The organism is Polaromonas sp. P1_F6, from assembly GCF_056405695.1.
In genome coordinates, this window is sequence record NZ_JBFUBQ010000003.1 from 279,205 (window position 1) to 336,875 (window position 57,671).

Annotated in this window: 47 protein-coding genes (2 of these 47 only partly in view); 31 read left to right on the plus strand and 16 right to left on the minus strand. The window is 62.5% G+C overall.

The window, feature by feature from the left end:
• On the minus strand, positions 1-1,946 hold the 5' portion of the coding sequence (locus tag AC1DY9_RS10980; protein WP_477666508.1) for a DUF6600 domain-containing protein. Its footprint begins 445 nt before the window's first position; the window shows 1,946 of its 2,391 coding nt (coding positions 1-1,946); the start codon lies at positions 1,944-1,946; its stop codon lies beyond the left edge, outside the window.
• A 174-nt stretch (positions 1,947-2,120) separates the two neighbouring features.
• Between AC1DY9_RS10980 and AC1DY9_RS10985 the strand changes: the two genes are divergently transcribed.
• Together AC1DY9_RS10985 and AC1DY9_RS10990 are read left to right on the plus strand one after the other, a co-directional pair.
• Entirely contained in the window at positions 2,121-2,273 is a 153-nt protein-coding gene (locus tag AC1DY9_RS10985) for a hypothetical protein (RefSeq protein ID WP_457281310.1), read from the plus strand.
• A 12-nt stretch (positions 2,274-2,285) separates the two neighbouring features.
• A complete protein-coding gene (locus tag AC1DY9_RS10990) occupies positions 2,286-3,359 on the plus strand; it encodes a DUF6352 family protein (RefSeq protein WP_477666509.1) in 1,074 nt (357 codons plus the stop codon).
• A 28-nt stretch (positions 3,360-3,387) separates the two neighbouring features.
• Here AC1DY9_RS10990 and AC1DY9_RS10995 read toward each other — a convergent pair whose 3' ends face one another.
• A complete protein-coding gene (locus tag AC1DY9_RS10995; protein ID WP_457281308.1) occupies positions 3,388-3,699 on the minus strand; it encodes a cupin domain-containing protein in 312 nt (103 codons plus the stop codon).
• Positions 3,700-3,855: 156 nt separating this feature from the next.
• On the opposite strand from AC1DY9_RS10995, the gene AC1DY9_RS11000 reads away from it, so the two are divergent.
• The gene (locus tag AC1DY9_RS11000) at positions 3,856-4,689 is read left to right on the plus strand and encodes an aldo/keto reductase (protein ID WP_457281307.1); all 834 of its coding nucleotides are present in this window, start codon (positions 3,856-3,858) and stop codon (positions 4,687-4,689) included.
• Between the two features lie 23 nt (positions 4,690-4,712).
• On the opposite strand, the gene AC1DY9_RS11005 is transcribed toward AC1DY9_RS11000, so the two are convergent.
• Positions 4,713-5,441, minus strand: coding sequence for a hypothetical protein (locus AC1DY9_RS11005; RefSeq protein ID WP_477666510.1), 729 nt, complete (start codon positions 5,439-5,441; stop codon positions 4,713-4,715).
• Between the two features lie 259 nt (positions 5,442-5,700).
• Between AC1DY9_RS11005 and AC1DY9_RS11010 the strand changes: the two genes are divergently transcribed.
• The 7 genes from AC1DY9_RS11010 (at position 5,701) to AC1DY9_RS11040 (ending at position 11,945) form a co-directional block, all read left to right on the plus strand.
• Positions 5,701-6,663 (plus strand): Bug family tripartite tricarboxylate transporter substrate binding protein, encoded by a 963-nt coding sequence (locus AC1DY9_RS11010; RefSeq protein ID WP_477666511.1) that lies wholly within the window; start codon positions 5,701-5,703, stop codon positions 6,661-6,663.
• Between the two features lie 157 nt (positions 6,664-6,820).
• Positions 6,821-7,561: a GntR family transcriptional regulator gene (locus AC1DY9_RS11015; protein ID WP_457281304.1), complete on the plus strand. Its 741-nt coding sequence runs from the start codon at positions 6,821-6,823 to the stop codon at positions 7,559-7,561.
• 36 nt (positions 7,562-7,597) lie between these two features.
• Positions 7,598-8,626: a tripartite tricarboxylate transporter substrate binding protein gene (locus AC1DY9_RS11020; protein ID WP_457281303.1), complete on the plus strand. Its 1,029-nt coding sequence runs from the start codon at positions 7,598-7,600 to the stop codon at positions 8,624-8,626.
• A gap of 3 nt (positions 8,627-8,629) precedes the next feature.
• Positions 8,630-9,466 (plus strand): amidohydrolase family protein, encoded by an 837-nt coding sequence (locus AC1DY9_RS11025; RefSeq protein WP_457281302.1) that lies wholly within the window; start codon positions 8,630-8,632, stop codon positions 9,464-9,466.
• Positions 9,467-9,542: 76 nt separating this feature from the next.
• On the plus strand, positions 9,543-9,704 hold the full coding sequence (locus tag AC1DY9_RS11030; RefSeq protein ID WP_007863796.1) for a hypothetical protein: 162 nt from the start codon (positions 9,543-9,545) through the stop codon (positions 9,702-9,704).
• 163 nt (positions 9,705-9,867) lie between these two features.
• Positions 9,868-10,905: a hypothetical protein gene (locus AC1DY9_RS11035; protein WP_457281301.1), complete on the plus strand. Its 1,038-nt coding sequence runs from the start codon at positions 9,868-9,870 to the stop codon at positions 10,903-10,905.
• Positions 10,902-11,945 carry a hypothetical protein gene (locus AC1DY9_RS11040; protein WP_457281300.1) on the plus strand — a complete coding sequence of 348 codons (1,044 nt, stop codon included), beginning with the start codon at positions 10,902-10,904 and terminating at the stop codon, positions 11,943-11,945. Before AC1DY9_RS11035 ends, AC1DY9_RS11040 begins: the two co-directional genes overlap by 4 nt.
• A gap of 26 nt (positions 11,946-11,971) precedes the next feature.
• On the opposite strand, the gene AC1DY9_RS11045 is transcribed toward AC1DY9_RS11040, so the two are convergent.
• Positions 11,972-13,000, minus strand: a complete 1,029-nt coding sequence (locus AC1DY9_RS11045) for a LacI family DNA-binding transcriptional regulator (RefSeq protein ID WP_457281298.1) — start codon at positions 12,998-13,000, stop codon at positions 11,972-11,974.
• A gap of 308 nt (positions 13,001-13,308) precedes the next feature.
• Here AC1DY9_RS11045 and AC1DY9_RS11050 point away from each other — a divergent pair, with 308 nt between their 5' ends.
• The 6 genes from AC1DY9_RS11050 to AC1DY9_RS11075 all read left to right on the plus strand — a co-directional run bounded on the left by AC1DY9_RS11050 (position 13,309) and on the right by AC1DY9_RS11075 (position 20,453).
• Positions 13,309-13,452: a hypothetical protein gene (locus AC1DY9_RS11050; RefSeq protein WP_457281297.1), complete on the plus strand. Its 144-nt coding sequence runs from the start codon at positions 13,309-13,311 to the stop codon at positions 13,450-13,452.
• 49 nt (positions 13,453-13,501) lie between these two features.
• Entirely contained in the window at positions 13,502-14,791 is a 1,290-nt protein-coding gene (locus AC1DY9_RS11055) for an ABC transporter substrate-binding protein (RefSeq protein ID WP_457281296.1), read from the plus strand.
• 143 nt (positions 14,792-14,934) lie between these two features.
• Entirely contained in the window at positions 14,935-15,924 is a 990-nt protein-coding gene (locus AC1DY9_RS11060; protein WP_457281295.1) for a carbohydrate ABC transporter permease, read from the plus strand.
• A 9-nt stretch (positions 15,925-15,933) separates the two neighbouring features.
• Positions 15,934-16,989: a carbohydrate ABC transporter permease gene (locus AC1DY9_RS11065; RefSeq protein WP_457281294.1), complete on the plus strand. Its 1,056-nt coding sequence runs from the start codon at positions 15,934-15,936 to the stop codon at positions 16,987-16,989.
• A gap of 14 nt (positions 16,990-17,003) precedes the next feature.
• Positions 17,004-18,005, plus strand: a complete 1,002-nt coding sequence (locus AC1DY9_RS11070; protein ID WP_457281293.1) for an ABC transporter ATP-binding protein — start codon at positions 17,004-17,006, stop codon at positions 18,003-18,005.
• 33 nt (positions 18,006-18,038) lie between these two features.
• Positions 18,039-20,453, plus strand: coding sequence for a glycoside hydrolase family 31 protein (locus tag AC1DY9_RS11075; protein ID WP_457281292.1), 2,415 nt, complete (start codon positions 18,039-18,041; stop codon positions 20,451-20,453).
• Between the two features lie 556 nt (positions 20,454-21,009).
• Here the strand turns inward: AC1DY9_RS11075 and AC1DY9_RS11080 are convergent.
• Entirely contained in the window at positions 21,010-21,915 is a 906-nt protein-coding gene (locus AC1DY9_RS11080) for a LysR substrate-binding domain-containing protein (protein ID WP_457281291.1), read from the minus strand.
• 176 nt (positions 21,916-22,091) lie between these two features.
• Between AC1DY9_RS11080 and AC1DY9_RS11085 the strand changes: the two genes are divergently transcribed.
• The 3 genes from AC1DY9_RS11085 (at position 22,092) to AC1DY9_RS11095 (ending at position 25,920) form a co-directional block, all read left to right on the plus strand.
• Entirely contained in the window at positions 22,092-23,066 is a 975-nt protein-coding gene (locus AC1DY9_RS11085) for a Bug family tripartite tricarboxylate transporter substrate binding protein (protein WP_457281290.1), read from the plus strand.
• A gap of 110 nt (positions 23,067-23,176) precedes the next feature.
• Positions 23,177-24,577, plus strand: a complete 1,401-nt coding sequence (locus AC1DY9_RS11090; protein ID WP_457281289.1) for an MmgE/PrpD family protein — start codon at positions 23,177-23,179, stop codon at positions 24,575-24,577.
• A 194-nt stretch (positions 24,578-24,771) separates the two neighbouring features.
• A complete protein-coding gene (locus tag AC1DY9_RS11095) occupies positions 24,772-25,920 on the plus strand; it encodes an ABC transporter substrate-binding protein (RefSeq protein ID WP_457281288.1) in 1,149 nt (382 codons plus the stop codon).
• A gap of 38 nt (positions 25,921-25,958) precedes the next feature.
• Here AC1DY9_RS11095 and AC1DY9_RS11100 read toward each other — a convergent pair whose 3' ends face one another.
• The gene (locus AC1DY9_RS11100; RefSeq protein ID WP_457281664.1) at positions 25,959-26,108 is read right to left on the minus strand and encodes a hypothetical protein; all 150 of its coding nucleotides are present in this window, start codon (positions 26,106-26,108) and stop codon (positions 25,959-25,961) included.
• On the opposite strand from AC1DY9_RS11100, the gene AC1DY9_RS11105 reads away from it, so the two are divergent.
• Complete coding sequence (locus tag AC1DY9_RS11105) at positions 26,092-26,286, plus strand: hypothetical protein (RefSeq protein ID WP_457281287.1); 195 nt, start codon at positions 26,092-26,094, stop codon at positions 26,284-26,286. The genes AC1DY9_RS11100 and AC1DY9_RS11105 overlap by 17 nt on opposite strands.
• 18 nt (positions 26,287-26,304) lie before the next feature.
• Here AC1DY9_RS11105 and AC1DY9_RS11110 read toward each other — a convergent pair whose 3' ends face one another.
• Together AC1DY9_RS11110 and AC1DY9_RS11115 are read right to left on the minus strand one after the other, a co-directional pair.
• Positions 26,305-26,658: a hypothetical protein gene (locus tag AC1DY9_RS11110; RefSeq protein ID WP_457281286.1), complete on the minus strand. Its 354-nt coding sequence runs from the start codon at positions 26,656-26,658 to the stop codon at positions 26,305-26,307.
• Positions 26,659-26,685: 27 nt separating this feature from the next.
• Positions 26,686-27,480 carry an IclR family transcriptional regulator gene (locus AC1DY9_RS11115; protein WP_477666512.1) on the minus strand — a complete coding sequence of 265 codons (795 nt, stop codon included), beginning with the start codon at positions 27,478-27,480 and terminating at the stop codon, positions 26,686-26,688.
• Positions 27,481-27,575: 95 nt separating this feature from the next.
• Here AC1DY9_RS11115 and AC1DY9_RS11120 point away from each other — a divergent pair, with 95 nt between their 5' ends.
• From AC1DY9_RS11120 to AC1DY9_RS11150, 7 genes are all read left to right on the plus strand, one after another.
• A complete protein-coding gene (locus AC1DY9_RS11120; RefSeq protein WP_477666513.1) occupies positions 27,576-28,022 on the plus strand; it encodes a type II 3-dehydroquinate dehydratase in 447 nt (148 codons plus the stop codon).
• 80 nt (positions 28,023-28,102) lie between these two features.
• Positions 28,103-29,104, plus strand: a complete 1,002-nt coding sequence (gene dctP, locus AC1DY9_RS11125) for a TRAP transporter substrate-binding protein DctP (RefSeq protein ID WP_477666514.1) — start codon at positions 28,103-28,105, stop codon at positions 29,102-29,104.
• A 10-nt stretch (positions 29,105-29,114) separates the two neighbouring features.
• Positions 29,115-29,615 (plus strand): TRAP transporter small permease, encoded by a 501-nt coding sequence (locus tag AC1DY9_RS11130; protein ID WP_477666515.1) that lies wholly within the window; start codon positions 29,115-29,117, stop codon positions 29,613-29,615.
• Positions 29,612-30,913: a TRAP transporter large permease gene (locus tag AC1DY9_RS11135; RefSeq protein WP_477666516.1), complete on the plus strand. Its 1,302-nt coding sequence runs from the start codon at positions 29,612-29,614 to the stop codon at positions 30,911-30,913. The genes AC1DY9_RS11130 and AC1DY9_RS11135 overlap by 4 nt, the downstream gene beginning before the upstream one ends.
• A 604-nt stretch (positions 30,914-31,517) precedes the next feature.
• Entirely contained in the window at positions 31,518-33,188 is a 1,671-nt protein-coding gene (locus AC1DY9_RS11140) for a ShlB/FhaC/HecB family hemolysin secretion/activation protein (protein WP_477666762.1), read from the plus strand.
• A gap of 37 nt (positions 33,189-33,225) precedes the next feature.
• The gene (locus tag AC1DY9_RS11145) at positions 33,226-40,977 is read left to right on the plus strand and encodes a hemagglutinin repeat-containing protein (RefSeq protein ID WP_477666517.1); all 7,752 of its coding nucleotides are present in this window, start codon (positions 33,226-33,228) and stop codon (positions 40,975-40,977) included.
• Between the two features lie 8 nt (positions 40,978-40,985).
• A complete protein-coding gene (locus AC1DY9_RS11150) occupies positions 40,986-41,792 on the plus strand; it encodes an immunity 49 family protein (RefSeq protein ID WP_477666518.1) in 807 nt (268 codons plus the stop codon).
• Positions 41,793-42,232: 440 nt separating this feature from the next.
• Here AC1DY9_RS11150 and icmF read toward each other — a convergent pair whose 3' ends face one another.
• The 5 genes from icmF to AC1DY9_RS11175 all read right to left on the minus strand — a co-directional run bounded on the left by icmF (position 42,233) and on the right by AC1DY9_RS11175 (position 50,593).
• On the minus strand, positions 42,233-45,556 hold the full coding sequence (gene icmF / locus AC1DY9_RS11155) for a fused isobutyryl-CoA mutase/GTPase IcmF (RefSeq protein WP_477666519.1): 3,324 nt from the start codon (positions 45,554-45,556) through the stop codon (positions 42,233-42,235).
• Positions 45,557-45,743: 187 nt separating this feature from the next.
• Positions 45,744-47,675, minus strand: a complete 1,932-nt coding sequence (locus AC1DY9_RS11160; RefSeq protein ID WP_477666520.1) for a TRAP transporter large permease — start codon at positions 47,673-47,675, stop codon at positions 45,744-45,746.
• Between the two features lie 64 nt (positions 47,676-47,739).
• A complete protein-coding gene (locus tag AC1DY9_RS11165) occupies positions 47,740-48,366 on the minus strand; it encodes a TRAP transporter small permease subunit (protein WP_457281277.1) in 627 nt (208 codons plus the stop codon).
• 77 nt (positions 48,367-48,443) lie between these two features.
• A complete protein-coding gene (locus tag AC1DY9_RS11170) occupies positions 48,444-49,553 on the minus strand; it encodes a TRAP transporter substrate-binding protein (RefSeq protein WP_477666521.1) in 1,110 nt (369 codons plus the stop codon).
• 152 nt (positions 49,554-49,705) lie between these two features.
• Positions 49,706-50,593, minus strand: coding sequence for a PPK2 family polyphosphate kinase (locus AC1DY9_RS11175; RefSeq protein ID WP_477666522.1), 888 nt, complete (start codon positions 50,591-50,593; stop codon positions 49,706-49,708).
• 200 nt (positions 50,594-50,793) lie between these two features.
• On the opposite strand from AC1DY9_RS11175, the gene AC1DY9_RS11180 reads away from it, so the two are divergent.
• Positions 50,794-51,237 (plus strand): rhodanese-like domain-containing protein, encoded by a 444-nt coding sequence (locus AC1DY9_RS11180; RefSeq protein WP_477666523.1) that lies wholly within the window; start codon positions 50,794-50,796, stop codon positions 51,235-51,237.
• A 224-nt stretch (positions 51,238-51,461) separates the two neighbouring features.
• On the plus strand, positions 51,462-52,712 hold the full coding sequence (gene cqsA / locus AC1DY9_RS11185; protein ID WP_457281273.1) for an alpha-hydroxyketone-type quorum-sensing autoinducer synthase: 1,251 nt from the start codon (positions 51,462-51,464) through the stop codon (positions 52,710-52,712).
• Positions 52,713-52,720: 8 nt separating this feature from the next.
• Here cqsA and AC1DY9_RS11190 read toward each other — a convergent pair whose 3' ends face one another.
• On the minus strand, positions 52,721-53,707 hold the full coding sequence (locus AC1DY9_RS11190) for a response regulator (RefSeq protein WP_457281272.1): 987 nt from the start codon (positions 53,705-53,707) through the stop codon (positions 52,721-52,723).
• Between the two features lie 47 nt (positions 53,708-53,754).
• Positions 53,755-54,963, minus strand: coding sequence for a sensor histidine kinase (locus tag AC1DY9_RS11195; RefSeq protein WP_457281271.1), 1,209 nt, complete (start codon positions 54,961-54,963; stop codon positions 53,755-53,757).
• Positions 54,964-55,146: 183 nt separating this feature from the next.
• Here AC1DY9_RS11195 and AC1DY9_RS11200 point away from each other — a divergent pair, with 183 nt between their 5' ends.
• Both AC1DY9_RS11200 and AC1DY9_RS11205 read left to right on the plus strand, forming a co-directional pair.
• Entirely contained in the window at positions 55,147-55,815 is a 669-nt protein-coding gene (locus tag AC1DY9_RS11200; RefSeq protein ID WP_477666524.1) for a helix-turn-helix transcriptional regulator, read from the plus strand.
• 79 nt (positions 55,816-55,894) lie between these two features.
• Positions 55,895-56,662 carry a type III pantothenate kinase gene (locus tag AC1DY9_RS11205; protein ID WP_457281269.1) on the plus strand — a complete coding sequence of 256 codons (768 nt, stop codon included), beginning with the start codon at positions 55,895-55,897 and terminating at the stop codon, positions 56,660-56,662.
• Positions 56,663-56,803: 141 nt separating this feature from the next.
• On the opposite strand, the gene AC1DY9_RS11210 is transcribed toward AC1DY9_RS11205, so the two are convergent.
• Positions 56,804-57,671, minus strand: the 3' portion of a protein-coding gene (locus AC1DY9_RS11210) for a wax ester/triacylglycerol synthase family O-acyltransferase (protein ID WP_477666525.1). It continues 665 nt past the right edge of the window; the window shows 868 of its 1,533 coding nt (coding positions 666-1,533); its start codon lies beyond the right edge, outside the window — the gene reads right to left on this strand; it ends in the stop codon at positions 56,804-56,806.

The window sequence follows — 57,671 nt, forward strand, 5'->3', positions numbered from 1 at the left end:
CGCTGCGCTTGTTGCTGGCTGCGACGGGCCTGTTCGGCGGCATGGCGGTCGGCGTTGGCGCGTGCATCGGCATTGGCATCCGCGGCCTGGGCGCGTTCCTGCGCTTCCTGGCGGGCCCGCGCATCGCGCTGGGCTTGCTCGCGCAGGGCGCGCTGGCCTATGGCCTCTTCGCCCTGGCGGCGTTGCTGTTCCAGCTGGGGGCCTTGCAGGCGTTCTTTTTGCTCCTGCTGCTGGCGCTGCTGCTCGCGTTGCGCGCGCTGGCTGGCCTCGAGGGCGCTGCGGTCCGGTGCGGGCGAGGGCCGTGCGGCTGGCGCTGCGCCGACAGGCGCGGCGGGGGAAGCGGGAGCGGCGGCTTGTGACCGGGCGTCGTGGTCCCTGCCGGCGGCGGGACCGGCGCGGTGCTCGTCCCGGTTGTTGTTATCGCGCCGGCCGTCCCGGCGATCATCCCCGCGGTCGTCGCGGCTGCTGACCACCGGCCGCGTGGCCACGGCGGGCGGCGGCAATGCGGCGGCGGCCACGGGGCGCTGCTGCGCGTGCAGCTCCGACGGATTCGGGCGCTGCGGCAGGGCGCCGCGGTCGGCCACGAGTTGTGCGCGGCCCAGGTCGGCGCTGCTCAGCCGGTGGGGATTGCCGTGCACCGGCCGGCCGCGCTCGAAGTCCTCGCGGCTGACAGCCGTCACCGCTGCAGGCTGGCGCTGGTAGCGGTAAATGTTGGTCACGTTGACGGTGTTGTTGACCACGATGTTGTGGTTCACCTGTGTGACGTAGCGCGGGCTCACGCGGTAGGCCGGGCGAAAGGCTTCGCCGGGCGCCAGCGGGAACCAGCCCACACCGGGCCGCGGTGAACCACCGATGGAGATATTCCAGTTCACACCGCCGCTGCTGCCGCCCACAAAAGCGACGAGGGCGGGCGCATAGACAGGGCGCGGTGCCAGCCGGCCCGGTACCCAGGCCCAGCGCGGGCCGATCTGTGCCCAGCGGCCATAGTGAAACGGCGCAAACCCCCAGGGCGCGTCATCGACCCAGGTCCAGCCCCAGGGCGAAACCCAGGCCCAGTGGCCGACGCGGTAGGGCGCCCAATTGGCGGGCACGGCGCGCGGTATCCAGACGGCGCCGTAACCCGGGTCCTGGCTCCAGGTGCCATAGCTGTCGAGCTGCTGGTAGCCCACGGTTTCGCGCGGTATGTAACGCGCTGAAACTGACTGGTCTTCACGCCGGTCGCGGTCAGCGGCCCACAGATCAAAGCTGTCCTGCTGTGCGGCGCCCGGTGCCGCCGGGGTGAGCTGCGTGCCGCTGAAGTTGGCCTGCTGTCGGCTTTCCAGTGTCACAGGGGCGACGCCGTCGCCGTAGATCACGCCGCTGCCCGACTGGGCCACCACGCGCGTCGTGTTGCCGGCAGGGTCGACGTCCAGCCGGTAGTCACCTGGCTGCGACACCACAAACGCGAGGTTGGGCGTATCCACTTCCAGCCGCTGGCCTTCATAGAGGGCCCGTACGCGCAGCTTGAGCGTGCCCTGGGCCAGGCGCAACTGGGTGGTGTTGTCGTCCAGTGCCTGGAAATCCAGGCTGGTCTGGCCGTTCATGCGCAGCGCGGTAGAGCCCACGTACAGCTCCGAGCGGGCGCCGGGGCCCGTCCACAGCCTGTCGCCGGCTGTCAGCGGCCGGTTCAGCACGGCGGGTGTCCAGGCCGACGCTCCTGCCGGGTTGTTGCCGTCACCCGGTGCGAAGCTCACGGCGCCTTCGGCCAGGTTAAGCCGGGCGACCCGGCCGGGTGGATCCAACTGGGCGCCCTGAGGCGCAGGCTCCTGCGCCCAGGCAACGGGCTGCAGCAATGCCAGCAGGACTGCAAAGGCCAGCAGCGTGAGGTAGCCGTAAAGGTGCGAAGGCCGGAAGGCCATGTGATCGGTATGGGACACGTTTGTGTCGCCGGTGTCGATTGCTGTCATGTTGAACGCTCTCTTCCTGTCTTGCGGGACATGGATGGACTGGAAGGCGGGCTGACGTAACCGTCGTGATCGCATCGTGATCGCCGCCTGATGAGGAGACCTTACCCAGTACAACGTGCGTGACGATGGATGGAGTGCTAACAGGCGGTAAAGATTGCGAAACAGAAGGCTGGAATGAAACGGGATGTAATGCCTGCAGCGGCCGATCGTTCTGTTAATGACACTTTTGTTAGAGAAAAATGTCTGCAGGCCAATGCAGATGGGCGCAAGCAGCTATCAAAAAAGGAGCGACAGGACTGCGGCGAAAAAATGGCGCGTGCAATATGAGACGATTGCCCCATGCAAGATTTCTGGCCTTCCAGCGGCTTTTCCCGGCTCCAGCGCAACGCACGCGGCTGGCTCGCACCCTCCGACGACTATCTGCGGCTCTTCCTCGCGCGGCCCGAACTCGCGCCGGTGGCCGAGTCATGCGATGCCGAACGTGCCCTGCACGCCGCGCTGGTGGCTGCACCCTCCCGACCGGTAGAGCCCGCCGAATTGGCGGCCCTGCAAGATGCGGATGCGCGTGACAACTACAACCTGTTTTTGCGCTTTCGCGATGGACTGCTCGCCGCCGGCACGCTGGAGGCGTACTACCTGGGCCTGTTCCCGCGAGACGGAACGGGCCGCATCGACATACCGCCGTTGTTCATCGACCTGATTGCCCAGGCGGTTGTCCACAATGTGTTGCAGGGTTCCACCGACGCATATGAAGTGCGCGCCGCCGAAATACTGTTTCGCCCCCAGCGCATCAGTACGCAGGACGGCCAGGTGCTAAGCGGCGACCAGGAAGTGATCGACATGTTCAATGAGACCGGCGGTGTGGGCGACTTCGGCCGCTTCCTGGCGGAGGCCAAGGCGCCGGTGCCCGTGGTTGAACTGCAGGTGCTCAATGACGATAACGTTTTCACGTATTGGCAGCAGCCGGGCCGCCACCGTTTTCTGCTGGACCTGACGCATGAGGTCAGCAACGACCTGAGCCACGGCCTGGTCTTCACCATGGTGCGCGCCCGCTCAGGCCTCAAGGCGCTGGCAAGCGTGTTGCAGAAGTGGGTGAAGCATTTTCTCGGCGTTGAAGTCACCATCCGGCCGGTGCAGAAAGTGGACGATGAAGCCTGGCGCTGGCATGTAGGGCTGGACGTGGAGTCCACAGCCTTGCTCAATGACCTGTATGAGGGAATGGACGTTGCGCCCGACCGGCTGCAGCGCCTGGTCAGCCTGTTCCGGCTGGAATTTGTGGACACGCGGGAAATGCGCAGCGATGTGGCGGGCAAGCCGGTGTACCTGGGATTGATGATGAACGCCGACGGGGTGGTGAGGCTCAAGCCGCAAAACCTGCTGGTGAACCTGCCGCTGCTGCCTGCAGCGTCCTAGGGGCGTGCGCGGATCAAGCCGGATCGTTTCAGTCGCTGCCCTCCACTTCCACCACCAGCACGCGGGCCTCGCCCACCGGTGAGGCGACATGCTCGGTGCCCACGCTCGCGAAAAAGATGTCGCCGGTTTCCAGCATCACGGAGCATTGCCCGCAGTTGTCGCGGTAGCGCATTTCCACGCGGCCATCGAGCACCGCAAACACTTCTTCGCCCTCGTTGATATGCCATTTGTAGGGTTTGTCGGTCCAGTGCAGCCGGGTGGTGATGCCCTGCATGTTGGCTACCGTCACCGCGCCCCAGGCGCGTGCTGCGGTGAAATCCTTGCTTCGGATGATCTTCATGTCGGTCTCCATCAGGTGAGCGCGCTGGCGCAGTGAAAGCTCCGCCATGCTACGTCGCGGGGCCGGCGGAACCATGAATTCTTCGGGGGCCATTGATTCCGTATCCGCATCACTGAAATGCGCCGTTCGGGACTGCGCGGCGCTAAGATGCTTTGCATGAAAAGCGTATTGCTTCCCTGCGGCGAAGCCGTTCCCGCCCTGGGCATGGGCACCTGGAACATGGGCGACGTGCCGGCGCGGCGCGCCGACGAACTCGCGACTCTGCAGCTGGGCCTGGACCTGGGCTGTACGCTGGTTGATACCGCGGAAATGTACGGTGAGGGGCTGGCCGAAGAACTCGTTGGCGAGGCGCTGCAGGGAAGGCGTGACGAAGCCTTTATCGTCACCAAGGTGTATCCGCACAATGCCTCAAAGGCGGGAACAGTGGCCGCGTGCGAGCGCAGCCTGCGCCGTTTGCGCACTGACCGCATCGATCTTTATCTGTTGCACTGGCGGGGTTCGGTTCCGCTGGCCGAAACCATGCAGGCTTTGATGGCGCTGCAAAAGGCCGGCAAGATACGTCATTACGGCGTGAGCAACCTTGACCTCTCCGACATGCAGGAGCTGTGGCAAGTGCCCGGCGGTCAGGGCGTGCAAACCAACCAGCTGCTGTACAACCTCACGCGCCGCGGCATTGAGTGGGATCTGCTGCCCTGGCTGCGCGAATGCAGCGTGCCGGTCATGGCGTATTCACCGATCGAGCAGGCGCGCCTTCTGCGCCATGCAGGCCTGACCGGCTTCGCCGTGCGCCACGGCATGCAACCCGCCCAGGCGGCGCTGGCCTGGGTGCTGGCGCAGGACGGCGTCATCGCCATTCCCAAAACGGGCCATCCGGAACGGCTGCGCGAGAACGCCGCGGCGGCGCAAATCCGGCTCAGCGATGAACAACTGGCTGCACTGGATGTGTTGTTCAAGCCGCCTTCCCGCGCCACCTCGCTGGAGATGATCTAGACCTTTCCAGGGGTCAACGCGTGTCAACGCGTCAGCCACATCCCTGCTGCCAGCAAGGCCGCCTGGACGGCCATGGCGATGTAGAGCGGCTTGCGGGAAGGCGTAGCGGCATCCTGAAGCGTCTGGCCAATACGCTGCGCGAGCAGAGTGCGCAACACCGGGTCAGGCGAACCTGGTGCTGGCGCAGGTGCGGCCTCGGCGGCGCGGGCCTGCTGCCATTGCGCCAGTACATCAGCCAGCGGCAGGCGGTTCACCACGAAATTGATCATGCCGCGCACGGCGCGTCCCTGGCCCAGCACGGGCGCCAATTGCTGACCAATGGCATCGGCCGACAGCATCTCTGACACCCGTTCGAGTGCACCCTTGGTTCGCGGCATGGCCTCGATACGTCCGGCAATCGCGTCTGTCAATCGCTGCGACATGGCCTCTCCATGACCCGTCACGACTTGTTGTATGGCCCGGCTGCGGCCACGCGCCACGCCCAGCATCAGGTAAATCGGAACAAAGGCCAGCAGCAGCATGCTGACCAGCAAGGGCGGTGAAAACAGCAAGGCGAGGATGGCGCCGGCGCCGCCTGCATGCGCAGCGGCGGGCATGCCAGGGCCGGACAGCCGGCTCAGGTAGAAGAAGAACACGCCACCGCCCAGCAGGAAAGCCAGCAAACCTCCCATGGCGACAGAACTGGCAAACGCCACACCGGCTTTGGCGCCGGTGCGCACCATGGACGGCGCGGCAGAAGAGTTTGATGACATGCAAGGCCCTCTTATTTTTTAAAGGGCTGATCATAAGCGGCGCTTGCGGGGGCGCTGGTGGTGCATGGCAGGCGCTGCAGCCCGCCCAGGGCATCGCCGATCGAGACGCCGGACCCCGCGGATCACGGTCCGGCCTCGCTACACCGCCATGTTGTATAGACAGGCCGGCGAATAAAATTGAAGGTCAAACCGGCTGCAAGCGAGTGCGTCTTTTTCATTCGCCTTATGCTTGGCAAGCCCCATAAGGAGACCTTCCCCCATGCTTCGCAAGTTTTTGTCGTTCATTGCCCTCGCGCTCGTGCTCTGTGCCGCGCAGGCCCAAACATACCCGGCCAAGCCGATCCGCCTGATCGTTCCGTTCCCGCCCGGCGGCGGCACCGACATCCTGTCACGCCTGGTGGCCACCAAACTGGCGGAGGCCAGCAAGTGGACCGTGGTGCCCGATAACCGCGGCGGCGCCGGCGGCACCATCGGCATTGCAGAGGCCGTACGCGCAGCGCCCACGGGCTATGACATGGTCATGGGCCAGAAGGACAACCTGGTTGTTGCCCCCTGGCTGTACAAAAACCTGAGCTACGACCCGACCAGGGATTTGGTGGCAGTGGCCCACGTCGCCTACACGCCGGTCGTGATCGTCACGGGCGTGCAGTCGCGCTTCAAGACGCTGGCCGACGTGGTGGCGGCAGCCAAAGCTGCGCCTGACTCCATCACCTACGGTTCGCCCGGCAACGGCACGACCATCCATCTGGCGGGCGAGATTTTTAACGGCGCGGCCAACATCAAGCTGCGCCACGTGCCCTACAAGGGTTCCAACCCGGCCATGATGGATGTGCTGGCGGGCAATGTGGACCTCATGGTGTCCTCGCTGCCCTCGGCCATCGCCCAGATCAAATCGGGCAAGCTGCGCCCGCTGGCCGTCACCTCGGCCCGCCGCAGCACCTCGCTGCCGGATGTGCCCACGGTGGCCGAACTGGGCTACAAGGATTTTGACGTCAGCACCTGGTATGGCCTCTTCATGCCGGCCGGCACGTCCAAAGACATCGTTGCCACGGTCAATGCCGAGGTCAACAAGCTGCTGGCCACACCCGAAATGAAGGCGGCCATTCACGCGCAAGGCGCTGAGGTACAAAACATGACGCCCGAGCAGTTCTCCGCGTTGCTCAAGAGCGACTACCTCAAATGGAAGGGCATTGTGCAGGCTTCCGGCGCGACCATCGAGTAAGTGGTTCGCTGCTTCTCCGCAAAGAGGCGGCGCCCTGATGGGCGCCGCTTTTTTTTTCGGAGAAGGCCGCTCCTGGTCCCGAAAACTACGTGAAAACCCTGAGAACAGATGCGGGGACGCATGACATGATCTAGTCATCTATAGGACTAGATCAATTATGCATAAGCCCACCCTCACTGTGGTCCCCGCCGAACCGGGCCAAAGCCGTTATGCCGCCCTGGCCGCCGCTATGCGCGCGCGCGTGGTGGCGGGCGAGTGGCCGCCGGGCAGCGCCTTGCCGGCCGAGCAGACCCTGGCCGCCGAGCACGGCGTGGCCTTGGGCACGCTGCGCCGCGCGCTGGAACTCCTGGCCGACCAGGGATTGATCGAACGCATCCACGGCCGCGGCACCTTTGTGCGTGCCGGCATGACGGGCGGCACCATGATGCGGTTTTTCCGCTTCGGCGAGGGCACGGGTGAAGTGCCAGCCTCGCACATCGTCTCGCGCCGGCTGCTGGTCGCACCCGCCGAGGTGGCGCGGCGCCTCGGCCTTGCACGCGGCGATACGGCGCTGCGGCTGCAACGCGTGCGCTCGCTCTCTGGCCAGCCCTGTGTTTACGAGGAAATCTGGCTGCCCCCGGCCCTGTTTGCCGAGCTCGCCGAGAGCGATACCGACAGCTGGGGCGACCTGCTCTACCCGATGTTTGCCGAACGCTGCGGCGTGCACGTGGCCCGCGCGGTCGATGAAATCGGCTTCGGCGCGTTGACGGCGGCGCAGGCCGGCCACCTGGCCCTGTCGGCCGGCCATCCCTGTGCGCTGGTCACGCGCTGCGCCTACGACCTTGCCGGCCATTGCGTCGAAGTGCGCTACACGCGGGGCGACGCCCACGCCTTTCACTACACCGTCACCATCACCTGAACACACCCTGAACACACCCTGGAACTGGAGAAAACCATGCCACACCCAAGCAACAACCCTTCAAATGCCGCGCAGCCGCTGAACCGTTCGCGCCGCCTCGTGCTGCAGGCCGCGGGCGCGGCCGTCGCTGCACCCTGGACCTTTGCCGCTCATGCCGCGGGCCAGATCGCCGGTGGCAAGCCGATCACGCTGGTCGTGTCTTATGCCGCGGGCGGCGGCGCCGATCTGATGGCGCGGTTGATCGCACCGCGCATGGCGGAGTTCCTGGGCCAGCCCGTGCTGGTCGACAACAAGCCCGGCGCCGGCGGCCAGATCGCCGCGACGCAGGTGGCGCGCGCCGTGCCCGACGGTACGCAGTTGCTGGTCGATGCCTCGTCCTTCGCCGTCAATCCCGCGCTTTACCCCAAGTTACCCTACGACACCGACACGGCTTTCGCGCCTCTGGCCGTGTTGGCGCAGTTCCCCAACGTGCTGGTGTGCACGCCCGGTTTTGAAGCCAAAAGCGTCAAGGACCTGATACGCCTGGCCAAGGCCAAACCCGGGCAGATCGCCTATGCCTCCTCCGGCAACGGCTCGGCCCAGCACCTGGCTGGCGCGCTGTTTGAAGACCTGGCCGGCGTCAAGCTGGTGCACGTGCCCTACCGCGGCGGCGGCCCGGCCATGAACGACGTGATGGCCGGCCAGGTGCCGCTCTTCTTCGCCAACGTGGCCTCCTCGCTGGGACAGATCCAGTCGGGCCGGCTGCGCCCGCTGGCGGTGACCAGCCGGCGCCGCACGCGCTCGCTGCCCGACATGCCGACCATGGAAGAAGCCGGCGTGCCGGCTTATGAGGTGCTCGAGTGGAATCCGGTGCTGGCGCCCGCCGGCATAGACGCCAAGTCCAAAGCCGCGCTGGTCGCCGCCATCCGAAAGACCATGGCCGACCCCGAAGTGCTGGGCCGCATCCGCAGCCTGAGCGGCGAAGCCTTCCCTGAGGGCCCCGAAGCGCTGACCCAGGCTTTCCTCAAAGCCCAGCAGCTCAAATGGGGCCGCATCATCAAAGACCGCAAGATCACCACGGGTTAAGCGGTGCAGAGTTCCACGCCTGACCCGGTGGCGCCCGGCTGGGACAGCCACGTCCACGTCTTTGACGCCGCTGCGGCTGTCGCGCCGGGCCATTACCAGCCCGCGCACCGGCCGCTGGCGGACATCGAGCAACTGGCCCAAAGCCATGGCTTCGGCCACCTGGTGCTGGTGCAGCCCAGCGTTTATGGCACCGACAACACAGTGTTGCTGGACACCTTGCGTGTCGGTGGCGGGCGACATCGCGGTGTGGTGGTGCTGCCGCCTTCCATCGACGATGCGGCACTGCAGGCCATGCATGCGCTCGGCGTGCGTGGCGTGCGCTTTAATCTGGTGTCTCCCGTCGGGGACAGCCTCAAGGCCGGGGAGGGTGACGGCGCCCGGGACAGCTTCCAGGCCCTGGCGCCGCGCCTGCGTGCGCTGGGCTGGCATGTGCAGTGGTATGCGGCACCGCAAGACCTGCCCGTGATCGCGGCCCTGCATGCGGCCAGCCCGGTACCGGCGGTGTTGGACCACCTCGCCGGCATGTACGCCGGCGTTCCTCCGGATCACCCGGCCTGGCTGGCGCTGGAGCAGCTCGCCGACCAGGGCGCCTGGGTCAAGCTCTCGGGCTGGTACCGCCTGGGGGCGCAGGCGCCGTATGAGACGCTAGACGAGACCATCCGCAAGGTCGCGGGGCTGTTCGGGCGGCGCATGGTCTGGGGCTCCGACTGGCCGCACACCGCCTTTGCACCCGACGCGCTCCCCGCCTATGCCAGCACCTGGGAGCCCGTGGCGCGCACGCTGGCGGCGGCCCAAACACAGTGCGTCCGGGAGCAGGCGCCGGCCGCCTTGTACGCCTAATAAGCCCGGCGGGAGCCCTGCAGCCCCGGAGTGGCTTAAAATCACGGGCTACGCCATTTTTAACCCGGAGTCTTCCATGCCCAAGAAAATCAGAGTCGAAGCCGACATCTGCGCCCCCAAGCCAGTCCCTCCCAAGGGCTACACGATCACGACCGGCCGCGGCCAGAAGATCAGCCTGGAGCGCGGTTCGCACACCCGCAGCAAAAAGAACCCAGGCAAGCGCCCTCACCAGGGTTGAGCTGTTTTGCTGATGCGGCCCCAGGTCGCATCCATGAAAAAAGCGCCTCTTCGGGCGCTTTTTTCATGGCCAAAATGGCTGGCGTTCGGTGAATTGGGTTCGATGCGGTATCCAATCCAGATAAAAACTCCTCTTGATGGAAGACGGCCATGATGTTTAATCCATGGATAACGTCAACGGGGGGTACCGAAAAATGTTGTCCAGAATGGCGGTTTTCCTGGCATTGATCCTGGGGTTGGGATGTTTTTCCATTTCAAGCGCCCAGCCGCTTGCAAACCCGATTGCAACAAGGCAGATAGGAACGCCGAACGCATTCCCGATGGCGATCTACAAAAGCATCAAAGTGCAGGATTTGAATCAAATCCTGATTGATTCGTTTGTGGAATCCGGCTTCACCCTGCTTGCCGCCAAAAAAGACGCAGACAGCGCCACGGTCTTCCGGTTTTCTTATCCCGTGGACAAGAATGGCAAATACGGCGTTGTGATTTTTGGATTCAAGGTAGACGGCACCGTTGTCAATGGCCGGTGCATGAACTGTTTTTTGCGATGGGGAAAAATACAGGACGAAACGGACATCGGGAAATTTCCATGGATGGTCCAGTACGACCTGAGCAGCAGGCTCTACCCGGACATCGACCAAGCGTATTCGTCCATCAAAAACAAATCCCTGAACTACCTGGATCCCCAGCGCGGGTTTGATTACAAAAACGCATGGGGCGGAGAGCGTAATCGCTGGACTTACGACAACTCCTACGTCAAGGTCAAACTGCCGGATCTGAAGCGGGAGTGGGTCCGCGCCTTCACTGATTCCGGTTTCATCCTGTTGCGCGACAGCAATCCTGCCGCCGATGCCTCTGATTCTGTTGTGGATTTTTCATTTCCCATCGACAGCGATAAACCCGGTGGGGTGGTCTATTCCATTCAATTCCGAAGCCAGTTTGATGCCGATGGGCTTTGCTACCCTTGTGAAGCCAGGCCGTCGTATGACCCCTACCAGACATTGCCCCCCGCTGGTTTGTCTGCCATGCCGGGCAGGCTGACGCTGGCTTCGCGGTTTGAGGCCGGCCTCAACAGCGCATACGAGCAGATCAAGGCGACGACGGAACGCAATCTTCGGCCGAGAACCCAGTTCGTCCGGCCGCCAAAATTCGTTCCTCCCGGCTCAGCGCGGCCACCTCCCATTATTCTGCCGGTGACATGAGCCTGCGCTGGCCGGTCGGTACCGCCAATCACGGCCCGCTTCTCTACGATCCGTGGTTTGACAGGCTGTTCCTCTTTGGCACCGCCGGCATCGCGCTGGTCCTGGGCGCTTTGGCGACGATCTCACCCGCGATGTTTGTAGCGGTGGTACTGGTCGACATCTGGCTATTTGCCAGCCCCCACGTCATTGCGACCTACACCCGCATCGGGTTTGACAAAGCCCAAGCCAAAAAGCACTGGTTCCTGATTTTTGGTTTGCCGCCCATCGTGCTGGTCGGGGTCACGATGGTCGCGCTGGCCTATGAGTTGGGCGGCCTGTTTACCTTGTATTTCATTGCGCAGACCTACCATGTCACCCGGCAGTCGTTCGGCATTGCAAGGGCGTACAGAAGGGCCGACCCGCAGGCAACGGGCCCTGATCGCTTGTCTGAAAGCCTGATCTATCTCTTTCCGCTTTGGGGCTTGATGCATCGGTGTACAACAGCCCCTGAATTCTTTTATGGCTACCCCATCTATCTTCCATCCGTTGACGCCGCGTTGACAGGCGCAACAGGCATCGTCGCCGTGTTTGTGTGCGCATGGTGGGGATATCGGCAGCTGCGCCTTGCGCTGGCCGGTCAACTCAACGCGGGGCATTGCCTGTTTGTGGCATCGCACCTGCTTGTCACGGCAGTCGCTTACCTGTGGGCCACGAACATCACGTCGGGGTGGCTGGTGGTCAATATCTGGCACAACCTGCAATACCTGCAGTTTGTATGGCTGCAGAATGTCCGCCGTGACGCGCAACTGCCGGGCGCCGTCGATCAACGATCCCTTGACGGCCAAGACCTTCAGCGCCTGATGAACCCATTCAAAAATGCGGCCAAATACCTTGCCTTATGCCTGGTGCTGGGCGCCGTGATGTACGAAGCGCTGTCGGTGGCGGGTCGGCAATTGATCTGGCTAGGCTTGCCCGCCGTGTTCATTTTGCATTTCACCGTGAATTTCCATCACTACCTGGTGGACGGCGTGATCTGGAAAAGGCCTAAGCCCGGCGCGTGACGCATCCGGCGCAGGCCTGGCCGGTTTCAGGTCTCGAGCGCAGCCGCCATGCGGTGCGGCATGAGGCGTTCGCGTGGTGCTTCGCCGCCCCACAGGCTCAGCATCAGGTCCACGATGACCGGTCCGAAATCCTGATGCGGAATTTCGACCGAGGTGAGCCACGGGGCGAGCCAGGCATTGATCGGGTTGCCGTCGATGCCGACCAGCTCGCAGTCGCCGGGCACCCGGATCCCGCTCTCGCGGGCCACGCGGTGCAGCCCATAGGCGACCTGGTCGCTGATGCACATCGCGCCACGCGGCCAGGCACCGGGCGCCGCGAACTGGGCCGCGGCGGCGTAGCCGATTTCCAGGTGCGAGATGCCCGGAGCCTCTACCCGACGGATCCGGTCGGCTGACAAGCCTCTGGCGCCGGCCCGCTCGCAGAAGCCCTGCACGCGTTCCCGGGTCGTGGACGATCCGCGCGACGGAAATACCACGGCCGGCGCGTCGATGCCGCGGTCGAGCAGGTAGTCTGCGGCGGCGGCGCCGGCCGCCAGGTTGTCCGGCCCCACGAAGGCGCAGGTGCCGAACGGGCTGCGCCGGCTCACGAAGACCATCGGCGCGCCGCGCTCCACGAAGTCGCGCAGGCCGGCACTGGGCTGAGCCGCGACCATCACGTAGCCCTGCACGACCTGCGAGCGCATGGCGTTGAGATAGTCGTCCTGCAGCTCCGGCCGGTCGTGCGTATCGCACAGAATCATCGTGTAGCCGGCCTCGCGCAGCGCGGCCTCGGTGGAGGCGGCCAGTGTGGCCATCACGGGGTTGTCGAGGTTGGCGGCCAGCATCGCGACCAGGCGGCTCTCACGGTTGCGCAGCGCGCGCCCCAGCTGGTTCGGGTGGTAGCCCACGGTCTTGATCGCCTCGCGCACGCGCGCCAGCGTTTCCGACGAAGCCCGCCGGGTCTCGCCGTTCACGATGCGCGAGACGGTGGAGATTGAGACGCCGGCCTGCGCGGCGACTTCGCTCAGCGAAACCGGGCCGACGCCCTTGCGCCTGCGCGGGGTGTCGTCGGTCATCGGTGCGGGCGGCAGGTCTGCCGGGTCTGGACGCCGCAGCGAATATTGGGTTGGCGCGAAGGCCGGTCATGCGGATGGCGAGGCGAGAGTCCGGCGAGTGGAAAGCGAAGCATCGATGGGTCGTATTTTTGGAAAACAAGGGCCGACGGCGGATGGCCGACCGGCGGCGCGATCGGTGCGTGCCAGGACAACATATAACCGAGAAAGCCGTGACTGACAAGTATGGCAAACGATTGCCAAGCGTTGGCAAACGTTTGCCATAATAGCCCAAAGTCAGCCACGATCGCAAAACAACGGCACAAGACGACATGGGTTCCATCTCCACCAGCACGCACAGCGCCGGCAAGCCCCTGTCGGTGCTCCTGCTCGATCCGTATCCGCGCACCGAGGAAATGCTGCCCGGCGGTGGAACGGATGCCGCGCTGCGTTCCGGGGCCGACGCGCATTCCTGAAGCCGGCGAACGATCGGCCCCACCTTCCTTTTTCCAGAAAGAGACAACCATGAACTTCCAGCTTCGTTCCCTCGCCAGGCACGCCACGCGCGCCGGCCTCCTGGGCGCCACCGTCGCCACGCTGGCCACCAGCGCCTTCGCCGAAATCCGGGTTATGTGCTACCAGGACGGCAACGAGTGCGACGTGACCGCCGACCTCATCAAGCGCTACGAGGCGCAGAACCCCGGCGCCAAGGTCATCCTCGACACCGTGCCCTACAAGACGGTGGTCGAGCAGCTGCCCGTCCAGCTGGCGGCGGGTCAGGGCCCCGACATCGCGCGTGTCGCCGAGATCGGTGGCCTGTCGAAGAACTACATCGACATCAGCGCCCATGTGAAGGACCGCAAGTACTGGGAAGACAACTTCGGCAGCACCTTGCCCTGGATGCGCAACAAGGCAGGCGACAAGGGCATCTACGGTTTCCTCTCGCAGATGACCATGACCGGCCCCTTCGTCAACAAGACCTTGTTCGAGCAGGCCAAGGTACCCATGCCAGGCCCCAAGGCTACTTGGGAAGAGTGGGCCGATGCAGCGCGCAAGGTGGCCAAGGCCACGCAAACCCCGGCCGCCATGGCCTGGGACCGCTCGGGCCACCGCTTCGCCGGCCCCGCCGTGAGCTATGGCGCGAAGATTTTCGACGCCAAGGGAAACCTCACGGTGGATGCAGGCTACAAGGCCGCCGTGGGCAAGTTCGTCGCCTGGCACAAGGACGGCACCATGCTTAAAGATGTGTGGGGCGGCTCGGGCGGCTCCAGCTATGCCGATGCGGTGGGTGAGTTCAAGAACGGCCGTGTGGTGATGATCCTTTCGGGCTCATGGCAGATCAACCGCATGCAAAAGGAAATCGGCAATGCCTTCGACTGGGTCGCCGTGCCCAATCCCTGTGGCCCGGCTGCCTGCTCGGGTATGCCCGGCGGCGCGGCCTGGGTGGCGCTGAAGACCACCAAGTCGCCGAAAGAAGTGGGCCGCTTCCTGGACTTCATGGCGCAGGAGGCCAATGTCGCCGAATTCGCGTCCCGTACCAACAATATTCCGGCCCATGCAGGCGTGGCCAAAAAAGGCGTGGACTACCCGAGCGCCGGCCCGACGGCGCGTGCCGCGCTCGGCGTGTTCACCAGCGGCACCTCCACCATCGTGCCGCCGGCCTACGCGCTGCAAGGCTACAAGTACAACCGCGCCCTGATGCTGCCGACCGTAACCCGGGTCACCCAGGCCATCGTGGGAGAGATCAGCGTGGATGAGGCCGTGACCAAAATCGGCACCGACATGGCCGAAGCGGTAAAACAAGCCGAAAAATAGGCGCACCCCCGTGGCGCGCACTGCGTGCGCGCCTCCCCCTTGCAGGGGGCGACACCTGCGGCCTGGCGGAGCCAGTTCCGCGGTGTCACTGGCATAAGACGGCGCAGAGGGCGTCATGTTGGGCACAGTAGATCGGAGTCGGTATGTCGGTTTTTTCGGCCTTCCTGGGCTTTTTGTTCAACCTGTTCGAGCCGGTCTTCCGGCTGGGCCAGAAATGGCTGGGCGCCTCGCGCATAGGCTGGCTCTTTGTCGGCCCCAACCTGGTGGTGATCAGCATCTTCACCTTTTTACCTATCGTGGTGAACCTGGTGTATGCGGTGACCGGCGGGGTAAATCTACTGCCCATGCAGCGGCCTTTCACGGGGCTGGAAAATTTCGCCATCCTGCTTGAATGCCGCGACTACACCGACCTGCAGACCTGCCGCACCGACATCTTCTGGCGTTCCATCGCCAACACGGTGAAGTTCAGCCTGATCCAGGTGGCCTTGATGGTGTTCTTCTCGCTGGTGACGGCCCTGGTGCTGAACCGCAAGATCATAGGCCGCGGCTTCTGGCGCGGTGTGTTCTTCTACCCGGTGCTGCTGTCGCCGGTGGTGGTGGCGCTGATCTGGAAATGGCTGTTGCAAAGCCAGGGCGTGTTCAATGCCGGCCTGGTGGCCATGGGCGGCTCGCCGATGGACTGGCTGCTTGACCGGCACTGGGCATTCTTCTGGGTGGTGGTGGTGTCGATCTGGGCTCACATGGGTTTTTACACACTCATTCTGCTGGCCGGCCTGCAGGCCATTCCGAAAGACGTCTACGAAGCCGCCGAGATGGACGCTGCACCGCCGTTTCGCGTGCTGAGGCGCATCACGCTGCCCCTGCTCATGCCCAACCTGATCGTGGTGCTGGTGTTGGTGATGATCCGCGCGGTGCAGAGCTTTGACGAAGTGTTTGTGCTCACCGGCGGCGGCCCGGGCTCGGCCACTACCTTCATCGTGCAATACATCTACCAGACCGGTTTCGCCGAACAGATCCACCTCTACGGCCTGGCCGCCGCGGCCTCGCTGATCCTGGCCGCCGGCCTGATGGCCCTGACGCTCGCGCAACTGCGGCTGTCCAAAGCCGGTGAGGCCGGAAAAATCAAGAAGTAAGGAAAAGCCATGGCCAATTTCCTCACCCGCACCAAGGGCTACAAATACGGTGGCACCAGCCTGCATTGGACCGACTGGGTCTCCTATGCCTACCTGCTGGCCGGCCTCATCGTGATGTTCGGCCCGGTGCTGTGGCTCGTGATGTCGTCCTTCAAGACCGAAAGCGCGCTGAGCCAGTTCCCGCCGACCTTTCTGCCCTACAGCCAGAAGGAAGCGGTGGTGGCCGGATACGACAAACCCCTGCCGCTGTTCCGTGCCAAGGACGAACAGGGCAATATCCGCGAACTGGCCCAGGTGCGCCGCATCGGCCTGGTCGCCACCATGGTCGATCCCGCGGCGCCGCAGACCGAACTGCGCGTGAACATCAATGACCGCAAACCGGTGAATGAACTCAAATTCGCCGGCGGCAACTACACCGAGCTGTTCGGCAAGTTCGCCTTCGGCACCTATCTATGGAACAGCGTGTTCATCACCGTGGTGGCGACCATCCTCACGCTGCTGTTCAATTCGATGGCGGCCTTCGCGCTGTCCAAGTACCAGTTCACCGGGCAGAAGACGGTGTTTGTGCTGATCATCGCCACGCTGATGATTCCGCCCACCATCATCCTGGTGCCGGCTTTCCTGGTGATCTCGGAGCTGAACCTCTTGAACAACCTCTGGGGCGTGATCCTGCCCGCGGTGGCCACGCCGACGGGCGTGTTCCTGCTGCGCCAGTACATGCTGACCATTCCCGACGAATTGCTGGAGGCCGCGCGCATGGACAACGCCAGCGAGTGGCGCATCTACTGGAAGATCATCCTGCCGCTGGCCGCTCCGGCGATGGCGGTGCTGGCCATTTTCTCGTTCATGTGGCGCTGGAACGACTTTCTCTGGCCGTTGATCGTGCTGTCCAAGTCGGAGCACTTCACCTTGCAGCTCGCGCTCAATGCCTTCCAGGGTGAACTCAACACGCAGTGGCACTACCTGCTGGCGATGACCGTGATCACCTTGATTCCGATCACCCTGGTCTTTGCCTTCCTGCAGAAATACATCGCCACTGGCATCGCCAGTGCCGGCGTCAAATAACCAAGGACTTTCCCGTGGCCACTCTTGAACTCGCCAACGTCGTCAAAACCTTCGACAAAGCCACCATCATCCATGGCGTGGACCTGACCGTTTCCGATGGTGAATTTGTGGTCTTCGTCGGTCCCTCAGGCTGCGGAAAATCCACGCTGCTACGCATCATCTCGGGGCTGGAGCCCGCCAGCAGCGGCGACATCCGCATCGACGGCCAGCGTGTCAATGACGTGAGCGCCGCGCACCGCGGCTGCTCGATGGTGTTCCAGTCATACGCGCTCTACCCGCACATGAGCGTCTACGACAACATGGCTTTCGGCCTGGAAAACCTGGGCGTGGCCAAAGCCGTGATCGAGAGCAAGGTCAATGCCGCCGCCACCATGCTGCAGCTCGCGCCGCTGCTGCAGCGCAGGCCCACCCAGCTCTCCGGCGGCCAGCGTCAGCGCGTAGCCATAGGCCGCTCCATCGTGCGCGAACCCAAGCTCTTCCTGTTCGACGAACCGCTGTCTAACCTCGATGCCGAGCTGCGCGTTTCGATGCGCGCCGAGATCCGCGACCTGCATGCCCGGCTTGGCGCGACCATGATTTACGTGACACACGACCAGGTCGAGGCCATGACCATGGCCGACAAGATCGTGGTGCTGCGCGCCGGCCGCATCGAGCAGGTCGGCTCGCCGCTGGAGCTGTATAACCGGCCCTGCAACCAGTTCGTGGCCGGCTTCATCGGCAGCCCGCGCATGAACTTCGTGCCGGTGGCTCAGATGCCTGGCGCCAAGCCTGGAACAAGCACGGTGGGCATCCGGCCCGAGCATGCGCAGCTCACCAACGACGGTCCGCTGGAGATGAAGGTGTCGCAGGTCGAGCAACTCGGCAGCACCAGCATCTTGCATGGCAACGTGGTGCCCGATGCGCCTTTTGAAATCATCCTGAGCGGGCAGACCAACATCCAGCGCGGCGACACCGTCAAGGTGACCGCACCCGCAGAGCACCTGCATTTCTTCGACCAGAACGGCTTGCGTCTTTGAACCTGCGCCACCCGAAACATTGACCAGCCGACCATGCGCCTTGACCAAGCTCCCACTTTCGCCCTGCAATCGCGCAGCGGCAACCACCTCGTCCTGAACAGCACCAGTGGTGCCACGGCCCACATCTGGGTGCTCGAAGAAGACATCGTTCGTGTGCTGGTGCTGCCGCAAGGACGGCTGCAGATGCCGCGCAGCTGGACCGTGGCGCCTGGACTTGAAAACTTGCCCGTTGAAGGCCGCGACCGCTTCGACGTGAGCGGCTTTTCGCTGCCCGCATTCGAACTCAAGGAAGAGGGCTCGCAACTACAGATCACCACAGGCGCCGTGCGCCTGACCATCGCGCTCGAAGGCTTCTTTTGCCGCTGGGAAAGCCGGCAACAGGGCCGCTGGCAGGCCACAGCCTCCGACCGCACCACGCAGAGCTACAACTTTGGATGGTGGGACGAAAAGGTCTACCACTACCTGCAGCGCGAACGCGGCGAAGCCTACTTCGGCCTGGGCGAGCGCGCCGGCGACGCCAACCGTGCCGGCCAGCGCTACCGCATGTGCAACCTCGACCCCATGGGCTACAACGCACGCAGCACCGACCCGCTGTACAAGCACATCCCGTTCTACATCACGCGCAAAGGTGGTGAAAAAGACGCCGGCCTGTGTTTCGGTTTGTTCTACGACACCTTGTCCGATTGCAGCTTCGACATGGGCCGCGAGATGGACAACTACCACGGCCACTACCGTTACTTCGTAGCCGATCACGGCGACCTCGACCTGTATTACATCGCCGGCGCCGACCAGGCCGCCATCACGCGCCGCTACACCTGGCTCACGGGCAGGCCCATCTTCCCGCCGCGCTACGCGCTGGGCTATTCCGGCTCGACCATGAGCTACACAGACGCACCGAATGCGCAAGAGCGCATGGGCGAGTTCCTCGAACGCTGTGAAGAGCACGACATTCCCTGCGACTCGTTCCACCTGTCGTCGGGCTACACCTCCATTGGCCCGGGCCGTTACGTCTTCAACTGGAACCGCGAGAAGTTTCCCGACCCCGCAGCGTTTGTGCAGAGTTACCTGGAATGCGGCGTACGCCTGGTGCCCAACATCAAGCCCGCGCTGCTCAGCAACCACCCGCGCTTCGAAGAGGTCAGGCAGGTCGGCTTGCTGGTGCAAGACCCGGACGGCCAACCCACGGCCATACAGTTCTGGGACGGCACCGGTGCGTACCTCGACTTCACCAACCCCAAGACCATCGCTTGGTGGAAGAGGCAGGTGACTGAGCAGCTGCTCGAATACGGCATCCCCGCCACCTGGAATGACAACAACGAATACGAGATCTGGAGCGACAAGGCGCTGGCCCACGGCTTCGGCGCGCCCCGTCCCGCGCGCGAGGTGCGCCCGCTGCAGACCTTGCTGATGATGCAGGCGTCGCATGCCGCGCAGACCGAGTTCGCGCCCGCGGAGCGGCCCTACCTGGTGTCGCGCTCAGGCGCCGCGGGCATGCAGCGCTATGTGCAGACCTGGTCGGGCGACAACTACACGGCCTGGGAAACGCTGCGCTACAACATCCGCATGGGCCTGGGCCTGGCGATGTCGGGCGTGTCCAACACCGGGCACGATATAGGCGGTTTTTCCGGTCCTGCGCCGGGGCCCGAGTTGCTGCTGCGCTGGGTGCAGCACGGCATCTTCCTGCCGCGCTTCAGCATCCATTCGTGGAACGACGACAAAACCGTCAATGAACCCTGGATGTACCCCGAGGTGACGCCCCAGGTGCGCGAGCTGATCCGCCTGCGCTACCGGCTCATGCCTTACCTGTACGACCTGGTATGGCGTTACCACAGCGCCTACGAACCCATCATCCGGCCGACGTACCACGACTTCCCGGAAGACACGCACTGCCTGGAAGAAAACGACGACATGCTGCTGGGCGCCCATTTGCTGGTGGCCTCGGTGGTCGAGCCCGGTCAGACCGAGCGCCGCGTGTGGCTGCCCGGCACCGGCGGTTGGTACGAGGCGCACACCGCGCGGTACGTGAAAGCCGGCCAGTGGATCACGCTGGATGCGCCGCTGGATGGCCCGCCCCCATTGCTGGCACGCGAAGGCTGTGCCGTACCGCTGAACCTCGGAGAGATCCATTTCGCAAAGGTCCAAGACCTGCGCGGCTTCCAGGTATTTCCCTTCAAGGGGGATGGCAGTTTCGAAGCCAGCTGTTTTGAAGACGACGGCCATAGCCAGGCCTGGCGCAGCGGCGCTTATGGGCAGTGGCGCCTGCGCGTTGATTGCACCGCGCGAGGCCTGCACATCGCGGTGTTCCGTGAGGGCGCACAGCCACCTGTGCAAGACAACCTGGTCTTGCTGTTGCCGGCAACAGAGCAACGCCCGCTTAGCTTTGACGGCGGGGCGCTGGTGCAGGATCAGCTCGAAGGCGCCTGGAGGCGGCTGACGCTGAAGCTTTGACCCTATATGAGGGAAATGTGTCCTGGGCCGCTGCGATCCCGGGCAGCGGATCACCAGCCTTGGCGGTAAGCCGTGACGGTGCAACACGATGGCTGGAGTTCTGGCACGTCCTTTGCATGCTGTCCTGCGGTGACGACAATTCACTACGGGAGGCTTCAAATGTTGGTCCTGATCTTGCGACCCCTTGCATCTGTCGGCCTGGCGGCCGCTTTCACCACAACCGGCCTACACGCCTCAGACGTTGCCGCCGGCCGCCCGGTCAGCCCAGCCAGCCAAACGCAAACCCTGAGTGTGCCGGACCACAGTGTCAAACCGGTCAACGCGGCCAAAACCAGGGCCGCGGCAAAACGCACGCTGGGTACGAACCCGGCGATGCCGCTTTGGGAAGGCCCCTGGGGTCCTCACCATTGAGGTGGACTTCGACGGAAGTTGTGACTTGGCCCATTGCACTCTCCGGCGTCTCTGGTGTGATTGGCCTGGAGCGGCAACTTCGCGCGTTGATCAGTCTCCTGGACCACGCCGCCTCTGCCTCATTCAGCTGGCCACCGCCGGAGCCTCAAGGGGCAGGCGGCGACTGGCTCGTCAACCACTGGCGCAGTGATTGGATTACGGGCGCCTTGGCGCGCTCGTTCGTCGTCACCAGAAAGTAACTGCGCGGCGAAATAAAGGGCTTGTCATTCAGCTTGACCAGGCGCCCGGTCTGCAGCGCCGATGCGCTCACATAGTCCGGCGCCAGTGCGATGCCAAGTCCGGCCTCCGCTGCCGTCAATGCAAGCGACAGCAGACCGTAGTGGGCGCCCGGCATCGGGACTTCTACAGACGCGCCCAGCTGCCGCAGGTAGGCCGGCCATGAGTTGGGCACCATGCTCTGGTGCAGCAAGGGCAGCGCTGCCATTTGCGTGCCCGTCAGCGGCGCCGCCAGCCGGCTCAGCGTGGGCGCCGCAAGAGGAAAGGAGTGCAGGGGGTGTAGCAGGTCGGCCACGCAGCCGGGCTCCGGCCCTTCGCAGTAGACGATAGCCGCGTCCAGCCCCGAGTCGCGCATGCTGATGGGCCCGGTATGCGTGGCCACGTCCAGCTGGATTTGCCGGTGCGCGATGGCGAAGGCGCACAGCCGAGGCATGGCCCACAGCGTGCCAAAGGTGGTGGGCACAGACAGCCGCAGTATCTTGCCTGGCATGGAGCCCATGGACGCGGCGATGGTCGCTGACTCCAACTCGTCCAGCAGGGTGCGCACCCGTCGCAGGTAGCTGGCACCGTCAACCGTCAGCTCCATCCCGCTAGTTGTGCGCCGGCACAGTGCAACGCCGACAAAGCCCTCCAGGTCCGACAGCTGGCGGCTCACCGCGCTTTGCGTCAGACCCAGTTCATCGGCTGCGGCAGTGATGCTCAGGCGCCGTGCAATCACCTCGAAGGTGTTGAGGTTGACGATGGAGGGCAGGTGGCGCTGCGTCGGATATTTCATGGCGGTTACGGCCATTATTGGCATGGCATCCGTTCGCCCGCAATGAAAAAGGCTATGCGGGCATGAAATAAATGCAGGGGGGTATGCGTTTATTCCGTTGGACAGGCCGGCGCGCATGTCAGATATTCAGGGCGCCGCAGTGGGCGGCCCCTCAAGAACAGAAGTTGGAGTCACAGATGTCGAAATTTCAAGCGCGCCTTGTACTGCTGCTGGTGGCGGCCACGCTGGCTGGCACCGCCCTGGCGGCGGATTGGCCCGCCACCCAGCCTATCAAACTGATCGTGCCCTCGGCCGCCGGCGGCACGCCCGACCAGACCAGCCGAAAACTGGCCTACTACCTTCAGGACAAGCTCAAACAAGCGGTGATCGTCGAGAACCGCCCCGGCGCGGCAGGCACCATTGCCATGCAGGCGGTGGCCACCGCCAAACCCGACGGCTATACGCTGGGCTTCGGCAATATCGTGACCATGGCCATCAACCGCAGCCTGATTTCCAAGATGCCCTACAACCCCGATAAAGACCTGGCGCCGGTGGCCGTGCTCTCGCAGGTGCCCAATGTGCTGGTGGTCCGCCATGGCCTGCCCATCGCCTCGGTTCGCGAATTGGTCATCTATGCCAAGAGCCACCCGGGCAATCTGACCATGGGTTCCGGCGGCAACGGCACCACCAGTCACCTCAGCGGCGAAATCCTCAAGGAAAAAGCCGGCATCAGCTTCAGCCACATTCCCTACCGCGGGGCTCCGCAGGCGCAGACCGACCTGATCGGCGGGCAGATCGACTTCATGTTTGACAACCTGCCGTCCATGGTGGGCGCGATCCAGTCGGGCAAGGTGCGTCCGCTCGCGGTTACCAGTAAACGTCGCTCGGCGCTGCTGCCCAACGTGCCGACCATGGAAGAGGCGGGCATTGCAGGCTTCGAGGTGGTGGCCTGGGGCGGCATTGTGGCACCGACGGGCACGCCTCGGTCGGTGATCCTGCGCCTGAACCGTGAGATCAACAACTGGCTGCAGGCACCTGCGACCAAAGCCGAATTCGCACAAGTGGGGCAGGTCGCGCTTGGGGGAACGCCCGAGTTTTTCAAGACACATATTGACAGCGAGGCGAAAAAATGGGGTGACGTGATCCGCAACGCCGGAGTAAAGCTTGACTGAATGTGCCTGGCCTTTCGCGTAGGCCTGCTGTTGCGTTTCGGCTATTCGCTTCACACAAGGATGCGCTGACAGGCGCAACCACATACCAAAAACAGACCCCAAGGACAAGCATGTTCAGTTCCCCCGTCCCCGCTACCCAGGTTCTCGCGCACTGGGCTGCCACGGTCCCCAGTCAATGGGGTGAATCCACCCTGCGCACGGCGGAGCACTCCCTGGAGGACACCATCGTCGCCATGGTGGCGGGTGCTGGGGATCCGGTTTGCGCCTCGGTACGTGCGGGATTGCGTGTCGCGGGACCGGTCCCGGTGGTGGGTAGCAACACCGGGACTTGTGCCGCCTTCAGTGCATTGGCCAACGGCACGGCCGCCCATGCGCGGGAGTTGGATGAGATGTTTTTCGTCGCCGGTGGCCATTTTGGCTGCGCTGTGATCCCAGCCATCCTGGCGCAAGCGCACGAGATTGATGCCACGCTCGATGCGGTGCTGGATGCACTGATCGTCGGAAGCGAGGTGATGGCCCGCGTCGGGATGGCGATGGACCGGTCCCATGCCGAAAAAGGCTGGCATGGTACTCAAACCATTGGTGTAATTGCTGCCGCAGCCGCTTGCGCCAGACTGCTTGGGCTGGGCGTCGGCGGTATGACACACGCCCTCAGCCTGGCTGTTTCCATGGCAGCTGGACCCAAGGTCCAGTTCGGCACCGACACGAAACCCGTGCATGCCGGACTGGCGGCTCAAGGCGGTGTGCTGGCCGCATCGCTTGCGGCCTCAGGCGTCACCGGCAGCGATAAAGCCCTGGAAGGCCCGCATGGGTTTGGCGCACTCTATGCTGGGGGCTTGGCGGCCGACTGGCGGTCCATGACTGCAGTCAACGATGGCCCGCTGGCGATCGACAGCCACGGCCTGGGATTCAAGCTGTATCCCAACTGTGCGTCCACACACCGCTGTCTGGACGCGTTGCAAGCCCTGGCCACGGAACACCGATTCGGCATGGAGGACGTGGAGCGTGTCGAAACATTGGTCGGGCGCGTCAACCTGGTGAATCTCAAATACCCGGAGCCGAGGGATCCCCGCGAGGCCATGTTTTCCATGCCCTACGCGGTGGCAACGATGCTCCGTTATGGCACGGTCACGTTGGCCGACTTCACGCCGCAAGCGGTGCAAGACGACGTGACCCGGCGCCTCATGCCACGCGTCGAAATGCGCCTGGATTCGACACGCGTGGAAACCGCAACGCAGCTGCTCCCCCACACCACAGTCGTAACCTTGAAGGACGGACGACGCCTGGAGCGTGTGGTTCACCACGCCAAAGGGTCATTCCTGAATCCGTTTTCGCCGTTGGAGCGGCAAATCAAATTCGAACAATGCACCATGGGCATCCTTCCGGAAGAGCGTTTGGCACCGCTTCGCGACAACCTGGCTCGACCGCAAGGCGTCAAGGTCCGCCAAGTGCTCGCTCTGCTGCAGTTCGAAGCCCGGGTTGATGATGGCGCGCGTTTCGGCCGTCCATGAGGAGGCGGGTCGGGCCCCCTTCCTTGATCCATGGAATCCAGCTTGCTCAGGCGGGCCCGAACCCGACGGTTCCCCCGCGCGGATCACAGCCGAAGCGGCGCTGGCAACGGAGAGTCCGCGACCGTGTTGCAGCAGGTTGACCACTGATCGATATCCAAGTCCGTCAGATTCGCGGCACAAAGGAAACTCTCATCATGCACAACCGTTGTTTATCGTCGGCTTTCGCCGAGGCCCTGATGGCACTGGCCGTGGGGGCCCTTGTGACGGGAGCCGGTCCGGTACTCGCCGCAGAGATCATAGTAGGCCAAGTCGCCCCCATGTCAGGGCCGGAGGCCGGTCAGGGCCGCGCTTACGCCGCCGGCATGCAATTGCATTTCAACGCCATGAACAAGGCCGGTGGCATTAACGGTCATAAGTTCACACTCTTGCGCAAGGATGATGGCGGGAGGCCCGACGACACGGTCACGTTGACCAAGCAGATGATTGCTGAAGATAAGCCACTGGTTCTGGCCGGTTACTTTGGCGGCAAGAATGTTGCAGACTTGGTGTCTGCGGGAATTTTGGCAAAAGAAAAGATCGCTCTGGTGGGCTACCGTACTTCGGAGATTCAGCCGGACACCCCCTACCTGTATAGCGTGCGGGCAGGCCTGCGCGACGAGATTTCCAAACTCATTGAGCATTTGGCCACCATCGGGATTAAGCGCCTGGGGCTTTTCCATGAGGCTGGGCCGGGCTCAACTGCGGTAATCGCCGCGGCCGAGGAGTCAGCTAGGAAAGTCAGAGCGACGATCGAAGGACGCGCCTCCTACGTCGCCAACACGGTCAACGTCACCGACGCCGTGGACACTTTCATGAACATGCAGCCGCAAGCGATCATCATGGTTTCCAGCGGGTCTGCTGCGGCTGGCTTCATTGAGAAGTACCGTATCGCAGGTGGCGCGGCTCAACTGCTTTCGCATTCGGGCGCCGACATCGAGCAACTCTCGAAACGACTGTCTCCGGAGCAGATGCAAGGTGTGGCTATCGCCCAAGTGACGCCAAGTCCGTACAAGGTCTCCAGTCAGCTAGTCAAGGAATTTACTGAGACCGCTGCCAAGACACCCAACCTGGAAGTGCCTGTGAGCTACGCCATGATGGAGGGCTATATTGCCGCTCGCGTCATTTCTGAAGCGATACGCCGCCAAGGCAGCAGGCCCAGCCGCGAGGGGACCGTTCTAGCCTTGGACGGCATGAGTAATTTTGACCTGGGTGGTTACTTGATCAGCTTTAAACCGGGACAGCACTCTGGCTCCAGCTTCGTCGAGTTATCCATCGTCACCAGTGCTGGCAGGATTCGTCAATAGTGCCATTGATCAGTTGGGTAATAGCAGCCCCCGGCGATTTACATATTCCTCCGGTACTGCCCACCCACCTCGAGCAGCGCATTGGTGATCTGCCCCAACGAACAGACGCGCACCGCCTCCATCAACACCTCGAACACATTGAGGTTTTCGATCACGGCCTGCTCCAGGCGCTTGAGCGTCGAATCCACCGCGCAAGGCCTGCACATCGCGGTTCACCGTGAGGGCGCGCAGCCGCTTGTGCAAGACAGTCTCATCCTGCTGATGCCGGCGGCTGAGCGGCGAACGCTGGATTTTACTGGTGCAACGTTGGTGCAGGACCAACTGGAAGAGGCAGGCGCCTGGAGGCGGCTGACCCTGAAGCTCTAGCGAGGCAAGGACGAAGTCCTAGCCCGCATGGCTCTGGGCCTTGTAGACCAGCCAGGAGCCCGACTTCTGCTTGCGCAGGTAGAAGCGAACCGAACAATCAAAAAAATCCACGCTGACCTCCACCGGGTCAGGGTCTTGGTTGCCGGCCAGCCGGCGAAGGCGGTTGCCGTTGGTCTGGAACGGTGTAAACCCGGTCGGTTTGACGCAGCGGCGCAGGCGGGCTTTCCAGCCGGCGTCAGTGTCCACCCCTTCGATGTACGCGTGGGTCGCTGCGATGGCCTCCGCCGGCCTGTGTTCGCACTTGATCCAGAAGGCGAACAGAGCCGCGCCGGCGAAAGGCGCGGCGAGAATGGAAATCAGGATCTTTCGCATCAGGCTGAGTCGCTCATGTTCGCCTGCTCAGCCCTTGCCCAGCGGCGGCTTGCCGAACAGAGTCGATGCGTTGCTGATAGGCCCCAGCTCCGCGCTCGCCGCTTGCAGCGCCGGCGCCAGTTCATGCGTGCGCTCGCCGGTGAGGCGCGTGCGCGGCCCCGCGATGCTGATGACGCCGATGGCCGCCTTGCGGTGGAACACCGGCACGGCCATGGCCGACATGCCCGGTGCAAACACTTCGTCGATCATCGCGTAGCCGCGTACCCGCGCCGCGTGCAGGAAGCCGAGCAGCGCCTTGATGGTGGTGGGCGCCTTGGGCCCGTATTGCGCCGGTGTGCCGAAGCCCTGTTTGCTGACGAGTTCCAGCGCGCGCTCATCGCTCAGCGTCATCAGCCACGCATGCCCGGACGAGGTGCATGACAGGCGCACGTCCATGCCCATGTCCGGGTCGTAGCGCAAGCCCGACTGCCGCTGGCCCTGCGCCTTGGCCACAAAGGTGAGGCGGTCTTCGTCGACGATGGACAGGCGCACCAGCTCGCCTGATGTTTGCGCCAGCCGTTCCAGCAGCGGCTCAGCGATGTTGACGATGCCGGCGCTGCTAAGGAAGCCCAATCCCAGCGACACCACTTTGGTCGTGAGCACGTACTCGCCCTGCTTGCGGGCCTGGCGCACATAGCCCAGGCGCTGCAGGTCCGCCAGCACGCGGTGGCAAGCGCTCAGCGGTAGGTTCAGCTCCGTCGCGATCAGCGACAGCGGCGAGCCTTGCGGGTAGTGCGCAAGGTGCTCCAGCACGGTGAAGCCGCGGTCCAGGGCATTGCTCATATCGTCATATGAAAAAAGTTTCCAGTTTGGAAAGATTGTGGCACGACGGGGCAAGAATCGGTTCGCGTCCATGAAAGGTCTCCGTGAGGAATCCCATGCAATCGAAAGTGATTTACGTCCTGAACGGGCCCAACCTCAACCTGCTAGGCGTGCGTGAGCCGCATCTCTACGGCTCCACGACGCTGGCGCAGGTAGAACAACTATGCCGCCGTGTCGCGGACGAGCTGGGTTTTACGTGCGAGTTCCGCCAGACCAACCATGAGGGCATGATGGTCGACTGGGTGCAGGAAGCCCGCGAGAAGGCCGCCGCCCTTGTCATTAACCCGGCCGGGCTGTCGTTCCGTTCCATCCCGGTGCTGGACGCTCTCAAGACGCTGGACCAGCCGATTGCCGAAGTGCATGTCACCAACATCCACCGGCGCGATGCGCTGTACCAGAACTCGCTTGTGTCGCTGGTGGCCACGGGCGTCATCTGCGGCTTTGGCCCGTTCGGCTACGAGTTGGCGCTGCGGGCGCTCGCGCAGCGCCTGACCTTTGCATAGAGCCACGTAGAGCCCGATTGCCCCACCCGGAATTTCCACGCAATTTTCATTTCATCCAAATACATCAAAGGAGACAAGCCATGAACCATTCCATCCAACTTCCGATAGCCCGGCGTACGCTGCTTGGCGCGGGCGCCACCCTGGCCGCCACCGCCGCACTGCGGGCCTGGGCCCAGACTCCCGCCACCATTCGCTTCGCTGCCGTGTTCTCCGACAAAGACATTCGCGCCGAGATGATGAACCAGTTCGCCAAGGATGTCGCCGCCGACTTCAAGGTCGAAATGCACCTGAACTCCACGCTTTTCCGCCAAGGCACCGAGCTGGTCGCGCTGCAGCGCGACAACCTGGAGGTGGGCAACATCGCGCCGCAGGACATCTCAAAGCAGGTGCCGGCCTGGTCCATCCTGACCTCGGCCTACCTGTTCCGCGACGCCAACCACCTCAACACCTTTTTCGCCAGCGAGCAGGGTGCACAGATGAAGAAGATGGTGGAAGACCAGCTGAAGGTGAAAATCCTCGGCCCGACCTTTTTCGGCACGCGACACGTCGGCCTGAAGGGCAAGAAGAAGATCAACACGCCCGCCGACCTGGCCGGTGTGAAGCTGCGCATGCCTCCCGGCGACGCCTGGCAACTGCTGGGCCGCTCGCTCGGCGCCAACCCCACGCCCATGGCCTACGCGGAGACCTACACCGGCTTGCAAACCGGCGCCATCGACGGCCAGGACAATCCCTTGCCCAACGTGCAGAACATGAAGTTCAACGAAGTGCTGGGCCAGCTGGTGCTGACCTCGCACCTGGTGGGCTTTGACGTGCTCACCGTCAACCTCAAGACCTGGGCCGGCATGTCGCCGGCAAAGCAGCGCGCCTTCCAGGCCGCGGCCGACAAGGCCATCGCCTGGAGCACGGCCGAGCACCAGAAGCGCGAGGCCGAGCTGGCGGAGAGCTTCCGCAAGGGCGGGCTCGACGTCTACGTTCCCAACATCGCCGCCTTCCGCGAGTATGCGCAGAAGGTCTACCTGGCGTCCGACGAAGCCAAGGCCTGGCCTGCCGGCATGTTGGCGCAGATCAACGCCATGAAGTGACCCGCGGCCCATGCTGACCCGAGTGTTGAAAACGCTGCACCGCTTCGCCGAAGCGGTGGCCGCCGGCCTGCTGGCCGTGATCTTCGTCGCCTTCCTGGTGCAGATCGTCATGCGCTACCTGTTCAATTGGCCGGTGGGCTGGACCGCCGAGCTGTCGCTGGTGTGCTGGCTGTGGCTGGTGCTGTGGGGCGCGGCCTTTGTGCTGAAGGACGACGAGGAGATCCGCATCGACATGATCAGCTCGCGCGGGAGTTATCGCACGCGCCGGGTGGTCGGCGGTGTCGTGGCCATCGCCATCATCGTGCTGTTCGGCATGTCGCTGCCCGGCGCGTGGAGCTATGTCACCTTCATGAAGGTCGAGAAGAGTTCCTACCTCGGCGTCCGCATGGACGTCACCTATTCCATCTACATTGTCTTCGTCGTGGCGGTCATCCTCCGCGCGGTGCGCCAGCTGATACACGGGCCCGACAAAACCACTCGCGACATGCCGTCCTCAGCGTCCGCCCTATGAACCTCACAAGTCCCTTTTCGCTGGCGATCATCGCCATCGTCGGCCTGAGCCTGCTCGGCGCGCCCATCGGCCTGGCCATGATTGCCGGCTCTGTGCTCTACCTCTACATGAAAGGCATGGACGTGGGCGCCGCCGCCGAGCAACTGCTCAACGGCACCTATTCCAGCTTCCTGCTGCTGGCTATTCCGCTGTTCATCCTGGCTGCTACGTTCATGAGTACGGGCAGCGTGATGGACAGGTTGCTGCGCTTTTGTAACGCCATCGTCGGCCGCTTCCCGGGCGGCCTGGCGCAGGTCAACGTGCTGCAGAGCGTGGTCTTCGCCAGCATGTCGGGTTCGGCCCTGGCGGACGCCGCCGGCTCGGGCAAGGTCATGCAGGTGATGATGACGCGCGAGGGCAAGTACACGCCGGGCTTCGCCGCGGCGCTGAGCGCCGTGTCGTCGGTGATAGGGCCGATACTGCCGCCATCCATCCCCATGGTGCTGTATGCGCTGGTGTCAGGCACCTCCATCGGTTACCTGTTCATCGGCGGCGTGCTGCCCGGCCTGCTGCTGGGCGTGGTGCAAATGGTGCTGATCTGGTTCCAGGCCAAGCGGCGCGGTTTCCCGGTGGAAGAGAGGGTGCCGCTGTCCGAGATGCCGCGCATCACCAAGGAGGCCTTTCCCGCGCTGATGCTGCCGGTGATCCTGCTGGGTTGCCTGTACAGCGGCATCACCACGCCGACCGAGGCGGCGGGTGTCGCGGCCGCCTACGCGCTGCTGATCTCCGCCGGCCTGTACCGCAGCATGGGCTGGCCTGACATCTACGATTCGCTGCTGTCCAGCGCGAAGATGAGCATCTCCATCGGCATGCTGATCGCCGGCGCGCTGGTGTTCAACTACGTCATCACCTCGGAGAACATCCCCACCCACCTGAGCGGCATGCTCAAAGGCATGGAAATGACACCTCTCACCTTCCTGCTACTTGTCAATGTCATCCTGCTGTTGCTGGGGGCCTTTCTGGAAGGCTCGACCATCATTCTGATCATCCTGCCGGTGCTGCTGCCCACCGCGGTGGCACTGGGCATTGACCCGGTGCACTTCGGCGTCATGGCCGTGCTCAACATCATGATCGGGCTGGTAACGCCACCGTATGGGCTGCTGCTGTTCATGATGATGAAGATCGCCGACGTCTCCTTCTCCGAACTGATGGCGGAGGTCTGGCCCTACCTGCTCGTCATGCTCGGCGCATTGGCGCTGGTGACCTTCTGGCCGGGCATGGTGCTGTGGTTGCCGCGTATGGCGGGCTATACGGGGTGAGTCGGCGCCCAAATTGAGGCTTCAGCGCGGCTCAACACGTTTGGCCTCACGCCACGCCAGAGAAAACCAGGAACTTATCCACACCGTGAGCACCTTCTGCTCACAAAGAGTGTGAGTCCATATTCGATGGAAAACTCGGGTCAGACTTCAGTGCAATTCAACAGTGGCATCTATTGTCCGTCGCTTGTTTTCGACGATTCGGCTTCCTCAGAAACCGTTTTTGGGTAAAGCCGCCCTTAAGGTGTCTCTTCGACGACACGTTTGGGCAGAGCTTCCAAAATCTCGCTTGGCGCCACGTTTCCGCCGATCTCCCCCGTAAAGCCGATCTTTATATTAATAAGTACTCTTATTTTGTTTTTTAAGATGTGAAAGGATACAAGTAACAATCGGCAGAAGTTAAAGTTTTCTTACTTCCGAGCCCCTAAGATCGCTCTCCATGCAGGGTTGCTACTCACTTTTGAGTGGAAATAGTTATTAAAAACAAGTACTTGGGAGTGGGAGCATTTTTAGCGCAGCTTCGTCAGACCGGTCGACTTCGTCGCTGGTGCTGCATCCAATCATCCGTTCGGGGTTTTCCCTGGACCGACTCGCTGTCGCGGTTGGCTTGTGGGCGCTTACCGCCGGTATTCATGCCCAACCCGACCCGCGCATTGACGTTCAGGAGCAGCGCCGCGCGCAGGAGCGGGAGAAGGTCTTGCGGGAACAGCTTGAAACCGCGCCCGATGTGCGCCTGCGCGCCGGGCCCGAACCCGGGCAAGCCCGGCTGCCTGTTTCAGAATCGCCATGTTTTGAGATCCGCACGATCACCCTGCGTGGCGAAGGTGACGCTGCGCAACGCTTTGACTGGTTGCTTGCCGCCACCTCCGGCGCCGATGCCAGCGACTCACCTTTGGGACGCTGTCTGGGCGCGCAAAGCATTGCTTTGCTCATCAAGCGTGCGCAAAACGCTTTGACGGCCCGCGGCTTTGTCACCTCACGCATCCTGGCCGAGCCGCAAGACCTCAAAAGCGGCAGCCTCACGCTGACCGTGCTTCCGGGCAGCATTCGTGCCATACGTTTTGCCCAAGGGACCAAACCCGGCACCCGGCCGCACAGCACCGCACCGGCGGAGCCCGGTGCTGTTCTGAACCTGCGCGATGTCGAGCAGGCGCTGGAAAATCTCAAGCGCGTTCCAACCGCCGAGGCCGATATCCAGATCGAGCCAGCCGAGCTGCCGGGTCAGAGCGATCTGGTGGTCAGTTACAAGCAGGCCTTTCCACTGCGGCTTTCACTGTCGGCGGACGACAGCGGCGCCAAAAGCACCGGCAGGTACCAGGGCGGCCTGGCCCTATCCTGGGACAATCCTTTGAGCCTGAACGATCTGCTGTACCTGTCGTTCAACGGTGACCAGGGCGGCGGCGAGGAAGGCGAGCGCGGCACCTGGGGGCGCACGGTGCATTACTCGGTACCCGTGGGCTACTGGCTGCTTGGCGCCACCGCCAGCAAGAACCGCTATTGGCAATCTGTTGCCGGCTTGAACCAGAGTTATGTCTACCGCGGCACCAGCAGCAATGCCGAGCTCAAACTCTCGCGGCTGGTCTACCGGGACGCGGCGCGCAAGACCACGCTGTCCCTCGGCGCCTTCTACCGCAGTTCAAACAACTACATCGACGACACCGAAATTGAAGTTCAGCGACGCAGGGTCGGCGGCTGGCACGCCGCAATGAACCATCGCGAATTCATTGGCCAGTCCACGCTGGACACCACCCTCGCCTATAAGCGCGGCACTGGCGCCTTCAATTCTCTACCTGCGCCGGAAGAAGCGTTTGGTGAAGGCACATCGCGCTTCAGACTGGTTACGCTGGACGTCAACCTGAGCTTGCCGTTTAAAGCAGCAGGCCAAAAGCTCCGGTACAACGCCGGCGTCCGCGCTCAAGCCAACCGCAGCCCCTTGAGCCCGCAAGACCGCTTTGCCATAGGCGGGCGTTACACCGTGCGCGGCTTTGACGGTGAATCCAGCTTGATGGCCGAACGCGGCTGGTTGCTGCGCAACGATCTGGGCGTGGCATTGGGCAACAGCGGACAGGAACTGTATGCCGGCCTGGACCACGGCGAGGTCAGCGGCCCGTCGGCCGAGTTCCTGGCCGGCCGGCGCCTGACCGGTGTCGTGCTGGGTCTGCGCGGAAGCTACAAGGCCATGAGTTACGACGTCTTTATCGGTCGCCCGCTTGAGAAGCCCGAGGGTTTCGTCACAGCCAAGGCTACTGCTGGCATCAGCCTGAACTACAGCTTTTGATTTTGATTAAGTGATCTTTCAGAAGAACCGCACCACCATGAACAAGAACCTGTACCGCATCGTCTTCAACCACGCACGCGGCTTGCGCATGGCTGTACAGGAGACTGCCAGCAGCTGCGGCAAGGCCACGGGGTCCACGCAGTCGCCTGCGGTGCAGCGGCCCGCCTCGTTGAGCGGAGCAACTTGCTTCAACTTCAGGGCGCTCAGTGTCGCCGTGTTCTGCGCCCTGGGCGGCTTCTCGCAGTGGCTCCCGGTCGCGCAGGCCCAGGTGGCCGCAGACCCCAGCGCCCCCGGCAGCCAGCGCCCGACCATCCTCGTGGCCCCCAATGGTGTGCCGGTGCAGAACATCACCACGCCTTCGGCTGCCGGTGTGTCAATCAACCAATTGATTTTGTTCAACGTCGGGCCCAACGGCGTCATTCTTAACAACAGCCGCACCAACGTGCAGAGCCAACTGGGCGGCTGGGTACAGGGCAACCCGTGGCTGGCCACCGGCTCTGCCACCAAAATCGTCAACCAGATCAATTCCAGCCACCCCAGCTACATCAACGGCTATATCGAGGTGGCCGGCCAGCGCGCGGAAGTGATCATTGCCAACCCGTCGGGCATCAATGTCAATGGCGGCGGTTTCATCAACGCCAGCCGCGCTACGCTCACCACCGGAACGCCCATCATCAATGGCGGCAACCTCGAAGGTTATGTGGTCCAGAAAGGCCTGGTCAACATTAGCGGGGCCGGTCTGGACGCCAGCCGGACGGACTTCACCGGCATCATCGCGCGCGCGGTTGAGGTCAACGCCGGCATCTGGGCCAACGAGCTCAAGGTCACCACTGGCGCCAGTACGGTGGACGAGGTTCAGACCACCGCCACACCGATCGCAGGTAGCGGTGCTGCGCCTGCATTTGCACTGGACGTCGCGCTGCTGGGCGGCATGTATGCGGGCAAGATCACGCTGGTGGGCACCGAAGCAGGTGTGGGCGTGCGCAACGCCGGCAACATTGGTGCGACTGCCGGCAACGTAGTGGTAACAGTTGACGGCATACTACAAAACACGGGCCGTATCGCCGGCTCGGCTGCCACCCGACTGGACGCCAGTGGCGGCATCAGCAACACGGCCAGCGGCGCCATCTATTCCACCGGCGACACCAGCCTGAGCACGCGTGGCAACATCAGCAATGCTGGCCTGGTTGCGGCACAGGGCAACACTACCCTGGCAGCCACAGGCGCGGCCAGTGAAGTCAGCAGCACGGCGGGTTCGGTACTGGCAGCGGGCTTGCGGGAAGACGGTACCCTGGTTGCTGCTACCGGCGGCACCGGCGCGTTGAGCGTCAGCGCCACACAAACGATTGCGGCCCTCGGTCAAAACCTTTCTACGGGCGCGCAGAGCCTGAACGCCGGAAGCATCAATCTGGCGGACAGCCAGAACAGCGCAGACAGCCTGAACCTGGCAGCCGGTGCTGGCGGTATTGACGCCAGCTCGGCCGTCATGGCCGTCACCCAGGGCTTGACCATCAGCACCCCTGGCCTGCTGCGCACCGACGCAGCCAAGGTGTCTGCAGGTCAGCTTACTGTGGGCGCCAGTGCCCTCAGCAATGTCGCCGGCGAAATCGTGCAGAACGATGGCAACGGCACAGGTACCGCCAACTTCACCATCGCCGGTCAGTTGAACAACACGCTGGGCCTCATCTCTGCAACCGGCACCTTGAACATCAAAGACCCGAATGCAGGCAACGACCCTGCCGTCAACGCCCCCGGCAAGACACTGGCCATCACCAACACCGGCGGCACCCTGATCGCCGGCCAAGCGCTGGTCATTGATGCCGCCAGCCTGAGCAGCGACGGCAAGGTTTTAAGCCAGGGCAGCCTCAACACCAAGCTGCTGGGCAACCATACCCACACCGCCGCAGCGCAATTTCAGGCTACCGGCAATGCGTCGCTGGAGACCACAGGCACGCTGACCAACCAGGGGCAACTGCTCGCGGGCCAGGGGCTGACGCTGAAGGCCGCCAGCCTGGACAACCAGGCCGGTGCAGAAATCCGCGGAACCGCAGTCAAGCTCGTCGCCACCGATGCCAACACATTGACCAACCGCGGCCTGATTGATGGCGTGGAAACGGTGATTGAAACCGTAACCCTCAACAACCTGGGCACCGGCCGCATTTACGGCGACCACGTCGCCATTGGTGCAACCACGCTCAACAACATCGCCGAAGGCGGGGTTGCCCCGGTAATCGCTGCTAGAAACCGCCTCGACATAGGTGCCACCACCATCAACAACGCAGAGCACGCCCTGCTGTTCAGCGGCGGAGATATGGCCATAGGCGACAGCCTGGATGGCGCCAAGCAGGCAACAGGGCAAGCCACCACCCTCAATAACGGCAGTGCCACCATTGAAGCGCTGGGCAACCTGACGATCAACGCCGCCCAGATCAACAACACCAACAATCACTTCAGCACACAGGTGGTGCCGGTGTCCAGTTCGGTGATCACCGAGTTTCAGGGCAGCGGCTCCGGCACCCGTTTCCTGGCGGGCACCCCCGGATTGACGACTTACGACGACGAGTCACTGCACCTGGCCACGCCCGATGGCGGTCGCTATGAAGCCTGGTCGATGTACCAGTACAACCGAAGCATCTCGGAGACCGTGGTCGCAGCGTCGGACCCGGGGCAGATCCTCTCGGGAGGCAGCATGACGATCAACGCCGCCAACGTCTTCAACGACAAAAGCCGCATCATCGCCGGCGGCACATTGACTGGCAACATAGGCACGCTGACCAACACTGAGGTGGCCGGTCAGCGCGTCATCACCGACGCTGGAATGGTCTATCACTACTGGAGAAACCACCGAAGTGGCCGCGACGACACCGGCACCGCCTCCGCCGGCTACAACCCGGGGAGTGCCGTGCAAGGCATCAACCTGACCCCCACGGTCTACCTGCAAAACACCGCGCCCGCTGGAACAGGCACCAGCATCAATGCCCGCACACTGGTCTCGCTTGGGCAAGGCGCCAGCGTGGCCACCAACAATCCCAACACCGCCGTACCCAACAACAGCCTGTTTCGCATCAACCCCAACGCCGCGGGCAACTTCCTGATCGAGACCGACCCACGCTTTGCCAACTACCGCCTGTGGCTCAGCAGCGACTACATGCTGCAGCAACTGGGCCTGGATCCCACCCTTACCCAAAAGCGCCTGGGCGACGGCTTTTATGAACAAAAGCTCATCCGCGAGCAGGTGGCTGAACTCACAGGCCGGCGTTTCCTCGACGGCTACCAGAGCGACGAAGCCCAATACCAGGCGTTGATGAACAACAGTGTGACCTTTGCCCAGCAGTACAGCCTGCGCCCCGGCATTGCCCTGAGTGCCGCGCAGATGGCGCAACTGACCAGCGACATCGTCTGGCTGGTCGAACGAGAAGTCACCCTGGCCGATGGCACTAAAGTCAAAGCTCTGGTGCCCCAGCTGTATGTCAAGGTCAAAGACGGCGACCTCACCGGCGACGGCGCCCTGATCTCGGCCGGCGCCACCAACCTCAACCTGAGTGGCGATGTGCTGAACAGCGGCACCATCGCAGGCCGAACCGCTGTCGTCCTCAACGCCCAGAACGTACAAAATCTTGCCGGCCGCATCCGCGGCGCCAATGTGGCGGTAGCGGCCACCAACGACCTGAACAACATCGGCGGGCAAATCATCGCCGCAGATACGCTGACGGCAACGGCAGGGCGCGACCTCAATGTGGCCAGCACCACCAGCACCCAGACCGGCGGCACCGGCAACCGCACCAACATAGACCGCGTGGCCGGCCTGTACGTGACCAACCCCGGCGGCACCCTGGTTGCCAGCGCCGGGCGCGACATCAACCTCATCGCCGCCGAGCTGATCAACAACGCCCCCACCGCAGCCGGCCAGCCCGCAGGCAGCACCCTGATCGCCGCCGGGCGCGACCTCAACCTGGGCACAGTGACAGAGGCCAGCAACAACACCATCATCTGGAACTCCAACAACAACCGCAAGGACAGCCAGAGCGCCGAAGTGGGCACCGTCATTCAAGGCAATGGCAGCGTCAGGCTTGCCGCGGGGACAGACCTCAACGCCCGGGCTGCAACGGTGCAAGCAGGTGCGGCCCTGGTGGCCACCGCAGGCAATAACATTAATATCACGGCCGGGCAGAGCAGCCAGAGCGTGGACGAGAACCACCAGTACACCAGCAAGGGGCTCTTCTCCAAAAAGACCACCACGACGGGCCAGACGTTGGACCGCACCGATATGCAGGCCAGCAACTTCTCCGGTGGCAGCGTCACGATAGGCGCGGGCGTGGATGTGAACGTGCAAGCGAGCAACCTGAACGCAGCCAACGCCCTGACGATTGCAGCGGGCAGAGACGTCAACCTCACCGAGGGGCACAACACCCTGGCTGTGAGCCAGTTCAGCGAGACCCGAAAAAACTCCACCGGGCTGGGCAAGGTCGTTGGCGGAACACTCATGGCCACCGGTGCCGTGACGTTTGGCGCCGCCGTGCTTACCAAGAGCAGCAGCGAGCAACAAGCAAAAATGACCAGCAGCACAGCAGTGGGCAGTACGCTCAGCGCCGGCAGCATCGCCAGCAGCAGCGGGCGCGACACCACGCTGCGCGCCGCCACGCTGGTGGCCGATGGCGACATTGCCATCGCAGCTGCGCGAGACCTGAGCATCGTCAGCGCGCAAAACAATCAGACCTTTGAAACCGCGTCTTCCACAAAAAAATCCGGCATGGTCGGCACCATCCTTCAGCCGGCGCTGGGCACCCTCCAGAAAAGCCAGGACGAAACCGGCAAGAGCACCAGCCAGGTGGGCTCCACCGTCGCCAGCCTGGGCGGCAACGTCGATCTGCGCGCCGGGCAAACCTACACCCAAACCGCCAGCCAGGTTCTGGCCCTCGCCCAGCCCGGCACAGGCGGGGCTGGCAACGTCGGCAACATCGACATTGAGGCCAGGAACGTCCTGATCAAAGAGGCCTACAACACCGGCAGCTCTGTTGCCACCGAAAAAACCAGCCAGCAATCGATCGGCGGTAGCGTCTCCATCCCCATCGTGGATGCCATCAAAAGCCTGAATAGCGTCGCCAAGTCTTCCAGCCAGACAGAAGACCCCCGCATGAAAGCCCTGGCCGCAGCAACGATGGCCATGCAGGCAAAAGCCGCAGCAGACATGGCGACGGCAGCCGCAGCGGGCAACCTGGGTGGCTTCAAAGTTAGTGTCAGCATCTCCAGCACCAAAACCCAGAGCACCAGCGAGCAAAGCTACAGCCAGGCCCAGGGCAGCACCGTGGGCGCCGGCGGCAATGTCACCATCAACGCCAGCGGCCAGCCCAGCCAGGGCCAGGGCAACATCACCATCATCGGCAGCGACATCAGCGCAGGCCAAAACGTCGACATCAACGCCGAAGGCCAGCTGGACATACTTGCCGCCAAAAGCGCAAGCGCCCAGCACAGCACCAACAGCTCCCAGGGCACCAGCGTAGGCATAGGCTTTGCCGTGGGCGGTGCACAAAACGGCTTCACCCTGGAGCTGGCCGCCAGCAAAGCCCGCGGCAATGCCGATGGCAATGACACCGGCTACACCAACAGCCACATCACCGGCGGCAGCAGTGCCGGCGACACCGTCACCCTCAAAAGCGGGAGCGACACCATCCTCAAAGGCGCAGTGATTGCCGCTGACACCGTCAAAGCCGAGGTAGGCGGCAACCTGAACATCGAAAGCCTGCAGGACAGCGCCACCTTCGACGCCAAACAAAACAACTCCGGCTTTAGTTTGAGCCTGTGCATACCGCCCTTCTGCTACGGCACCAGCACAGGCAGCGTCAGCGCCGGCAAAAGCAAGATCGGCAGCGACTTCCAAAGCGTTGCCGAGCAAAGCGGCATCAAGGCAGGAGACGGAGGCTTCCAGGTCGACGTAGCAGGCAACACCGCCTTGAAAGGCAGCGTGATTGCCAGTACAGACTACGCCGTCGATACCGGCGCCAACAGCTTCACCACCGGTGGCGCCTTGAGCATCAGCGACATCCAGAACCAGGCCGCCTACAAAGGCAGCGCCTACAGCGTGACCGTGGGCAGCAGCGCCGGCACCAGCAGCGCCGGCATCGGCAAAGACAAGGCGGATGTCAGCAGCACCAGCAGCAGCGGTATCTCGGGCATTGCAGGTAATACCGCTGTCAGAAGTACCGATGCCGAGACGGGTATCAAACCCATCTTTGATGCGGCCAAAGTCCAAAACGAAATCAATGCGCAGGTGGCAATAACGCAGGCCTTCAGCAGGGAAGCGCCCAAGGCGGTGGCCGACTTTGCAGCCAAGCAGGGCAAAGACCTCAAAGAGCAAGCCAAAGCAGAGCAGGATGCAGGAAAGAAAGCCGCACTGCTGGCCGAAGCATCCAAGTGGGAAGAAGGTGGTATCTACCGCATTGCCCTGCACACGGCGGCAGGCGCGCTGAGCGGTGGCCTGAGCGGGGCGGCAGGCGCGGCAGCCAGCGCCAGCGCGGCCAACCTGATGAACGACTTCCAGGACGGCGTTCAGCAGGGCTTGCAGAACGCAGGTTTGAGTGAAGGGGCAGCGAAGACCATTGCGCAAGGGGTTGCTGGTTTGACAGCTGCGGGGGTGGGTGCGGCCTTCGGTAGTGCGCAGGGGGTCGCTACTGCTTTTACTGTGGATGCCAATAATCGGCAGTTGCATCCCAATGAGCGAAGCCTGATCGAAAAGTTGGCTAAAGATAAGGCGAAGCAGGAGTGTCGTGGCAACTCAGCATGCGAAATATCCAGTGCCGTCAAGTGGACTGATTTGATGGAGCGTGCGGCCGAAGGTCAAACCGATTCCCGCGAATACGACAAAAACCTTCACTACCTCACTGCGTTGGCTCAAACTGCAGCGCAGCCTGGCAGCGAAGGAGCTTTGGGAGGTGTTGAAAAATATCTGAACGACCTTAAAACAGCACAGCTTTTGCTTGCGCCCTACACAGGGCAGCCCATAAGCGTGAACGGCCAAATCATGACCGCAAACGGGGCGCAACAAACCTACTTCAGCGCAACGGCCGAGCAGCGTGCTAACCCTTACGCCAACACATTCTTGGGCCAGTTACCCAGCTCTATAGCTGCGGGCATGGATCAACGCGACCAGACGCGACTGGAGCAACTGATTGCGCTGAACGGCGCGGCGACACCCAGCTACCCTGTCGAAGAATTCGTACTCGGCGGGGCGATCGGTAGCCGCGCGCTAACCACGCTCGGTCGGGCTTTGGGTGAAGTAGATGTATTTCTAGCTGGCCGTGCGACCGCATCCAGTGGGGGTAACATCAGCACAAAACAAATCACAGAAGAAGCATTGCCCGTGCGCTTGAGCGCAGTGGAGCAAGCCACTCTGCGCCAGCTTGACAGCTTACCTAACACCAACGCACAAGGTCTATTGCGCGAGTACATTGCGGACAGCTACTTCGCTCGAAACGGCTTTACGCAGTTAGAAGGAAAGTGCGGCAGTGGCAATTGCTTTGACGGGGTATATGTCAAAGGCGACAAGGTCTACATCAATGAGGTTAAGCCGCTCAATGCGAATGGGTCGATTAAATTGAGTGGACCGTCGGGAAGTATGGATACGCAGATGACGGACGACTGGATTAAGAGCGCGATAGCAAGACTAGAAAACGGAACCGCTCAACAGAAGGTAGTCGCAGCCAAAATTCAAACTTCTTTCAACGATCAAACCTTGGTAAAGGTTGTTACCGGCGTCAATGCCAATGGCATGACCATCGTGAAGCTAAGGTGAAATTCCTCATGCCCAAAAATGCCAACGAAAATGCACAAAATCTTGCCGAGATCTCTAAAGAAAGAATGCCGGGGTTAATCAACAAAATCAGGTTTCGCATCAAACCGATCGACTTGCGCGCTTGTTATAGCTCGCTAAGTCACGATCATCTAAGAATTGGCATCTTCGATTACTTTGTGAAGGGCAATTTGCAAAGTTTCAAGCAGCATATGCATGTCGCTTGCAAGCTAGAGTTGGCTGCGATTGCCTTGGATAGCTATCAAAAATTTTCGATTGGCAAAGAAATCTACTATGCGCTCTTGTCCGACAATCCGAAAATCATCGATGCCATGGCAAGCCTGGAACCTCCGGACTTCATGAGGAATCGAAGCAATCCACTTAATTCACACTTCAAAGTACACATGTGGCAGCTAGCCATTTTGGGTGACTACGAAGCCTTGCAAGCCAAAGTAGAGAAACTTGTCAAGCATGGTCGCAAAATTGATCGGCAGTTCGCTACCGACGGCGGGGATTTCTTTTCGTTGTTGATGCGGCGCGATAAAAATGGGCTTGAAAACCTAATTTTGCGAGACGCAGTTAAGCAAACAGGTGATCCTTTGGTAGAGGACTTGATAGCTGAGATGAGCACCTACTGCGCCAAACTCTGCTGGCTCAAAGGAATTCCCGTGCAGATCGACTGCCCGCTCGTACCTATGGAACTCATGCCCAACCAGCCACTGGAGCACTACGACGATGTGTACGACTTTCTCCAGCCCGGGTGGATTCCGCCACCACAGGGGGTGATGGCAAAGATTTCACATTGGATTCATAAATAAACCAACCGACACTCAAGCGGAGCGCATCCTCTGCATGCAGTGAATACGAAGGAGAATAAAGCGGCGAACGACACCGAAATCTACGGTTCAGCTGTCTTCGTAGCCGTTGTCCTGAGTGCTCTTGGTGAAGGTATTGCACGATGGGGGCTGTGAGTCTCTCTGGCAGCAAAAGTGCCGCCAGCAGGAACTAGTCCGCCGCCCTGTCTTACAGGCCCCTTAGTGCATTTCCGTACACAAAATCTGGTCCTGGCCCTTATGCTACTTGCGTAAGCAGCTATGAATTTAATAGCGAATCACAGGCCACATCTTCCGCCTCGTTGTGCCTGCAACAAAGTCATCGCCCCAGCTCCGCAGGACAGCCAGCGAGACATTCCCGTCGCCAAAAACTCCACGCGCAGCACGGCAACAACGGCTTCCCGCGGAGCCATGCCGAGCAATATTCACATATTGCGCCGGTACTGCCCGCCCACCTCAAACAGCGCGTGGGTGATCTGCCCCAACGAGCAGACCCGCACGGCTTCCATCAGCACCTCGAAGACGTTGAGGTTTTCGATCACGGCCTGCTGCAGGCGTTTGAGCATGGCGGGTGATTCGGTCGCGTGGCGGCGGTGGAAGTCGTCCAGGCGCTTGAGCTGGCTTTGTTTTTCTTCTTCGGTGGAGCGCGCGAGTTCCAGCTTGTCCTGCACCGCATCGCCGTGCGGGTTGCGGAAGGTGTTCACACCGATGATGGGCAGCTCGCCGGTGTGTTTGAGCATCTCGTAGTGCATGGACTCGTCCTGGATGCGGCCGCGCTGGTAACCGGTTTCCATCGCGCCCAGCACGCCGCCGCGTTCGGCGATGCGTTCGAACTCCAGCAGCACGGCTTCTTCGAGCAGCTCGGTGAGCTCCTCGATGATGAAAGCGCCCTGTGAAGGATTTTCATTCTTGGCCAGGCCCCATTCGCGGTTGATGATGAGCTGGATGGCCATGGCGCGGCGCACCGATTCTTCGGTGGGCGTGGTGATGGCTTCGTCAAACGCGTTGGTGTGCAGCGAGTTGCAGTTGTCGTAGATGGCGATCAGCGCCTGCAGCGTGGTGCGTATGTCGTTGAACTGGATTTCCTGCGCGTGCAGGCTGCGGCCCGAGGTCTGGATATGGTATTTCAGCTTCTGGCTGCGTTCGTTGGCGCCGTATTTTTCTTTCATGGCCACGGCCCAGATTCGGCGCGCGACGCGGCCCATCACGGTGTATTCCGGGTCCATGCCGTTGCTGAAGAAGAAGCTGAGGTTGGGCGCAAAGTCGTCGATGTGCATGCCGCGCGCGAGGTAGGCTTCAACAAAGGTGAAACCGTTGGACAGCGTGAAGGCCAGCTGGCTGATCGGGTTGGCGCCAGCTTCGGCGATGTGGTAACCGCTGATGGAGACGCTGTAGAAGTTGCGCACCCGGTTGTGCACAAAGTACTGGGCGATGTCGCCCATGACTTTCAGGCTGAATTCGGTCGAGAAGATGCAGGTATTCTGGCCCTGGTCTTCTTTCAGGATGTCTGCCTGCACCGTGCCGCGCACGTTTTCTTGCACCCATTCGCGAATCTTGGCAGCCTCGGTCGCCGTCGGGTCGCGGCCGTTGTCTTTTTTGAACTTGTCGAGGTTCTGGTCGATGGCCGTGTTCATGAACATGGCCAGAATCGTCGGCGCCGGGCCGTTGATGGTCATCGAGACCGAGGTCGAGGGGTTGCACAAGTCAAAGCCGTCGTACAGCACCTTCATGTCGTCCAGCGTGGCGATGGAGACGCCTGAGTTGCCGACCTTGCCGTAGATGTCGGGCCGCAGCGCCGGGTCGTTGCCGTAGAGCGTGACCGAATCAAACGCAGTGGACAGGCGCTTGGCGGCCATGCCTTCGCTGAGCAGCTTGAAGCGGGTGTTGGTGCGGAAAGGATCTCCTTCGCCGGCGAACATGCGGGTCGGGTCCTCGCCCTCGCGCTTGAAAGCAAAGGTGCCGGCGGTGTAGGGGTAGCTGCCGGGTACGTTGTCCAGCATCAGCCATTTGAGGATTTCGCCGTGGTCTTCGTACTGCGGCAAGGCCACCTTGCGAATGGTGGTTCCTGAGAGGGATTTGGTGGTCAGCGCGGTACGGATTTCCTTGTCGCGAATTTTCACCACGTATTCGTCGCCGGCGTAAGCAGTCTGCATGTCGGGCCATTGGGCGAGCAGGGCGCGCGCGTCGGCATCAATGCGGGCCTTGCGGTGGCCGGCCAGGTCCAGCGCGGCTTCGGCGGCGGGCGCGCGGTCGGGCTTGTCGATCTTGAGCATGGCGGCGGCGGCTTTGAGTTGCTGCACCTCGCGCGCCAGCTGAGCCTGCGCGCGGGCGCGCTTTTTGTAGCCGCGCACCGTGTCGCTGATCTCGGCCAGGTAGCGCGTACGCGCGGCCGGCACCACAGGCGTCTGATTGGTGCTGTGGCGGACCTCTGCGGCGGGCAGCATGCCAGCCTCAAGCGCCAGGCCCAGCGCGGCCAGGCGTGGTTTGAGCGCCTGGTAGAGCGCGGTCACGCCGTCGTCGTTGAAGCGCGCGGCCATGGTGCCGAACACCGGCATCTTGTCGGCCGGCGTGCCCCAGGCTTCCCTGTTGCGCTGCACCTGTTTGGAGACGTCGCGCAAGGCATCGAGTGAGCCCTTGCGGTCGAACTTGTTGATGGCGACGAACTCGGCGAAGTCCAGCATGTCGATTTTTTCGAGCTGGCTGGCTGCGCCGAACTCGGGCGTCATCACGTACATGGGCACGTCCACATGCGGCACGATGGCGGCGTCGCCCTGGCCTATGCCGGAAGTTTCGACCACGATCAGGTCAAAGCCTGCACATTTGCAGGCGGCGATCACGTCGGGCAGCGCTTGGCTGATTTCAGAGCCGAAGTCGCGTGTGGCCAGCGAGCGCATGAACACGCGTTGTCCGCTGTCGGCGTTCTTCTGACCAGCCAGGGGAACAGTCCAGGGATTGATGGCGTTCATGCGGATGCGGTCACCCAGCAGCGCGCCACCACTCTTGCGGCGTGATGGATCAATGCTGATGACTGCCACGCGCAATTTGTCGTTCTGGTCCAGGCGCAGGCGGCGTATCAACTCGTCGGTCAATGAAGACTTGCCGGCGCCGCCAGTGCCCGTAATCCCCAGCACAGGGATCTTGCAGGTGGAGGCCTGCGTGCGGACTTTGTCCACCAGTGCCGCGTCGGCCTTGCCATTCTCCAGCGCCGTGATCAACTGCGCCAGCGCCCGCCAGTTCATCTCTCCGTGGCCTTCAATGGCCGTGACGTTCTTGGGCGCGAAACTGGTCAGGTCTTTGTCGCAGCGCATGACCATCTCGCCGATCATGCCGGCCAGGCCCATCTTCTGGCCGTCTTCGGGGCTGTAGATGCGGGTGACGCCGTAAGCATGCAGCTCGCGGATTTCGGGCGGCACGATGACGCCGCCGCCCCCGCCGAACACCTGGATGTGTTCGCCGCCGCGGCTTTTGAGCAGGTCGACCATGTACTTGAAGTACTCGACATGCCCGCCCTGGTAGGAGCTGATGGCGATGCCTTGCGCGTCCTCCTGCAGGGCGGCTGTGACCACTTCGTCCACGCTGCGGTTGTGGCCCAGGTGGATGACCTCCGCGCCCATGCTCTGCAGGATGCGCCGCATGATGTTGATGGCGGCATCATGACCGTCAAAGAGGCTGGCCGCCGTGATGAAGCGCACTTTGTGAGTGGGGCGGTAGCTGGCGAGCGCTTTGTATTCAGCGGACATGTCGGTCATGGTTGTCTCCGGGCGGCGGTTGGACCGTCGATCTGTGATCTGTTTGATTGACGTTTACGTAAACGTCAATCTTAGCCGGTAAGCCGGCGCCGATCAAGTGTGCGCCGTGTAGCGGTGCGAGCAAAAAAAAAGGGACGCGGAGCGCCCCTCTTTGCCAAAGCCTGGTACCCAATGGCTTCCGGCCTGTTTACCCGTACAGGTATTTAGGCAGCCAGAGCGTCAACCCGGGCCAGATGTACATGAACACCATGCACAGGATCACGATCAGCATGTAGGGCATCATGCCGGCGAAGATCTGGTTGATGGTCACATGCGGTGGCGACACCCCCTTCAGGTAGAAAGCCGACATCGCCACGGGCGGCGACAGGAAGGCCGCTTGCAGGTTCACGAAAACCAGCACGCCCCAAAGAATCGGATCGATCTGGAAATGCTGCAGCAGCGGCAGGAAGATGGGCACGAAGATCACGATGATCTCGGTCCACTCCAGTGGCCATCCCAGGACGAAGATGATGGCCTGCGACAGCAGCAGGAACTGCAGTGGTGTCAGATTCATCGACATCACCCATTCCTCGACGACGCGCTGGCCGCCCAGCAGAGCGAAAACCGCGGAGAAGAGTGCTGAACCCACAAACAGCCAGCACACCATGGAGGTCGTCTTGCAGGTCAGGAACACCGCCTCCTTGATTTTCTGAAAGTCCAGCGTGCCGGCATGCCAAGCCATAAGAAAGGCGCCGGCCGCGCCAACGGCCGCCGATTCGGTTGCGGTTGTGATGCCGAACAGGATGACCCCCAGCACGACGATGGTCAGCAGCGCGAGCGGCATGACCGAGCTCACCAGCATCCGCAGGATCTCGAACTGCTCGGCGTCGAAGCGCCGGTAGTACCACAGCAGCAGTCCCGCCATCAGCACGCAGGCGATGGCAAAGCCCGTGTAGAAGGACTCGGGCACGGGTGCGGTCTGTGGCCCCGAACCCGAGGGCTCGCCGATTTCCTGCAGTGGTGCGTCGGCGGTGGTTGCTGCTGTCGATGGCTTCGCATCTTCCGATCCCGGCGGCGCCTGCAAGCCGCCGGCTTCGGCCGGCTCCTTGGCCGTGTCGCCGGGTTCTTTCAGCCCTTCTTCCGCAGGTGGTTCCTGGACTCCGCCGGTGACTGCGGGCCCCTGCAGGCCTCCGCCTGTCGGCGCTGCGGCCTTGGCGGCGCGTGCCGCCGCCACCTGGGCGATGTTGTCGGCCTGCGAATGGATGACCACATACCACCAGGTGCCGCCCAGAGTCGCCAGCGCGAACACCACCGGCACCAGGGCAGTGCCCAAGCTGCGCAACAGGAAGCCGCGGCTGACTTGGGCGCCCGCCTGCAGCGCCTTGCCCGGAGCCGCGATGGCCATGGCCAGCGCCGGCAGCGCCCTGCGTGAATAGGCGGCGGTCACCTGCTGCAGCCAGAGTGGCACCGGCGCGCGGTTCTGCTCCGGCGGCAGCTTGGGCGCGATCTTGGGGTTGAGCATGACCCAGCCGACGATGTAGACCAGGTAGAGCAGGGCCAGGAAGAAGCCGGGGAACATGGCCGCCGCGTAGAGCTTGACCACGGACTGGCCGGCGACGGCGGCGTAGACGATGATCATCACCGAGGGCGGGATCAGGATGCCCAGCGTGCCGCCGGCGGTGATCACGCCGGCCGCCAGTCGCGTGTCGTAGCCGGCGTTGAGCATGGGCCGCATGGCGATCACGCCCATCAGCACCACCACAGCGCCCACCAGGCCACTGGCGATGCCCCAGAACGTGCAGATGATCAGGGTGGTGACCGCCAGTGAGCCGGGCACGCTGCGGAACGCCAGCTGCACACTATGGAACATCTTGTCCACCAGCGCGCCGCGCTCCATCACATAGCCCATCAGCACAAACAGCGGAATCGATAACAGGGTCTCGTTAGTCATCGCTCCAAAAGCGCGCTGGACCATCAGGTCGAAGATCCTGTTTTCCCAAAAATGGGTGGACGGATCGTAGAAGGCCACGAAGCCGAACGCCATGCCCAGGCCCATCAGTGTGAATGCGGTGGGAAAGCCCATCATGATGACGACCACGATCAGACCGAGCATGGTCATGCCGAGTACTGCGTTGCTCACTTGGAGACCTCCGCCCTGTGGGCTGCGGTGCCAAGAATCTTCGGAACGGCCGGGCGATTCATGTTCAACCTTTCAGGCCGGCGGATTTTTCGATGGCCAGCCGCTTGGCTTCTTCATCGACAAACTCGCTGCCGGCCAGCTGCTGCGCGACCACATCGGATTCCTGGGCGTCCTTGAGCCGAGGTGTCCAGATGCCGGTGCGGATGCAAACGACGCAGCGCAGGATCTCGGACAGCCCCTGCATCAGCACAATGGTGCCAGCCACCGGGATCACAAACTTGAACGGATACAGCGGGATTGGGGTGGCGTTGAAGGTTTGTTCGCGCATCGCCAGTGACTCATTGAAGTATGTCCAGCCGGCCCAGGTCAGCGCCATAATCCCGGGCAGGAAGAAGACGATGTACAGGACCAGGTCCAGCCAGGCCTGCGTGCGGGGCTTCAAGTTGCCGTAGAAGAAGTCGCCGCGCACATGGCCGTCATGCGCCAGCGTGTAGGCGCCCCCCAGCATGAACAGCGTGCCATACAGCATGTTATTGACGTCGAAGATCCATGCGGTGGGCGCGTTGAGCGCGTAACGCTTGAAAACTTCAGCGCAAACGACCACCATGAGGATCACGATGAGCCAGGCGGCGGCCTTCCCGACCCAGGTGCTGATGTGGTCAGCCGTGTGAAGGATTTTTTGTGTATTCATTTTGAACCGGTGTTCCCATCAAAAAGGCCAGCCATCCAGGGTTGGACGGCTGGCCGGCTTCGCCGGGGCTCGCAGGCTCAGGCTTTCTTCTTGCCGAAGGAGTGGTTGTAGGCCATCTTGAAATCGACCATGTAGTCGTTCTGCCAGGGGATTGTGCGTGCGGCGTAGGCTTTCTGCGAGTCGATCACCTTCTTGAACAGCGGGTTGGCCTTGGCTTTGTCCTCGATGATCTTGTCCCAGGCTTCCAGCTGTGCCTTGAGCACGGCGTCGGGCGTCTTGTAGAACTTGATGCCCTGCTTTTTCATCTCGGCGTAGTCGGTGGAGTTACGGTCGATGGCCTTCCAGCTCATGTCGGCGCTGGCCGCCTGCACGCCATAGTCGATGATCGCCTTGAGTTCGGCCGGCAGCGCGTTGTACTTGCCTTTGTTGAACAGGATCTCGAATTGCTCCCCGCTCTGGTGAAAGCTCTGCAGCATGCAGTTTTTGACCACGTCTGGGAAACCCAGAACGCGGTCGGAGCTGGCGTTGTTGAACTCGGCCGCGTCGATCAGGCCGCGGTCCAGTGCCGGCACGATCTCACCACCGGGCAACGGGTTCACGGAGGTGCCCATCGCGGTGAAGATGTCGACCGACAGGCCGACCGTGCGGAACTTCAGACCCTTCATGTCACCCACCTTGGCGATCGGCTTCTTGAACCAGCCCAGCGGCTGCGTAGGCATGGGGCCGTAGAGGTATGACACCACATCCATGTTGATCGACTTGTAGATTTCTTCCAGCAGCGCTTTGCCGCCGCCATAGTTGTGCCAGGACAGGACCATGTTCGGGTCCATGCCGAAGGCCGGGCCGGAGCCCCACAGGGCCAGGGCGTTGTTCTTGCCATAGTGATAAGCCACCACGCCGTGTCCACCGTCAAGGGTTCCCTTATTCACAGCTTCCAGTAGCTGAAAAGCCGGCACCACGGCGCCGGATGGAAGCACCTCGATCTTCAGTCGGCCCCCGGCCATGTCATTGACCTTCTTCGCGAAATCGTTGGCGTATTCATGGAAGATGTCCTTGGCCGGCCAGGTGCTCTGGAAGCGAAAGGACGTTGTCTGCGCCATGGCGACCATGGGGGCGGACAGGGCGCCGGCGGCAATCGCGGCGCCTTTCAGCAGGCCGCGCCTGCGGGGGCTTTTGCTCTCGGTCATGACTTGTCTCCTGTTGTTTCGAAAAATATAAGAGGACTCATCATTCCGTCTTGCCCATTCCTTACAAAGAGGGTTTCCACCAACGCTACAGGTTGTTGCCCCTTCTCAGGGTGAAACTGTTTGTGCGTGACCGACAGGAGCCCGCGAGGAGCTCAGGTGACTTTCAGCCCCCTGAGGGCCGGATCGCCCGGCGGAAAGCGTAGCTTCAGTTCCAGCAACCGGGCCCGGACGAGGGTGGCGATCATCAGGTTGCGATGCGTCTTGGAGTCAGCCGGCACCACGGTCCAGGGTGCCCAAGGAGTGCTGGTGGCCTGAAGCAGTGCTTCGTAAGCCTTTTGGTACTGCTTCCACTGTTTGCGAACCTCCAGGTCGCCCGCGCTGAATTTCCAGTGTTTGGCGGGGTCATCCAGTCGCTCCTGCAGCCGTTGCTTTTGCTCATCGGGACTGATATGCAACATGAACTTGAGGATCACCGTACCGGTTTCCGAGAGCATGCGTTCGAAGTCGTTGATGTGCCGGAACCGCTGTGCTGTTTGTGCCGGTGTGATCCATCCGTTGACGGGCGGCAGCAACACATCTTCGTAATGGCTGCGGTTGAAAATCGCGATCTCCCCCGTGCCCGGCATCTGTTGATGGATTCGCCACAGGTAGTCATGCGCCCGCTCGTCTTCCGTCGGCGCCTTCCAGCTGACCGTCCGTACGCCCAGCGGGCTGATGCGCCCAAAGACACCGCGCAATGTTCCGTCCTTGCCTGAGGTGTCCGTTCCCTGCAGGACCACAAGAAGTTTGTAGCGTTTGTCCGCGTAAAACAGGTTTTGCAATCCGTCAATCTCCGTGGCCAGTGCTTCGACGGCAGCTTTATCGCGTAGCTTGTCGCCCGTCGAGAACGGCTTGGCGGCCGGGTCAAGGCTGGCAAGAGAAAACCCCTTGGGCTTCGACGGAGAGGGTTGCCAGGGGGCTACGGTTTTGGCCAGAGCCTTGAAGCTTGCCTTGCCAGGCTGTACCTTTTGTGGAGAAGGTGTGTCGGCGTTGCGGGGCATCGGGGTCTCCTGCAGTTCATGGGTAGGGTGATTGTGCATGTCACACCTGCGCCAGGGATGCGCGGCCTGCCTATGCCCTCACTGTCTGGCGTGTGGTTGCAGGGGGATAAACTTGATCTGCTGGTTTCGGGTCGCTGTCATGCGGTGCATGCATGCCCGATATGCCTGTTGATCAACACCCCGAACTGAGAGGCCCTGTGATGAAAAAAAACACTTCTGCAAATGGTTCCGCGCAACCTGGTGTCCAGACTGCTTCCGGCTATGCCGGCGATATTTCTGCACAGCTGGCTTTTGAGTGGATGCAGTCGGGCGAAGCCGTGCTGGTGGATGTACGAACTGACGCCGAACGTGAATGGGTGGGTTATGTACCCGGCTCTGTCCCCCTGGCCTGGAAGCAATGGCCGGGCATGGCAATGAACGCAGGATTCGATGAGGGGCTGAAAGCTGCCGTGCCCGCCGGCAAGAAGGCAGTGCTGTTGTGCCGCAGCGGCGTGCGTTCGGTCGCGGCGGCCAAACGCGCGACCGAGCTGGGCGTCGAGGCTTACAACATTCTCGAAGGTTTTGAAGGCGATGCTGATGACCAGGGGCAGCGCGGCCGCAAGGGAGGCTGGCGTTTTCGGGGCTTGCCCTGGAAGCAGGGCTGAAATTCCGGTAAAACCCTGAATTGAAGCAGTCCTGTGCGTACCTTTGGTAACTTGTATATGTAAGTGAATGGCGCATTTATTTCACAAAAATGAAGTGAATAGTTCGCATGACTTTGTCTGAAGTTTGATGTATGGGGGTGCCCCCTGTTAGTTCTGACAGGGGGTAAGGCGTATCAATTTGTTTGAGCGCTTTCAATGGGGTTCCTCTTTTTAACGGAGTCCCCATGCAAGTACTCGAACGCAAACTTTCCCCTGACACCGCACACTTTTCCAACCCTGCCCTTGGGGCCCAGCTGTGCCAGCGAATATCCCGCGACTTCACGCCGCGCTGGAACCACCAGTGGAGCGGAAAGTTCATGCTTCATGGCAAAACACCGGACTCCAATGCCATCCGGCTGGACGGCAACGACTACCTCAGCGTCACGGGCCATCCGCACATCGTTCACGCGCAGGTGGAAGCCTTGCGCAAGGAGCAGGAGTTTGTGGTGCAGTCCGGTGTCTTCCACCTGAATCAGCATCCCACACACACGCTGGAGCTGGCACTGGCATCCTGGGTGGGCAAGGACGACGGCTTCATTTGCCAATCGGGTTATGCGGCCAATGTCGGCCTGCTGCAGGCGATTGCCGATGCGCAGACCCCTGTATACCTTGATACGCTGGCCCATGCATCGTTGTGGGAAGGCGCCCATGCGGCGCGCGCCCCGGCTTTCGCTTTTCGCCACAATGATCCGGTTCATCTCGCCCGGATGATCGCCAGGAACGGCCCGGGCATCGTGGTGGTCGATTCCGTGTACAGCACCACGGGTGCCATCTGCCCCCTGGGGGAAATTGTCGATGTGGCCGAGCAGCACGGCTGCATGATCCTGGTGGATGAATCGCACTCGCTGGGCACACACGGCCCGGAAGGTGCGGGGCTGTGCGCCGAGTTGGGCCTCACCAGCCGCGTGCACTTCATCACCGCCAGCCTTGCCAAGGCTTTTGCGGGCCGGGCCGGCTTTTTTACCGCGCCGGCGCACATGCGCTATTACATTCTCTGTTCAAGCTTTCCCAATATCTTCAGCTCCAGCCTGCTGCCGCACGAGATTGCCGGCCTTGCAGCCACGCTGGAGGTGATCCGCAACAGCGACGATGCGCGCGCAAGGCTTCACGCCCACACGCGCAGGTTGCGGTCTGCCTTGAGCGAGCTGGGCTATCCCATCCACCAGGGCAGCCAGCAGATCATTGCGCTGGAGGTTGGACTGGAATCCGACACCATGGTGTTGCGGGACCGGCTGGAGGAGCGCAACGTGTTTTCGTCGATGTTCTGCGCGCCGGCCACCAGCAGCAAACGCGCGATGATGAGGTTAACCCTGAATGCCGGGCTGATGGATTCCGAACTGGACCATGTGGAAGCGGTCGCACGCGAGATCGCGCCGATCGTGAAGCCATGGGACTGGCCGATTGCACGGCGCGCCCGGGCCGGCCAGGAGGCATGATGCCGGCGTCAGTCCTGAAGGTGTCTCTCACCCGAGGTGGCAATAAATCGCTCGTGGCTGCTCATGAAGCCGGGGTTAAAAGGCTCGCCGACGGTAAAAAGCGCCGCATGAAGCACGGTCGGACCGGAGGCGATGGCGAAGGCCTGGCGCGGCTGGGGTTTGTGGCCGGCGCCCAGCGCCAGCTGCAGTTCCAGGTCGATGAGTTTCCTGCCTGCCGCCACGTCCTTCACGGTCGCGGCATCCCAGCCTTGCGATGCCGCCATTTCGGCAAGCTCTGGCAGGTTCCCGGCGGGTTCCAGCTGCAACCAGCTGACGCTGCCTTTACGGTCAAGGGCCAGCACACCGAAGGGTGCACCTATCACCACATGCTCGATCCAGCCTTGCCGCAGTGCCAGGTTTTCCAGCTCCTGCGCGACGGATGGTTCGCACAGCAGCGCATGCTGCGTGCGGGACAGCGTCGCCCGCCAGGTCTGCTGGTGCCGGGGATCGGGCTGTCGCAGCAGCGCCTGCACCGCATCGGTCAGGCGCAGCCGGATCTCCGGAGATTGCTTGGGAATGAATTGTTCGATCAGCCCGCGGTTGAAGGCCGACACGGCAAGTTGCTCGTCGGCCCGGCCTGTCAGCAAAACGCGCGAACCCGACCAGCCGGTCAGCTCGCTCAACACCCTCAGTCCGCTCATGGCCGGCATGGAATAGTCCACCACACAGACCTGCGTGAGCGCAAATCGCGCCGTGCCGTCTTCCCGCCAGTACTGCAGGATTTGCGGGATCAGGGCCGTCCCCTCGCGCCATCGATTGATGATTTCCTGCTGGCGCCAGGCATCCGCTTCCCAGCGCACCGGCTCCTGGAGCAGCAGGTCTATACACGCCACCGGGCGCAGGAACAGGCGTACACACCAGTCCAGCGGCATGACTTCCGCGAGCATTTCGAGATAATCCGGGTCGTCGTCCAGGAAAACCACGCCTCCGGGACGGCGGTAAAGTGCAAAGGACATGTTGTCAGTCTAGCGCGGGTTGTCAAAAGCAAATCATGTGCAAGGTATCAGGCCGTAATCGGCAGCTCGATGGTAAAAGCAGCTCCCACGGCGAACTCTGATTTCACATGAATGGTGCCACCTGCGCTTTGTACCACTTGCTGGCAAAAGGCCAGGCCCAGGCCATGCCCCGTGCCGCGGTTGCTCGAGAAGAACGGCTTGAAAATCTGCGGCAGCAAGGCAGCGTCGATACCCATGCCCTCATCGGCCACCATGATGCGGCCGCGCGCCTGCGTCCTGCCGACTTCAATGCGCAGGGCGCCGTGCGGGTATTTCGAGTCAGCCGCCATCAGGGAATGCAGCGCGTTCTTGATGAGGTTGTCCAGCACCTGGGAAAACTGTGTGGCGGAAGAACGGAAGGTGAAGTCATCGTGAACAAGCACCCGCACGCATTCCCTCTGGCGACTCGACTGGTAGGGATACGCCGCCACGACATCCTGGACCAATTTGCCGGCCGCGACCTGTTGGGTATGCCGTGGCAGCTGCAGCAGCTTGGCATTCGCGATCTGTGTGTCGATCTGGTGGTTCATGTTTCGAACCAGTGCGTGAAGGCGCAGCGCCAGTTTGTCCAGCTGCAGCGCGCGCGGGTTGTCGGGCTGGCGCTGTACCTCCAGCTGGATCGCATCGCCCAGCAGGGCTGCCGTCGACAGCGGCGTGCGCAGCTCGTGCGCCATGATGCCGATGGTAGTGAGCGTGCTGGAAAGCTGTTCCCGCCGCAGGTTGGCCGAGGAAAGGTTCAGCACCAGCGCGATCGACCAGGCAAACGCAAATACCACGGCATGCACGGTGCGCTGGTCTTCCGGCAGGGAGGGAACCGCCGGCCCCACGTACAGGAACATGACCCAGGCCAGCCCCCCACCGGTGATGGTGCCCAGGGTCGCCAGGCGCCAGTCAGTGACATGGTAGTAGATCAGCACCATGGCCGCCAGGGTGGCCAGCCACACGGTATTGCTGCCGTTGCACAGGTACATCCAGCTGAACAGGACCGGCAGTTCGAGCCAGAACACCACGCCAAACACCCGTTGCGCCAGCCTGCTTCCCGGGTCATGGTTGACGCGTTTGGTCATCAGGCTGTAGCCCAGTACGCTGGCCACGACGCGCAGCGGCAGGTTTTCATAGGGCTGCGGCAGCCAGACCGACCAGATCCAGGCGAACAGGGCGTTGCCCGAAAAAAAAGAAAGACCCAGCCACCACAGCCGTCGCGGGGATGGATGCAAAATGGGCTCCAGGGGCGCAAGGATCAGTTCCTCGCGCAGCCACTGAAGCAGGGGACGCCGCGCAAGCCACGCGTGAAAGCGAGCGCTCCTCACGTTAAGAACTTCTCCAGCACAACCGGGAACCTGACTGATGATGCATTTGACATTTGACTGTATTGTCCCGGTTCTCATCTCGTCAAGCTAATGCTGTTACCTGCCAACTTTGACAGCGTCAGCCTGGATGGCGTCATCAGCGACTGGCTGTGCGCCCTTCGCGAGTTCTCGGTCGAAGCGCTCATGGTGCTCGGCCCCGACCCGTTCGGGGGGCAGGAAGACCGGCTGGTGCTGGCCATTCACCCTCCGCGCCTGCTGGATGCCGCCGAGGCCCTGGCAGAGAGCCGGGACTTCGGCGCCCCGTGGCGCGATTCCGACGCACCTCTTGTCGCCTGGCAGGATATTTCCAAAACCGCTTTCGAAAGCCTGGGCCGCTGGCGCCGGCTGTGGCTGGCTCACGGTTACCAAAGCGTGGTGCGCATCGCCTTTCCATTGACGGTGGGGCGGGCCTTTGAATGCTACCTCTTCAGCCCGCGCCAGTGGCATGACCGCAGCGAGGCGGCCTTGCTGGCCTGGTCGGCCCTCAACATCTGGCCGCTGCTCAAGCGCGCGCTGGCCGAAGCGCGCAGTCCGCTGAGCCCGCGCGAACTCGAATGCCTGAGCCTTGCCTTCCAGGGGATGACGGCACGCGAGACCGGCGAGTTGCTGGCCTGCAGCGAACGCACGGTGAACTTTCACCTCTCAAATGCCATGACCAAACTCAAGGTCGACAACAAGCTGGCCGCCATCCAGCGCGCGTGCTGGTTCGGATTGATCTGAGCGTTCTTTGCCGCGTCTACTGGAAAACCTGTAGGCCTGCGCCTGCAGGTGCGCTTCAAACCTGTTCATAATCCGCCAAATGACCTTTCTAGCGCTTGACGTGGGTAACACCCGCCTGAAATGGGCCCAGTACGAAGCCCCTGTGCCCAGGGCCAAGCTGCTGGCGCAGGGTGCGGTGTTTCTGGAAAACATCGACAAGCTGTCCGAAGAAGAGTGGGGCGGCATGCAACCTCCGTCGCGTATCCTCGGCTGCATCGTTGCCGGCGACGCCATCAAGCGGCGTGTGGTCGAGCAAATGGAACTCTGGGACGTGGCGCCGCACTGGGTCGTTTCCAGCCCGCATGAGGCTGGTGTCACCAATGGCTATGACCATCCGGCCAGGTTGGGCGCTGACCGTTGGGTGGCCATGATCGGTGCGCGCCACCGGCTGCTGGCGCGCGGCATCAACAAGCCTTGCGTGGTTGTCATGGTGGGTACCGCCGTGACGGTCGAGGCGATCGACGCTTCCGGAAAATTCCTGGGCGGCTTCATTCTTCCAGGCCACGGCATCATGTTGCGCGCGCTCGAGTCCGGCACGGCCGGTCTGCACGTTCCCACCGGCGAGGTGCGCGACTTTCCCACCAATACCAGCGATGCGCTGACCAGCGGCGGCACTTTCGCCATTGCCGGTGCGATACACCGCATGGTGGAAAACGTCGCCCGCCACTGCGGCGAAACACCCGAATGCATCATGACCGGCGGCGCTGGCTGGAAGATGGCGCCCAGCATGTCGGTGAAGTTTGAGCTGGTGGACAGCCTCATCTTCGACGGACTGTTGGCCATCGCCTCACAGCGTTTTGCAGCCTGACGTCCTTTCCGCGCGGTGGAGTTGCCGCGGGATGTGCTATCAAAAAAGTAGCTGCTTGCGCCCGTCCTTATTGGGCTAAGGCCATAAAAACCTCAAAAAATTAACCGGAACTTCCTGGCAGCTGCGACGCACAGCGAGGGCTCACTCTCCCCAGGGCAGCATCAGCGTCACGATGGACAGCTTGGCGAACTCCGGCACAAACTCGTCGATGATGTGCTGCGGCTCCGGGCACAGGGTGCTGTCGGTGATCACGCCGAACTGCACGCCGCCGCCGTAGCTCAAGATCGACACGCCCAGCCCCACGTCGCCCGACTGCGGTACCCAGAACATGCTTTGCTCCAGTGTCGAGCCGCAGAACTTGAGCTTTTCGCGCGGGCCAGGCACGTTGGTCATCACCGCCGTGGTTTTCTTGGCAAAGAGGTTGAGCATCACGTCCTGCGCCGGCTTGATCAAAAGGCCCGCCACCGCCAGCAGGCTGAAAGCCAGCAACGGCTGGTAGCTGCCCTTGAGCGCAGCCATGCGCCGGCGCACCTCGTAGACGCGCTCGATCGGATTCTCCACCCCGATGGGCAGCACCAGCGGCACCAGGCCGAACCGGTTGCCCAGCTTGTGCGCCTGGTCCAGCGGCCGCAGGTTGACCGGCACCATGGCGCGAATCTCCTGGCCTGCCACGTCGTCACCGAAGGTTTTCAAATATTCGCCCAGGGCGCCGGCCACGCAGCTGAGCAGCACGTCGTTGATCGAGCAGTTGAGTGCCTTGCCCACGGCTTTGACTTCATCCAGCGGAATCGGCTGGCACCAGGCCACTTTTTTTGCGCCGCCTGGCTTGCCTTTGAGCCGGGTCTTGGAGTCGTCGGGCATCAGGGCCAGCGCGGCGCCGTCCTTGAGCACCTGCATCAGGACCTTGGCCATGTCCATGGAGCCGTGCATGCCGTCTTCCATGCCCTTTTTGGGGTCACCCAGCATGCCCAGCGAGCGCGCTGCGCCTTCACCGACGGCGCCCAGTGCC

Excerpts from the sequence above, each read along its gene's own strand:
- AC1DY9_RS10985 (WP_457281310.1), top strand. The coding sequence starts at position 2,121 with ATGAAACGGGATGTAATGCCTGCAGCGGCCGATCGTTCTGTTAATGAC.
- AC1DY9_RS10990 (WP_477666509.1), top strand. The coding sequence starts at position 2,286 with ATGCAAGATTTCTGGCCTTCCAGCGGCTTTTCCCGGCTCCAGCGCAAC.
- AC1DY9_RS10995 (WP_457281308.1), bottom strand. The coding sequence starts at position 3,699 with ATGAAGATCATCCGAAGCAAGGATTTCACCGCAGCACGCGCCTGGGGC.
- AC1DY9_RS11000 (WP_457281307.1), top strand. The coding sequence starts at position 3,856 with ATGAAAAGCGTATTGCTTCCCTGCGGCGAAGCCGTTCCCGCCCTGGGC.
- AC1DY9_RS11005 (WP_477666510.1), bottom strand. The coding sequence starts at position 5,441 with ATGTCATCAAACTCTTCTGCCGCGCCGTCCATGGTGCGCACCGGCGCC.
- AC1DY9_RS11010 (WP_477666511.1), top strand. The coding sequence starts at position 5,701 with ATGCTTCGCAAGTTTTTGTCGTTCATTGCCCTCGCGCTCGTGCTCTGT.
- AC1DY9_RS11015 (WP_457281304.1), top strand. The coding sequence starts at position 6,821 with ATGCATAAGCCCACCCTCACTGTGGTCCCCGCCGAACCGGGCCAAAGC.
- AC1DY9_RS11020 (WP_457281303.1), top strand. The coding sequence starts at position 7,598 with ATGCCACACCCAAGCAACAACCCTTCAAATGCCGCGCAGCCGCTGAAC.
- AC1DY9_RS11030 (WP_007863796.1), top strand. The coding sequence starts at position 9,543 with ATGCCCAAGAAAATCAGAGTCGAAGCCGACATCTGCGCCCCCAAGCCA.
- AC1DY9_RS11035 (WP_457281301.1), top strand. The coding sequence starts at position 9,868 with ATGGATAACGTCAACGGGGGGTACCGAAAAATGTTGTCCAGAATGGCG.
- AC1DY9_RS11040 (WP_457281300.1), top strand. The coding sequence starts at position 10,902 with ATGAGCCTGCGCTGGCCGGTCGGTACCGCCAATCACGGCCCGCTTCTC.
- AC1DY9_RS11045 (WP_457281298.1), bottom strand. The coding sequence starts at position 13,000 with ATGACCGACGACACCCCGCGCAGGCGCAAGGGCGTCGGCCCGGTTTCG.
- AC1DY9_RS11050 (WP_457281297.1), top strand. The coding sequence starts at position 13,309 with ATGGGTTCCATCTCCACCAGCACGCACAGCGCCGGCAAGCCCCTGTCG.
- AC1DY9_RS11055 (WP_457281296.1), top strand. The coding sequence starts at position 13,502 with ATGAACTTCCAGCTTCGTTCCCTCGCCAGGCACGCCACGCGCGCCGGC.
- AC1DY9_RS11060 (WP_457281295.1), top strand. The coding sequence starts at position 14,935 with ATGTCGGTTTTTTCGGCCTTCCTGGGCTTTTTGTTCAACCTGTTCGAG.
- AC1DY9_RS11065 (WP_457281294.1), top strand. The coding sequence starts at position 15,934 with ATGGCCAATTTCCTCACCCGCACCAAGGGCTACAAATACGGTGGCACC.
- AC1DY9_RS11075 (WP_457281292.1), top strand. The coding sequence starts at position 18,039 with ATGCGCCTTGACCAAGCTCCCACTTTCGCCCTGCAATCGCGCAGCGGC.
- AC1DY9_RS11080 (WP_457281291.1), bottom strand. The coding sequence starts at position 21,915 with ATGAAATATCCGACGCAGCGCCACCTGCCCTCCATCGTCAACCTCAAC.
- AC1DY9_RS11085 (WP_457281290.1), top strand. The coding sequence starts at position 22,092 with ATGTCGAAATTTCAAGCGCGCCTTGTACTGCTGCTGGTGGCGGCCACG.
- AC1DY9_RS11090 (WP_457281289.1), top strand. The coding sequence starts at position 23,177 with ATGTTCAGTTCCCCCGTCCCCGCTACCCAGGTTCTCGCGCACTGGGCT.
- AC1DY9_RS11095 (WP_457281288.1), top strand. The coding sequence starts at position 24,772 with ATGCACAACCGTTGTTTATCGTCGGCTTTCGCCGAGGCCCTGATGGCA.
- AC1DY9_RS11110 (WP_457281286.1), bottom strand. The coding sequence starts at position 26,658 with ATGCGAAAGATCCTGATTTCCATTCTCGCCGCGCCTTTCGCCGGCGCG.
- AC1DY9_RS11115 (WP_477666512.1), bottom strand. The coding sequence starts at position 27,480 with ATGAGCAATGCCCTGGACCGCGGCTTCACCGTGCTGGAGCACCTTGCG.
- AC1DY9_RS11120 (WP_477666513.1), top strand. The coding sequence starts at position 27,576 with ATGCAATCGAAAGTGATTTACGTCCTGAACGGGCCCAACCTCAACCTG.
- dctP (WP_477666514.1), top strand. The coding sequence starts at position 28,103 with ATGAACCATTCCATCCAACTTCCGATAGCCCGGCGTACGCTGCTTGGC.
- AC1DY9_RS11130 (WP_477666515.1), top strand. The coding sequence starts at position 29,115 with ATGCTGACCCGAGTGTTGAAAACGCTGCACCGCTTCGCCGAAGCGGTG.
- AC1DY9_RS11135 (WP_477666516.1), top strand. The coding sequence starts at position 29,612 with ATGAACCTCACAAGTCCCTTTTCGCTGGCGATCATCGCCATCGTCGGC.
- AC1DY9_RS11145 (WP_477666517.1), top strand. The coding sequence starts at position 33,226 with ATGAACAAGAACCTGTACCGCATCGTCTTCAACCACGCACGCGGCTTG.
- AC1DY9_RS11150 (WP_477666518.1), top strand. The coding sequence starts at position 40,986 with ATGCCCAAAAATGCCAACGAAAATGCACAAAATCTTGCCGAGATCTCT.
- icmF (WP_477666519.1), bottom strand. The coding sequence starts at position 45,556 with ATGACCGACATGTCCGCTGAATACAAAGCGCTCGCCAGCTACCGCCCC.
- AC1DY9_RS11165 (WP_457281277.1), bottom strand. The coding sequence starts at position 48,366 with ATGAATACACAAAAAATCCTTCACACGGCTGACCACATCAGCACCTGG.
- AC1DY9_RS11170 (WP_477666521.1), bottom strand. The coding sequence starts at position 49,553 with ATGACCGAGAGCAAAAGCCCCCGCAGGCGCGGCCTGCTGAAAGGCGCC.
- AC1DY9_RS11175 (WP_477666522.1), bottom strand. The coding sequence starts at position 50,593 with ATGCCCCGCAACGCCGACACACCTTCTCCACAAAAGGTACAGCCTGGC.
- AC1DY9_RS11180 (WP_477666523.1), top strand. The coding sequence starts at position 50,794 with ATGAAAAAAAACACTTCTGCAAATGGTTCCGCGCAACCTGGTGTCCAG.
- cqsA (WP_457281273.1), top strand. The coding sequence starts at position 51,462 with ATGCAAGTACTCGAACGCAAACTTTCCCCTGACACCGCACACTTTTCC.
- AC1DY9_RS11190 (WP_457281272.1), bottom strand. The coding sequence starts at position 53,707 with ATGTCCTTTGCACTTTACCGCCGTCCCGGAGGCGTGGTTTTCCTGGAC.
- AC1DY9_RS11200 (WP_477666524.1), top strand. The coding sequence starts at position 55,147 with ATGCTGTTACCTGCCAACTTTGACAGCGTCAGCCTGGATGGCGTCATC.
- AC1DY9_RS11205 (WP_457281269.1), top strand. The coding sequence starts at position 55,895 with ATGACCTTTCTAGCGCTTGACGTGGGTAACACCCGCCTGAAATGGGCC.